Source organism: Mesorhizobium sp. BR1-1-3 (genome assembly GCF_020165455.1).
Classification (GTDB): domain Bacteria; phylum Pseudomonadota; class Alphaproteobacteria; order Rhizobiales; family Rhizobiaceae; genus Mesorhizobium; species Mesorhizobium ciceri.
Genome location: NZ_JAIUIC010000012.1, coordinates 109,219 through 164,145, shown reverse-complemented (window position 1 = coordinate 164,145; position 54,927 = coordinate 109,219). Strand labels below are relative to the sequence as shown.

At 63.2% G+C, this 54,927-nt stretch carries 56 protein-coding genes and 1 pseudogene (2 of these 57 cut by a window edge); 25 read left to right on the top strand and 32 right to left on the bottom strand.

Annotated features, from left to right (window positions below; genetic code table 11):
• The 4 genes from LB559_RS24860 to LB559_RS24845 form a co-directional block, all read right to left on the bottom strand.
• Positions 1-252, bottom strand: the start of a protein-coding gene (locus LB559_RS24860) for a succinylglutamate desuccinylase/aspartoacylase family protein (RefSeq protein WP_224675199.1). Its footprint begins 804 nt before the window's first position; the window shows 252 of its 1,056 coding nt (coding positions 1-252); its start codon is at positions 250-252; its stop codon lies beyond the left edge, outside the window.
• An 86-nt stretch (positions 253-338) separates the two neighbouring features.
• Positions 339-1,511 (bottom strand): MFS transporter, encoded by a 1,173-nt coding sequence (locus LB559_RS24855; protein ID WP_224675198.1) that lies wholly within the window; start codon positions 1,509-1,511, stop codon positions 339-341.
• A 125-nt stretch (positions 1,512-1,636) separates the two neighbouring features.
• Positions 1,637-3,013: an FAD-containing oxidoreductase gene (locus LB559_RS24850; RefSeq protein ID WP_224675197.1), complete on the bottom strand. Its 1,377-nt coding sequence runs from the start codon at positions 3,011-3,013 to the stop codon at positions 1,637-1,639.
• Positions 3,010-3,471: a membrane protein gene (locus LB559_RS24845; protein WP_027162181.1), complete on the bottom strand. Its 462-nt coding sequence runs from the start codon at positions 3,469-3,471 to the stop codon at positions 3,010-3,012. The genes LB559_RS24850 and LB559_RS24845 overlap by 4 nt, the downstream gene beginning before the upstream one ends.
• A gap of 135 nt (positions 3,472-3,606) precedes the next feature.
• Here LB559_RS24845 and LB559_RS24840 point away from each other — a divergent pair, with 135 nt between their 5' ends.
• Positions 3,607-4,164, top strand: coding sequence for a sugar O-acetyltransferase (locus LB559_RS24840; RefSeq protein WP_224675196.1), 558 nt, complete (start codon positions 3,607-3,609; stop codon positions 4,162-4,164).
• Between the two features lie 5 nt (positions 4,165-4,169).
• Here LB559_RS24840 and LB559_RS24835 read toward each other — a convergent pair whose 3' ends face one another.
• Positions 4,170-5,165 (bottom strand): GlxA family transcriptional regulator, encoded by a 996-nt coding sequence (locus LB559_RS24835; RefSeq protein WP_224675195.1) that lies wholly within the window; start codon positions 5,163-5,165, stop codon positions 4,170-4,172.
• Between the two features lie 126 nt (positions 5,166-5,291).
• On the opposite strand from LB559_RS24835, the gene LB559_RS24830 reads away from it, so the two are divergent.
• A complete protein-coding gene (locus LB559_RS24830; RefSeq protein WP_127370304.1) occupies positions 5,292-5,936 on the top strand; it encodes a cysteine hydrolase family protein in 645 nt (214 codons plus the stop codon).
• Between the two features lie 67 nt (positions 5,937-6,003).
• Here the strand turns inward: LB559_RS24830 and LB559_RS24825 are convergent, their stop codons facing one another.
• The 8 genes from LB559_RS24825 to LB559_RS24790 all read right to left on the bottom strand — a co-directional run bounded on the left by LB559_RS24825 (position 6,004) and on the right by LB559_RS24790 (position 16,177).
• Positions 6,004-7,683, bottom strand: a complete 1,680-nt coding sequence (locus tag LB559_RS24825; protein ID WP_013529948.1) for a formate--tetrahydrofolate ligase — start codon at positions 7,681-7,683, stop codon at positions 6,004-6,006.
• Between the two features lie 313 nt (positions 7,684-7,996).
• Positions 7,997-9,121, bottom strand: coding sequence for a DUF2333 family protein (locus LB559_RS24820; RefSeq protein WP_013529949.1), 1,125 nt, complete (start codon positions 9,119-9,121; stop codon positions 7,997-7,999).
• Positions 9,122-9,225: 104 nt separating this feature from the next.
• On the bottom strand, positions 9,226-10,530 hold the full coding sequence (locus tag LB559_RS24815; RefSeq protein ID WP_224675194.1) for a DUF6638 family protein: 1,305 nt from the start codon (positions 10,528-10,530) through the stop codon (positions 9,226-9,228).
• 42 nt (positions 10,531-10,572) lie between these two features.
• Positions 10,573-12,483, bottom strand: coding sequence for an AAA family ATPase (locus LB559_RS24810; protein ID WP_127366409.1), 1,911 nt, complete (start codon positions 12,481-12,483; stop codon positions 10,573-10,575).
• Positions 12,484-12,507: 24 nt separating this feature from the next.
• Positions 12,508-13,653, bottom strand: a complete 1,146-nt coding sequence (locus LB559_RS24805; RefSeq protein WP_027162175.1) for a hypothetical protein — start codon at positions 13,651-13,653, stop codon at positions 12,508-12,510.
• A gap of 31 nt (positions 13,654-13,684) precedes the next feature.
• Positions 13,685-14,773 (bottom strand): hypothetical protein, encoded by a 1,089-nt coding sequence (locus tag LB559_RS24800; protein ID WP_024504535.1) that lies wholly within the window; start codon positions 14,771-14,773, stop codon positions 13,685-13,687.
• 311 nt (positions 14,774-15,084) lie between these two features.
• The gene (locus LB559_RS24795) at positions 15,085-15,474 is read right to left on the bottom strand and encodes a c-type cytochrome (RefSeq protein ID WP_224675193.1); all 390 of its coding nucleotides are present in this window, start codon (positions 15,472-15,474) and stop codon (positions 15,085-15,087) included.
• Between the two features lie 91 nt (positions 15,475-15,565).
• Positions 15,566-16,177: a thymidine kinase gene (locus tag LB559_RS24790; protein WP_013529955.1), complete on the bottom strand. Its 612-nt coding sequence runs from the start codon at positions 16,175-16,177 to the stop codon at positions 15,566-15,568.
• Between the two features lie 237 nt (positions 16,178-16,414).
• Between LB559_RS24790 and LB559_RS24785 the strand changes: the two genes are divergently transcribed.
• From LB559_RS24785 to choV, 3 genes are all read left to right on the top strand, one after another.
• Complete coding sequence (locus tag LB559_RS24785) at positions 16,415-17,350, top strand: choline ABC transporter substrate-binding protein (protein WP_013529956.1); 936 nt, start codon at positions 16,415-16,417, stop codon at positions 17,348-17,350.
• Positions 17,351-17,484: 134 nt separating this feature from the next.
• Positions 17,485-18,339 (top strand): choline ABC transporter permease subunit, encoded by an 855-nt coding sequence (gene choW, locus LB559_RS24780; protein ID WP_013529957.1) that lies wholly within the window; start codon positions 17,485-17,487, stop codon positions 18,337-18,339.
• Positions 18,336-19,517: a choline ABC transporter ATP-binding protein gene (gene choV, locus LB559_RS24775; protein WP_013529958.1), complete on the top strand. Its 1,182-nt coding sequence runs from the start codon at positions 18,336-18,338 to the stop codon at positions 19,515-19,517. Before choW ends, choV begins: the two co-directional genes overlap by 4 nt.
• A gap of 52 nt (positions 19,518-19,569) precedes the next feature.
• Here the strand turns inward: choV and LB559_RS24770 are convergent, their stop codons facing one another.
• Positions 19,570-20,976, bottom strand: a complete 1,407-nt coding sequence (locus LB559_RS24770) for an ATP-binding protein (protein WP_063168853.1) — start codon at positions 20,974-20,976, stop codon at positions 19,570-19,572.
• Positions 20,973-21,689, bottom strand: a complete 717-nt coding sequence (locus LB559_RS24765; protein WP_013529960.1) for a response regulator — start codon at positions 21,687-21,689, stop codon at positions 20,973-20,975. The genes LB559_RS24770 and LB559_RS24765 overlap by 4 nt, the downstream gene beginning before the upstream one ends.
• 254 nt (positions 21,690-21,943) lie before the next feature.
• Between LB559_RS24765 and LB559_RS24760 the strand changes: the two genes are divergently transcribed.
• From LB559_RS24760 to clpS, 4 genes are all read left to right on the top strand, one after another.
• Positions 21,944-22,246: a hypothetical protein gene (locus LB559_RS24760; protein ID WP_024504541.1), complete on the top strand. Its 303-nt coding sequence runs from the start codon at positions 21,944-21,946 to the stop codon at positions 22,244-22,246.
• Between the two features lie 39 nt (positions 22,247-22,285).
• Complete coding sequence (locus LB559_RS24755) at positions 22,286-22,519, top strand: hypothetical protein (RefSeq protein WP_013529962.1); 234 nt, start codon at positions 22,286-22,288, stop codon at positions 22,517-22,519.
• Positions 22,520-22,734: 215 nt separating this feature from the next.
• Entirely contained in the window at positions 22,735-23,100 is a 366-nt protein-coding gene (locus LB559_RS24750; RefSeq protein ID WP_063168852.1) for a hypothetical protein, read from the top strand.
• Positions 23,101-23,239: 139 nt separating this feature from the next.
• Positions 23,240-23,545 carry an ATP-dependent Clp protease adapter ClpS gene (gene clpS / locus LB559_RS24745; protein WP_224621525.1) on the top strand — a complete coding sequence of 102 codons (306 nt, stop codon included), beginning with the start codon at positions 23,240-23,242 and terminating at the stop codon, positions 23,543-23,545.
• 54 nt (positions 23,546-23,599) lie between these two features.
• Here the strand turns inward: clpS and LB559_RS24740 are convergent, their stop codons facing one another.
• The 4 genes from LB559_RS24740 to LB559_RS24725 form a co-directional block, all read right to left on the bottom strand.
• A complete protein-coding gene (locus tag LB559_RS24740) occupies positions 23,600-25,678 on the bottom strand; it encodes a membrane protein (protein WP_027162170.1) in 2,079 nt (692 codons plus the stop codon).
• A gap of 63 nt (positions 25,679-25,741) precedes the next feature.
• A complete protein-coding gene (locus tag LB559_RS24735; RefSeq protein ID WP_063168850.1) occupies positions 25,742-28,564 on the bottom strand; it encodes a DUF4159 domain-containing protein in 2,823 nt (940 codons plus the stop codon).
• Positions 28,561-29,523 carry a DUF58 domain-containing protein gene (locus tag LB559_RS24730; protein ID WP_013529967.1) on the bottom strand — a complete coding sequence of 321 codons (963 nt, stop codon included), beginning with the start codon at positions 29,521-29,523 and terminating at the stop codon, positions 28,561-28,563. The genes LB559_RS24735 and LB559_RS24730 overlap by 4 nt, the downstream gene beginning before the upstream one ends.
• On the bottom strand, positions 29,523-30,527 hold the full coding sequence (locus LB559_RS24725; RefSeq protein WP_013529968.1) for an AAA family ATPase: 1,005 nt from the start codon (positions 30,525-30,527) through the stop codon (positions 29,523-29,525). Before LB559_RS24725 ends, LB559_RS24730 begins: the two co-directional genes overlap by 1 nt.
• Before the next feature lie 154 nt (positions 30,528-30,681).
• Here LB559_RS24725 and LB559_RS24720 point away from each other — a divergent pair, with 154 nt between their 5' ends.
• Genes LB559_RS24720 through LB559_RS24710 form a run of 3 tightly spaced genes read left to right on the top strand, consistent with a single transcriptional unit; the run spans position 30,682 to position 33,208 of the window.
• Positions 30,682-31,311, top strand: coding sequence for a DUF1285 domain-containing protein (locus tag LB559_RS24720; RefSeq protein WP_224675229.1), 630 nt, complete (start codon positions 30,682-30,684; stop codon positions 31,309-31,311).
• The gene (locus LB559_RS24715; RefSeq protein WP_224675192.1) at positions 31,311-31,946 is read left to right on the top strand and encodes a CoA pyrophosphatase; all 636 of its coding nucleotides are present in this window, start codon (positions 31,311-31,313) and stop codon (positions 31,944-31,946) included. Before LB559_RS24720 ends, LB559_RS24715 begins: the two co-directional genes overlap by 1 nt.
• Positions 31,943-33,208 carry a CCA tRNA nucleotidyltransferase gene (locus tag LB559_RS24710; protein WP_224675191.1) on the top strand — a complete coding sequence of 422 codons (1,266 nt, stop codon included), beginning with the start codon at positions 31,943-31,945 and terminating at the stop codon, positions 33,206-33,208. Before LB559_RS24715 ends, LB559_RS24710 begins: the two co-directional genes overlap by 4 nt.
• Position 33,209: 1 nt before the next feature.
• On the opposite strand, the gene LB559_RS24705 is transcribed toward LB559_RS24710, so the two are convergent.
• From LB559_RS24705 to hemF, 3 genes are all read right to left on the bottom strand, one after another.
• Positions 33,210-33,395, bottom strand: coding sequence for a DUF1059 domain-containing protein (locus LB559_RS24705; RefSeq protein ID WP_013529972.1), 186 nt, complete (start codon positions 33,393-33,395; stop codon positions 33,210-33,212).
• Positions 33,396-33,628: 233 nt separating this feature from the next.
• Positions 33,629-33,889, bottom strand: coding sequence for a DUF1344 domain-containing protein (locus LB559_RS24700; RefSeq protein ID WP_013529973.1), 261 nt, complete (start codon positions 33,887-33,889; stop codon positions 33,629-33,631).
• 311 nt (positions 33,890-34,200) lie between these two features.
• Entirely contained in the window at positions 34,201-35,115 is a 915-nt protein-coding gene (gene hemF / locus LB559_RS24695; RefSeq protein ID WP_024504549.1) for an oxygen-dependent coproporphyrinogen oxidase, read from the bottom strand.
• A 114-nt stretch (positions 35,116-35,229) separates the two neighbouring features.
• On the opposite strand from hemF, the gene LB559_RS24690 reads away from it, so the two are divergent.
• Positions 35,230-35,487 (top strand): hypothetical protein, encoded by a 258-nt coding sequence (locus LB559_RS24690; RefSeq protein ID WP_013529975.1) that lies wholly within the window; start codon positions 35,230-35,232, stop codon positions 35,485-35,487.
• 103 nt (positions 35,488-35,590) lie between these two features.
• Here LB559_RS24690 and soxR read toward each other — a convergent pair whose 3' ends face one another.
• Positions 35,591-36,064, bottom strand: coding sequence for a redox-sensitive transcriptional activator SoxR (soxR, locus tag LB559_RS24685; protein WP_063168847.1), 474 nt, complete (start codon positions 36,062-36,064; stop codon positions 35,591-35,593).
• Positions 36,065-36,196: 132 nt separating this feature from the next.
• Positions 36,197-36,655 (bottom strand): tRNA (cytidine(34)-2'-O)-methyltransferase, encoded by a 459-nt coding sequence (locus LB559_RS24680; protein ID WP_013529977.1) that lies wholly within the window; start codon positions 36,653-36,655, stop codon positions 36,197-36,199.
• Positions 36,656-37,098: 443 nt separating this feature from the next.
• Here LB559_RS24680 and LB559_RS24675 point away from each other — a divergent pair, with 443 nt between their 5' ends.
• Genes LB559_RS24675 through LB559_RS24655 form a run of 5 tightly spaced genes read left to right on the top strand, consistent with a single transcriptional unit; the run spans position 37,099 to position 42,092 of the window.
• A complete protein-coding gene (locus LB559_RS24675; RefSeq protein WP_082826695.1) occupies positions 37,099-37,494 on the top strand; it encodes a hypothetical protein in 396 nt (131 codons plus the stop codon).
• A 29-nt stretch (positions 37,495-37,523) separates the two neighbouring features.
• Positions 37,524-39,401, top strand: coding sequence for an ABC transporter ATP-binding protein (locus LB559_RS24670; RefSeq protein WP_063168844.1), 1,878 nt, complete (start codon positions 37,524-37,526; stop codon positions 39,399-39,401).
• 10 nt (positions 39,402-39,411) lie between these two features.
• Positions 39,412-41,295, top strand: a complete 1,884-nt coding sequence (locus LB559_RS24665; RefSeq protein ID WP_032808649.1) for an ABC transporter ATP-binding protein — start codon at positions 39,412-39,414, stop codon at positions 41,293-41,295.
• Positions 41,296-41,299: 4 nt separating this feature from the next.
• Positions 41,300-41,779, top strand: coding sequence for a GNAT family N-acetyltransferase (locus LB559_RS24660; protein ID WP_224675190.1), 480 nt, complete (start codon positions 41,300-41,302; stop codon positions 41,777-41,779).
• Between the two features lies 1 nt (position 41,780).
• Positions 41,781-42,092 (top strand): DUF6665 family protein, encoded by a 312-nt coding sequence (locus LB559_RS24655; RefSeq protein WP_013529982.1) that lies wholly within the window; start codon positions 41,781-41,783, stop codon positions 42,090-42,092.
• 3 nt (positions 42,093-42,095) lie between these two features.
• On the opposite strand, the gene LB559_RS24650 is transcribed toward LB559_RS24655, so the two are convergent.
• Positions 42,096-42,440, bottom strand: a complete 345-nt coding sequence (locus LB559_RS24650; protein WP_013529983.1) for a cupin domain-containing protein — start codon at positions 42,438-42,440, stop codon at positions 42,096-42,098.
• 314 nt (positions 42,441-42,754) lie between these two features.
• On the opposite strand from LB559_RS24650, the gene petA reads away from it, so the two are divergent.
• The 6 genes from petA (at position 42,755) to LB559_RS24620 (ending at position 48,234) form a co-directional block, all read left to right on the top strand.
• Complete coding sequence (petA, locus tag LB559_RS24645) at positions 42,755-43,315, top strand: ubiquinol-cytochrome c reductase iron-sulfur subunit (protein WP_013529984.1); 561 nt, start codon at positions 42,755-42,757, stop codon at positions 43,313-43,315.
• Between the two features lie 17 nt (positions 43,316-43,332).
• On the top strand, positions 43,333-44,634 hold the full coding sequence (locus LB559_RS24640; RefSeq protein WP_013529985.1) for a cytochrome b: 1,302 nt from the start codon (positions 43,333-43,335) through the stop codon (positions 44,632-44,634).
• A 28-nt stretch (positions 44,635-44,662) separates the two neighbouring features.
• A complete protein-coding gene (locus tag LB559_RS24635; RefSeq protein ID WP_013529986.1) occupies positions 44,663-45,535 on the top strand; it encodes a cytochrome c1 in 873 nt (290 codons plus the stop codon).
• A gap of 127 nt (positions 45,536-45,662) precedes the next feature.
• Positions 45,663-46,358: an acid phosphatase gene (locus LB559_RS24630; protein ID WP_224675189.1), complete on the top strand. Its 696-nt coding sequence runs from the start codon at positions 45,663-45,665 to the stop codon at positions 46,356-46,358.
• 175 nt (positions 46,359-46,533) lie between these two features.
• A complete protein-coding gene (locus LB559_RS24625; RefSeq protein ID WP_024504555.1) occupies positions 46,534-47,679 on the top strand; it encodes an alpha-hydroxy acid oxidase in 1,146 nt (381 codons plus the stop codon).
• Between the two features lie 9 nt (positions 47,680-47,688).
• A complete protein-coding gene (locus tag LB559_RS24620) occupies positions 47,689-48,234 on the top strand; it encodes an adenine phosphoribosyltransferase (RefSeq protein ID WP_013529989.1) in 546 nt (181 codons plus the stop codon).
• Positions 48,235-48,279: 45 nt separating this feature from the next.
• Here the strand turns inward: LB559_RS24620 and LB559_RS24615 are convergent, their stop codons facing one another.
• The 7 genes and pseudogenes from LB559_RS24615 to LB559_RS24585 form a co-directional block, all read right to left on the bottom strand.
• Positions 48,280-48,750, bottom strand: a complete 471-nt coding sequence (locus tag LB559_RS24615) for a MaoC family dehydratase (RefSeq protein ID WP_224675188.1) — start codon at positions 48,748-48,750, stop codon at positions 48,280-48,282.
• Positions 48,747-49,223, bottom strand: coding sequence for a MaoC family dehydratase (locus LB559_RS24610; RefSeq protein ID WP_224621482.1), 477 nt, complete (start codon positions 49,221-49,223; stop codon positions 48,747-48,749). The genes LB559_RS24615 and LB559_RS24610 overlap by 4 nt, the downstream gene beginning before the upstream one ends.
• A gap of 123 nt (positions 49,224-49,346) precedes the next feature.
• A pseudogene (corA, locus tag LB559_RS24605) lies at positions 49,347-50,320 on the bottom strand (magnesium/cobalt transporter CorA).
• Between the two features lie 240 nt (positions 50,321-50,560).
• Positions 50,561-51,664 carry a redox-regulated ATPase YchF gene (ychF, locus tag LB559_RS24600; protein WP_024505635.1) on the bottom strand — a complete coding sequence of 368 codons (1,104 nt, stop codon included), beginning with the start codon at positions 51,662-51,664 and terminating at the stop codon, positions 50,561-50,563.
• Positions 51,665-51,753: 89 nt separating this feature from the next.
• Positions 51,754-52,479, bottom strand: a complete 726-nt coding sequence (pth, locus tag LB559_RS24595) for an aminoacyl-tRNA hydrolase (protein ID WP_224675187.1) — start codon at positions 52,477-52,479, stop codon at positions 51,754-51,756.
• 23 nt (positions 52,480-52,502) lie between these two features.
• On the bottom strand, positions 52,503-53,144 hold the full coding sequence (locus tag LB559_RS24590; RefSeq protein WP_013529995.1) for a 50S ribosomal protein L25/general stress protein Ctc: 642 nt from the start codon (positions 53,142-53,144) through the stop codon (positions 52,503-52,505).
• Between the two features lie 248 nt (positions 53,145-53,392).
• The gene (locus LB559_RS24585) at positions 53,393-54,427 is read right to left on the bottom strand and encodes a methyltransferase (protein WP_013529996.1); all 1,035 of its coding nucleotides are present in this window, start codon (positions 54,425-54,427) and stop codon (positions 53,393-53,395) included.
• A gap of 295 nt (positions 54,428-54,722) precedes the next feature.
• On the opposite strand from LB559_RS24585, the gene LB559_RS24580 reads away from it, so the two are divergent.
• Positions 54,723-54,927 carry the 5' portion of a putative bifunctional diguanylate cyclase/phosphodiesterase gene (locus LB559_RS24580; RefSeq protein ID WP_224675186.1) on the top strand. 1,802 nt of this gene lie beyond the right edge of the window, so only the first 205 of its 2,007 coding nucleotides appear in the window; it begins with the start codon at positions 54,723-54,725; its stop codon lies off the right edge, out of view.

Below are 54,927 nucleotides of genomic sequence, written 5' to 3'. Positions count from 1 at the left end.
TTGCGCCCGGCCGATCGGGTTGGCCCAGGGCACGATGGTGAGGTTGCCCTTGATGCGGCCTTCGGCCTCCGCCCTGGCAAGCATCGGCATCAGCGCGTCGATGGCGACGACACCCGGCAACTCGCCGGCATGGAGTGCCGCCTGCAGATAGGCTGAAGGAGCAGCCTTGTCGGAACCAGTGAAGCGGAACAGCGGGAATTCGTAGGAAACCCCTTCGCTTTCGCCGGCGATGCGTTCGATCGATTTCTGCATGACTTCCTCCATCAGGAGCGAGAGACATGCGATTTGAAGGCGCCGATGTCGATTGGTCCAGCCTGCCGCGCTATGGGCGCAAGAGACTATTCAGCCGGAAGCGGGATGACCGGCGCGCGCCGGTCCAGCGCCTGCGACAGCACAGCGACGGTGACCGCCAAAACAGCGAGTGCTGCGCCGACCAGCGGCAAATTGGCATAGGAGACACCGGCGGACAGGGCCACGCCGCCTATCCAGGCGCCGCTGGCATTGCCGATATTGAAGGCGCCCTGGTTCAGCGTGGCGGCAAGGTTCGGTCCCTTGGAGGCCGCCTCGACGACCCGGATCTGCAACGGCGGCACGACGACGAAGATGAGCAGGCCCCACAGGAAGACGATGCCGACGGCAACGCTGGCGATTGCGCCGAACTGCCTGAATCCAACGAAAAGCAGGGCCATCAGCAGCAGGGTGCCGATCACTGTCGGCATCAGTTTCCAGTCGGCCAGTCTGCCGCCGATGATGTTGCCGATGGTCATGCCCGCGCCGAACAGCAGCAGAACCCACGTGACTGCCGAGGTCGACAAGCCCGATACCTCGGTGAGGTAGGGTTTGATGTAGGTGAAGACGGTGAACAGGCTTGCGGAGGTCAGCGCCGCGATCAGCATGGCCAGCCAGACCTGCAGCTTGCCCAGCACGCGCAGCTCGCCGCGCAGCCCGCCACCGCTTGGCTCGGCGACATCGGACGGCACCAACCAGGCGATCGCTGCCACCGAGATCAGGCCGATACCGACCACGGCAACGAAGGTGGAGCGCCAGCCGAACGCTTCGCCAAGTGCGGTTCCGGCGGGAACACCCAGGATGTTGGACAGCGTCAGCCCGGCGAACATCAGCGCGATAGCGCTGGCGCGCTTGTTGCGCGGCACCAGGCTGGCGGCAACGACCGAGCCAATGCCGAAGAAGGCGCCGTGGCCGAAAGCGGTGAAGACACGCGCGGCCATCAGCGTCCAGTAGTTGGGCGAGATGGCGCAAAACAGATTGCCGACGACGAACAGCACGGCCAGCCCGACCAGCACCGGCTTGCGCGGCAAATGCGTAGTGGCCATGGCGACGATCGGGGCGCCGAAGACGACGCCCAGCGCATATCCGGTAACCAGCAGGCCCGCCGCGGGGATCGACACGCCGAGGTCGGCGGCGACCTCAGGCAGCAAGCCCATGATGACGAATTCGGTGGTGCCGATGCAGAAGGACGCAATGGCAAGCGCAAGGATCGGCAAGGGCATGGTGCGTCCAGACTGAATCGGTTCAATTCCAGACTGCGCGAAGCACGCCACCGTGCGCAAGCTGCATTGCTGCATTGCAGCGATGCAGAAAAGGAAGAGCTTTAAAATGGGTCTTCAACGGGCTGTCACGCCAGCGGCTTCAGCTCCTGGGCAATGGTGGGCAGCAACTCCGAAACATTGGGATGGATGTGCACGGCACGCGCCAGCGTGTCGACGGGCGCCTTGGCGTACATCAGGTCGAGCACACAATGGATAGCCTCGTCGCCGCCGGGGCCGAGCACCGAGCAGCCGAGGATCTCCCTGGTGTCGGCATCGACCAGGATTTTCATGAAACCCTGCGTCTCGCCCTTTTCGATAGCGCGGCCGACGCGGGTCATCGGCCGCTGGCCGACCAGCGCGCGACGGCCGGATTTCTTCACTGCGGCCTCCGTCATGCCGCAGCGGCCAAGCGGCGGGTCGATGTAGAGCGCATAGGCTTCGATCCGGTCGCTGACCCTCCGCGGATCGTTGTCGAGCAAATTCGCGGCGACGATCTCGTAGTCGTTGTAGGAGGTGTGGGTGAAGGCGCCCCTGCCGTTGCAGTCGCCCATCGCCCAGATGCCGGGCACGCTGGTGCGCAGCTGGTCGTCGACGGTGACAAAACCGCGCTTGTCGACCTCGACGCCGGCCCTTTCCAGGCCGAGATCGTCGGTGTTGGGCGTGCGCCCCAGCGCCAGCAGCACATGCGAGCCGACCGCCGGTGGCTTGCCGGCGGAGAAGGTCACGGCGATGTCGTCACCCTGTCTGGCGAAGGCAATGTCGTCGGCGCCGACATGGACCGCGATGCCTTCGTTTTCGAGGATCGACAGGATGGCGGCGGAGACATCCTCGTCCTCGCGGCCGGTCAGGCGCGGGCTCTTCTCGACGACGGTGACTTCCGCGCCGAAGCGGCGGAACATCTGAGCGAATTCGAGCGAGATGTAGCTGCCGCCGACGACGACGAGATGGCGCGGCAGCACGTCGAGATCCATCATCGACGAGTTGGTCAGATAGTCGATGTCGTGGATGCCGGGAAGGTCGGGCACCGAGGCGCGGCCGCCGGTGTTGAGGAAGATCTTTTCGGCGGTCAGCAGATCGTCGCCGACGCGCACCGTGTTGGCGGATTCGAAACGCGCATGGCCGCGATAGAGGGTGCACTTGTCCATGCCGGCAATCCAGGTTTCCAGATTGCCGCGAGCGTCGTTTGTGACCTTGTCCTTGCGCGCCTTGATCACCTTGTAATCCACGCCGACCGGCCCGGAGAGCGTCACGCCATAGTCGGCGGCGCGGCGCGCCAGATGCGCGGCATAGGCGCTGGCGACCATGGTCTTGGTCGGCATGCAGCCGGTGTTGACGCAGGTGCCGCCGACCAGCTTGCGCTCGATCAGCGCGACGCTCATGCCGGCGGCCGTCAGCCGCCCGGCCAGCGGAGAGCCAGCCTGTCCGGCACCGATGATGATGGCGTCGAAGATTTTCGTCGTCATGCCACCGCCGCTACGATCAGCAGGCCGCCGATGATCGCCACCGCGTCCTCGATAAAGGCGGCGGGCGGATCCTTGCCGAAGGCGGCCGCGAGCCGGCCCCGAGCTTCGGCGCCGCCCAGCGTGCCGATGACAGCGCCGATGGCCCCCGCGATCAGGCCGCCGATGGTGGCGCCGCCTGTCGCGCCGATCACCGCGCCTGTGAAGGCGCCCATGACGATGCGGGCGCCGAATTGCTGGGGTACTTTACGGCTCGGCGTCGACGGCAATTGGTCGGTGACCAACTCGACAATGGCCAGGATGGTGAAGATGCCGACAGCCGCCCAGTGGCTCATGAAGCTCGCCCAGGTGCCGGCAACCGTCAGCCAGCCGAGATAAGCGCCCCAGGCAATGGCGGCCGGCGCCGTCATGGCGCGAAGACCGGCAATGACGCCGATCAGAAGTGCCAGAATGTAGAGCATGGTCGATCCCCCTCGATCACGGGCCAAGACGGCCTTGAGTCACAGGCTACCATAGGTCCAATATTTGACCAGTACTGGCATCGGCGCTTTTGGCTGCACTTGTGCTTTGCAAGGACGTGAACTGGAGACCGCATCATGGCTGAGAGCGAGCGCGTGAAGATGGTGGCCGGCGAATGGTATACCTGCCTCGATGACGAACTGGAGTCGTTGCGGATGATAGCGCGCGATGCGGTGTTCGAGCACAACTTGCTGCCGCCTCGTCAACGCGGCAATCTCGGGCCGGGTCTGAAGGCACTGCTGGGAAGAGCCGGCGAGGGCGCCCGTATCGAGGCGCCGTTCCACTGCGCCTATGGCTTCAACATCTTTCTCGGCGACGGCGTCTTCCTCAATGCCGGCTGCACCATCCTCGACACGGCGAGCGTGCGCATCGGCAAGGCAACGCTGCTCGGCCCGAACGTGCAGATCTACTGCGCCGAGCACCACAAGGAGGCCAGTGGGCGGCAGGCCGGACTGGAGATCGCCCGACCGATCGAGATCGGCGCCAATGCCTGGATCGGCGGCTCAGCCGTCATCCGTGGCGGCGTCAGCATCGGTGAAGGCGCCATCGTCGGCGCCGGTGCGGTGGTGACGCGCGACGTGGCGGCGAACGCCACGGTGATCGGCAATCCGGCGCGGCCGGTCAAGCGGGGCTGAACAGGTCAGGACGACAGGACATACGTCATGCGCTCTTCCTGATCGACCCGCCTGGAGAACTCGCGCCGATACTGCGCCGGCGATGTCTTGAGCCGTGCCGAAAAATGCTGGCGCAGCGAGGTGGCGCTGCCGAAGCCGGCTTCGAAGGCGATCATGTCCATCGATTTCTCCGTCGCTTCCAGCAAACGCTGCGCCAGTTCGATCCGCTGGCTGGTCAGCCAATCGCCAAAGCTGACACCGATCGATTTCTGAAAGCGACGGGTAAAGGTGCGGCGGGTCAGGCCGGCGGCCTCGGCCACGCGGTCCAGGCTATGCGCTTCGCCAAGCGTCGCGCGAACCGCGTCGAGGGCCTGGGTGAAGCGGTCGGCGTCCGCGCTTCTTGCCACCGGATGCTCGATGAATTGCGCCTGGCCGCCCTGGCGATGCGGGGAAAGCACGATCTGGCGAGCAAGCCGCAGTGCTGCTTCCGCGCCATAGCGGGCGCGCACGATGTGGAGACAGCAGTCGAGGCCGGCGGCGACGCCGGCCGAGGTCACGACATCGCCATTGTCGACGTAGAGCACCGCGGCATCGACAGCGATGTCGGGATGGAGTGTTTGCAATTGTTCGCAATAGGCCCAGTGCGTCGCGGCACGTCGGCCCGAAAGCAGCCCGGCCGCTGCAATGGCGAAGGTGCCGAGGCACAGGCCGACAATCAAGGCGCCGCGTTGGTGCGCATGGCGCAGCGCTTCCATCAGCAGCGGCGATACCGGTTCGCTCAGATGATGCCAGCTCGGGATGATGACGATATCGGCGCCGTCGAGCCCTTCGAGCCCATGCGGCGCGGCAATTGTCAGCCCGGCTTCGGTATGGATCGGCCCGGCCTTGACCGCGCAGATGCGGAAGTCGAAGCGCGGCAGGCCAAGCGCCGTCCTGTCCTCGCCGAAGACCAGGCACGGTACGGAAAGATGGAACGGGCTGATGCCGTCGAAGGCGAGGACGGCAATGATCGGGTCGTTCATGGGTGCTTCCAGCGGTTGAATGCGGACTGTCCCAATTCTTTCGAATGATGTCAATCGGGACACTTTCGGCTGTCTGGCAGCCCGCCTATCTTCCATCCATCGAATTCAAGCCGGAAAGGAAACACCATGTCTGACCCAGCCAACACCGCGCCGCGCCGGGCGCTGATCGTCGTCGATGTGCAGAACGATTACGACGGCGGCAATCTCGCCATCCAGCATCCGCCGTTCCGCGACAGCGTCGTCAATGTGGCACGCGCCATGGATGCAGCGACTGCTGCCGGCATCAAGGTGGTGGTCGTCAAGCAGATGGCGCCCGAGACCTCGCCGATCTTTGCCAAGGGCAGTCACGGCGGCGAACTGCATCCCGAAATCGCCAGGCGCGAGCGCGACCATTATGTCGAAAAGAACCTGCCCTCCGCCTTCACCGGCACTGATCTGGAAGACTGGCTTCGCGCCAATGCCATCGATACGATCACGGTGGTCGGCTACATGACGCATAATTGTGACCTGTCGACCATTATCCACGCCGTGCATATGGGCTTTGCCGTCGAGTTCCTGTCGGATGCGACCGGCTCGGTGCCTTACGCCAACAGCGCCGGCTACGCCTCGGCCGAGGAGATCCATCGCGTGGTCACGATCATCCTGCAGTCGCGCTTCGCCGCCGTGCTCAAGACCGCCGAATGGGTCGAGTGCCTGCAGACCGGCGCGCTGCCGGAGCGCGACACGATCTTCGGCTCCAACCAGCGGGCGCTGTCGCGCAGCGCTGCTTAGGGCTATCCGAAAAAACAGAAAGGGGGCCGCATCGCTGCGGCGCCCTTTCTGTTTGAATTGAAGGATTTTAGAACAGGCCTTCGATATTGCCGGCCTCATTGAGGAAGATCTTTTCCGAGGACGGCGCCCTCGGCAGGCCCGGCATGGTCATGACCTCGCCGCAGATGATGACGACGAAGCCGGCACCGGCCGAAAGCCTGACCTCGCGCACCGGCACGGTGTGGCCGGTCGGCGCGCCGCGCAGGTTCGGGTCGGTCGAGAAGGAATACTGGGTCTTGGCCATGCACACCGGCAAATGGCCGTAGCCGGCGTCTTCCCACGCCTTGAGCTGGTCGCGCACCGACTTGTCGGCGATCGCTTCCGAGCCGCGATAGATGCGCTGGACGATGGTGTTGATCTTCTCGAACAGCGGCATGGCATCGGGATAGAGCGGCGCGAACTGCGAGGCGCCGGATTCGGCCAGTGCCACCACCTTGTTGGCGAGATCCTCGATCCCGGCCGAGCCGTGTGCCCAGTGCTTGCACAGGATCGCTTCTTCGCCCATCGAGGCGACATAGTCCTTCATCGCCTGGATCTCGGCGTCGGTGTCGGAATAGAAATGGTTGATGGCAACCACCGCCGGCACGCCGAACTGCCTGATGTTCTCGATGTGGCGGCCAAGATTGGCGCAGCCCTTCTTCACCGCTTCGACGTTTTCCTTGCCGAGGTCTTCCTTCTTGACGCCGCCATTCATCTTCATGGCGCGCACGGTGGCGACGATGACCGCCGCTGCCGGCTTCAGGCCCGCCTTGCGGCACTTGATGTCGAAGAACTTTTCAGCACCCAAATCGGCGCCGAAGCCGGCTTCGGTGACGACATAGTCGGCGAGCTTGAGCGCCGTCGTGGTGGCGACGACCGAGTTGCAGCCATGCGCGATGTTGGCGAACGGCCCGCCATGCACGAAGGCCGGGTTGTTCTCCAGCGTCTGCACCAGGTTCGGCTGCATGGCGTCCTTCAGCAGCACAGCCATGGCGCCGTCGGCCTTGAGGTCGCGGGCATAGACGGCTGACTTGTCGCGGCGATAGGCGACGATGATATCGCCGAGGCGCTTTTCCAGGTCCTTCAGGTCGGTCGACAGGCAGAGGATCGCCATGACTTCCGAGGCGACGGTGATGTCGAAACCGCCCTCGCGCGGGAAGCCGTTGGCTACGCCGCCGAGCGAGCAGATGATCTCGCGCAGCGCGCGGTCGTTCATGTCCATGACGCGGCGCCAGACGACCCGGCGGGTGTCGATGCCGAGCTCATTGCCCCAGTAGATGTGGTTGTCGATCAGCGCCGAAAGCAGGTTGTGTGCGGTGGTGATGGCGTGGAAGTCGCCGGTGAAGTGGAGGTTCATGTCCTCCATCGGCACGACCTGCGCATAGCCGCCGCCGGCGGCACCGCCCTTGACGCCGAAGTTCGGGCCGAGCGAAGCCTCGCGGATGCAGACGATCGCCTTCTTGCCGATGCGGTTCAGGCCGTCGCCGAGACCAACCGTGGTCGTGGTCTTGCCTTCGCCGGCCGGCGTCGGGTTGATGGCGGTTACGAGGATCAGCTTGCCGTCCTTGTTGCCCTTCACCGATTTGATGAATTCGGCTGATATCTTGGCCTTGTCGTGGCCGTAGGGCAGCAGGTGTTCGGTCGGGATGCCGATCTTCTGGCCGATCTCCTGGATCTGCTTTTTCCTGGCGCCGCGCGCGATCTCGATGTCGGACTTCACTTCGGCCATGACGGCTTTCCTCTGGATTGGACGGTGGAGGGGACGGGTTTGGTCTTACTGGCAAGCAGGTTGGAACCGGGCGCGGGCATGTTCTAACCCTGTCGCTGCCGCGGCGTCAACTTGTATGCAACTATGTTTCCTCTTGAGAAAATTCTTCTGCGGACCGGCCGACCTGTCGTCGGTTCTTCCTGGCTCCGTTGCCGCGCCGTATAGAAGCCAGAGGACGCGTCGTTCCGCCGTCTCAAAACAGCCGCACAATGCACGGAATGCGACAGAGGCGACGGCGCAAATTCACCATCGCCTGGTCCCTAATGGAACAGCGCTACTGCGTCAGAACGTTGCTGATTTCGACCATGTTGGAGCGCACCCTGAGCACATAGAAGCCCATCGTCGTCAGATGCGTCGGCAACAGCCAGCCATCCTCGCGGCCATTGGCGATGATGAAAGGCTGGATCTTCAGTGCCGAAACGAACTGCGAGTCCATCGTGTCCCACAGGTTCTGCAGATGCTTTTCCTTGATGACGTCCTCGAAGTCGGCCTGGGCGCCCTTCATCAGGCCGTAATAGCCATAGAGCTGGCCATAGGCGAACCAGTAGCGGTCGTCGGCGCGGAAGTCGAACCAGCCATTGTTGTGGTTCTCGGCGCGTTCCTTGAGGATCGCCGAGGTCGAGCCGATGTCGGACGAGATGCGGTCGATATACTGTTTCAGATTGTCGGCGCGGGCGTCGAATGTCGCCTGGCAGGTGGCAAGGCGAGCGTTGAAGGAACGCAGCATGCGCACGGCGTCGCGATAGTAGCTCGGCGTCGGTGTCTTGGGGCCGAACGGGTTCAGGCCGAAATACCAGGTCTCCTCGTCGAACTGCAGGTTGCCGCGGGCATTCTGCAGATCGCTGTCGATCTGCGAGGTGGTGCGGACGCGGCCGAGATTGTCGGCGAGTTCAGTCGCCGTGCGCCGCACCGCCTGGTTGATGCCGCGCTGGAAGGAGGCCTTGTTGTCCATCCACGGCGTGTTGTCCCAGTCGATGCCGAACAGGCCGAGCTTGTAGAGGATCATCGACGAGATCCAGGCATTCTGGTTGACGTTGAAGTCGGTCAGGTCGGCGGCGATCTGGGCAATGCCGGAGTTGCCGCAGGTCTTGGCCGTGTCGGTGCCGGCGCCGGCGGAGACCTGTTCGCCAGCGGAGACATTGCGCTTCTCGAACGTGTAGGTGTCTGGATAGTTCGGGTTGAAATTGTTCCACCACTGGGTGGCGTAGAAGAAATTGGCATAGAGGCCGATCAGCACCAGCAGAGCAAGGCCGACCGCCGCCTTGAGGATCCAGCCGCGTTGCGTGTACCAGCGTCCGGCCCACAGGAACGGCCACAGGATGACGCCGATCAAAAGCCCGATACCGCGGCCGATCCACTGGAAAATGCGGGTGAAGAAGTTCACGATCGGATCGAGCATGGCTGTGTCACCCCCTCAAGCATGATGCCAAAAAGTTGCAGACTTTTTGGATAACATTATGCGCCAAAACAAGAAGTTAGAACGAAATAACGGTTCATTTCGTTCTAGTCAGTCAGGCCGTAGAGGCGCGTGCGAAACGCCACCTTGTCCTTCAAATATGTGGTTTTGAGAACGTCCACAACATGCGATCGCCAGGCGTCGCTGAAGCCGCCATAGTCCTTGTAGAAGCCGTCCTTGTTGAAGATGTAGCGCGAGACGAAGTCCGACGGCACGAAATCCGAGATCAGCCGGTTGGTCAGCCAGGCGTCAGGATGGTCAGGCTTGGCGCGGATCACCAGGAAGCGCTGCTGCGGGAAGACATCCTCGATCTTCAGGTGGCCGAGCTGGGCGATCTCGCGCTTGGCGGCGTTGAGGAAAGGGAAATTGCCGTCCCTGGTGATCAGGTCGGCATGGCTCTGGATCCAGGTCTGCAGCCAGACCTTGTCGACATTGGTCAAGTTGCGGTTCGGCTCGGCATCGCGGATCAGCGCGCGCACCACCATCTCGGCGCGGTGCTCGAGATAGCCCGAGGCCTCGACCCAGGAGGCGCGCGGCAACTCGATGCGGCCGGTGGTGGCGAGGAACTTGAATACCTTGTCGGCGTCGTTAATGGAGAGATAGCTGACCTGCCACGGCCGCGAACGGCGGAAGCCTGGCGCCGCAGGATCGCTGATCACCGTCGTCACATCCGGGTCGACGAAGACGTAAAGGCCACCGAAATGGCTGGTCCAGTAGGCGTTGTGGCGGAAGATCACCTGGTCGGGCACCAGCGCGTTCTCGCGGATGTCGCCGCAGATCTTGGCGAGCTCGACCATGCGGTTCAGCATGGCGCTGTCGCGCCAGGCGTCGGGCTCCTGCTTCAACCGGTCGACGAGCTTGCCGAGCTCGGCGGCCTTGCCCAGCACATCCTCAGCCGACAGCACCTTGAACTCGACCTGGCTGATCGACAGCAGGTCCTCGATATCGTTGACCTTGGGAACGGAATCCTCGATCTCGCCGTAGATGACATCCTTGATCGTCAGCGCATCGATGGCGCGCTGGTTCTTGGACATGAACTCGAACATCAGCTGCGAGGTGTTGGAGAAGGCGGTGTGCACCACCGGCAGGTCGATCTGCGACGGCGTCAGGATGATGAAACGGCGGTTGACCTCGTTGGGATCGAGATAGTCGTAATCGTCGCATTCCTCGGCCACTTCGGGCGAAAAGCCGGTGCGATCGATCTGGAAGGTCTTCAGCTTGGTCGGCTTCAAGCCGAATGCGGCGAGCGCCTTGTTGTAGCGCTGGATCAGATGCGGCTCGTCGACCGTCAGCAGCCGGCCATAGATCAGCTCATTGTCGCGCAGGAGATCGGGTTTCTTGGCGGGGCTCATCTTGCCTTCTCCCACAAGGGGTGAAGGGAAGGCCGGCGCAGCTCACGCATTCCATAGCCCCTTCTTCTTCATCTCCTCCATCTCGCGCGCAGCCCGTTCGCGCAGGCGGGCGTCGCGCAGCAGTTTTTCCACGGCGGAGTCGTCGGACTTGTCGGAATAGCGGAACTCCGAGTCGGCGTAGCGGTTGATCTCCTGCATGACCATGTCCATCGAGAACGGCCCGCGCAGTTCCTCGATCATCGCTTTCTTCTCGTCGTAGCCCTTGTGCATGAAGACTTCCGGCTTCTCGAACCAGTCGTCGGGAAGCTCGATGTCCATGGCGCGCATCTTGATGGCGTCGGTGACATTCTTGATGGCGCGACCGGTGAAGCGGGGCTCGGCATCCTTGATCAGGTGCAGATAGGTGCCGATATCGGCCATCGATTTCGGCGCGCCGTTCTCCTTCATGTAGCGCTCGTAGACCTTCATCAGCCCATCTTCCTGCGGCTTCTCGTGCTCCTCATAGGCTTCGGTCACGGCGCGCTGGATTTCCTGCGCGGCGTAGAGGTCGTGTTCGCCGAGCGGGATCTTGTGGTTTTTCCCCGCCAGCAGGACAAAAATATCGATGTAGTCGTCGCGGCTCTGCGGCCCGTCGACCAGCCAGCGGGCGCCGGCGCGCTGACGCAGCGCGTCGTCGACATTTTCGGGGTAGTTGGAGAACATGCCGAACGAGCAGTTGCCGCGCACCACGGTGGCGGCACCGGCGAAGGCGTCCATCAAGACGCCTGTTATCTCCTGCTGGCCGGCCGAGGCGCGGTCGTCGGAGCGGCGCGCCGCCACCTGGTCGATGTCGTCGATGGTGCCGAAGCCGATGACGCGCGGGTTCAAGACATTGTTGATGAACTGGCGGCAGTTCTGGCCCGACTTGCCCTGATAGGACGAGATCTGGTCGACGCCGAAATTCTCGTAGGCGAAGGGATAGCCGGCGACCTGGCAATAGCCGTTGACGAGGCCGGCGATCATCTGGATCAGCGTCGTCTTGCCAGTGCCGGGGGCGCCGTCGCCGATGAAGGTGAACAGGAAGCCGCCGAGCTCGACGAACGGATTGAGTTCGCGCTCGAAATCATAGGCCATCAGCATCTTGGCGAGCTTGACCGACTGGTATTTGGCGATGTGGTTGCCGACGACCTCTTCCGGCTTCTTGAAGGTCATCACCAGCGGTTTTGAGCGCTTGCCCGGCGCGACGTCGAAACCATCGAGAGTGAAATCGTCGGCATCGATGCGGATATGGGCGTTCTCGAACGGGCCGATGCCGTCGAAGCGGCCCTTGCGGGCCAGAAGCCCGTCGATGGCGACGCGGGCGAAGGCGCGTGCCCTTGTCATCAAATCGGCATCATCGGACGATCCCGAGATCGCCTTGTCGAGGCCAGCGAGGATCGACTTCACCGCATCCTGCGGCGTGTCGAACAGGAAGTCCGGCTCGGGGATGTCGTTGGGTGCCTCGCCGTCGCTGTCGATCAGCTGGAACAGGTAGGAGGCGAGGCTGAAGGCGGAGATGTAAGCCGAGGCCGACAGAAGCTTCTTGAAGGTGGCCGCTTCGTCGCCTTCGAGCGGCGCGCGGGTATTCCTGGCCTGCAGGCTTTCGAGGTCGGAGCCTTCGGCAAAGACGTCCGATATGGCCAGTGCGATCGCCGTGCCGCGCCGGGCGCGAAACAGGAGCGTGTGCTGCGGGATGGTCAGCAGCTGGTCGTCGGGATGAACGGCGCCGACGGTCTTGGCCAGCTCGACCTCGCGCGTGCGACGCACCGAGCCGACCGAGACGGTCGAGACGAAGCGGCGGTTGGTGCCGGCAAGCGCGGTGCCGGACTCCCGTGACGGGTCCTCCAGCACGACGATGCGGGTGATGAAGCTCTGCGCGGTGGCGCGGTGCTTCTCGATGGCGGCTTCCGGAATGGTGGTCAGGCCGGTATCCATGAAGGGTGCTCCGTGGTGTGACGGTCAGACGTCTGAGATGACCTGTCCGTTGGACAGGATATGAACCTTGTAGCCGGCAAAAATCTTCTGTGCTTCGCCGGCGGCGTAGAGTGCCTGATAGGCCTCGTGCGGAATCAGCGCATGGTTTTCATAGCTCGATACGCCCTGACGCGCGGCTTCCAGATCATCAGTGTTGATGAAGAATTCCTGCGTTGTCTTCTCACTCGAAAACAGGCCCTTGCGGCCGGGTTTCTCGCTCTTGGAATAGACCTCCTGGATCGTCCAGGTCAAAAGCCAGGCATTTTGCGGCTTGCGCACCTTGGCCAGAACCTCGGTCACCGTCGAATTGTTGTCGGTAATCCCCACCGAATAGAACGGGCCGAGCACGACGCGGCGCAGCTGCTTGGGGTGCAACGGTTCGAAATCCTTGTCGAGGTTGACCGCGATGGTCGCCGGCGACAGCGTATAGGCGGAGTTCTTCTCGGTGAAATCGTCGAAACGATGGGCAAGCTCGGGATTGAGCAGGCCGTCGACCGGCAGCGGAATGTCGACCGTCTCGTTGAGTTTGCCGTTCCTGTCGACAAGCTGGCGGATCATCGCGTCGGAAGAATCCTCCACCGTCACCATGTAGACCAGAGGCAGGTTGGCGCTGCCGTCGAACGTCGCCCAATGGACGAGATAATAGGGCCGTCCCGTCTTCGGATTGACCGAGACCTTGGCGGTTTGCGCCAGCGTGAAGGGACCGAACGTGTTCTCGCTTTTCACGTCCTCGAGATAGAGCCGCTCGGCCATCGACTTCTGCAGCGCCTCGGGGAATTCCTTGTGGCGCAGGATGAAGTCGGCCATTTCCTCGCGCAATTCGCCGGCGAGCGGGATGTTGGCAAGCCGCGCGTCGGCCTGGCGGCGGTCGTTTTCCAGTTCGAGCAGGTTCTGGAACACCGGGAATCCGCTTTCGGCCCGCGAAATGCGGAACGTGTCCATGAAGCCCAGCCGGTTGCGCCAGCAGGAAAACGACTTGTCGAGCCGGGCGATGTATTCGGCGACGATCTTGGCGACGATGCCGTGCCGGTAAAGCGGCGAGCGATCGTCGCGCATGAACACTTCAAGGCCGCTCAGCGCGGCCGTGATGGCGGAGAAATATCGTGCCGCCGCTTCGTTTTCGGGGGTCATGCCTGTGCGCTCGCGGGCAGTCCTATCACCCCTAAGACTGCACGTAGTTTGCCGAATTGTGCTTCTTCAGCACCTCGTCGAAGCGGCGGGCAAAGGCATCGTCGGCCAGCTTCTTGCGGCGCTGGATGTCGGCGGTGGCGACCATGTTCTTCTCGTGCATCTCAAGTAGGTCGCCGATGTGTTTTTGCGAGGCAGCACCGATGCCGGCCATGGTTTCCTCGGCGGTGTTGTCGACCTGGCTGCCCAGCGTGTTGATCTTGTGGGCGACGTCCTGCTGGGCGGCGGTCTTCAGCGAATCTTCCAGCGCCTTGTAGAGCACGATGCGCTGCTCGGTATCGATGGTCAGCTTGTTGATCAGCGTCGATTGCGCGGCGATCTGGTTGTTGAGCGAATCGACGAAGGTCTGGAACATCGAGGTGTAGCGCTCGAGCGTCTGGCTCTCGGCCAGCAGCTCCTGCTCCTTGGCCTGCTTTTCGTTGTATTCCGTCGCCAGCTTGGAGCGTTCGCCTTCGAGCTGCGTGCGGTCCTTCTGGCTGGTCGAAGCGGCGATCTTGTTTTCGATGTCGAGCAGCATCGGGTTGAGCTCCTCGATGCGCTTCTGCACGGCTTCGAGGTTGGTCATGGTGGTCTTGCGGCGCTCGATCACCTGCGACAGGCTGGTTTCCGAGGTCTTGTAGCGCTGGTCGAGGACCTCTTTCTGCGCCTTCAATATGCCGACGATGGTGTCGGATTTGACCAGCAATTCCTGCAGATTGCCCGCCAGCGACATGTTGCGGACGCGGTCGGTGCGCATGCGCTGCTTGCTCTGGCTGGAGAAGATACCGATGAATTTTTCCCAGCCGGTGTAGTTCTTCATGCTCTCGAACTCGGAGCCGAAGACGTTGGTGGCGTCCTCCAGGCCGATGATCAGGTCGGCAATGTTGCCTTCCATCACCTTTTGCTGCTTCAGCACATCCTCGATGCGGGCGTTCTCGAGGTCGAAATTGGCGTCGCCGATCTTCTTGTCCGATGTGGCGAGCGTATCAAGCATGGTGCCGGACTGCTCGATCTTGGAGCGCATGTCCTGCACGACCTGCTTGGTCTTGGCAATTTCGGCGTCGAAATTCTGCAATGTCGCCATTGGGGCCTCCCGCTTCGGCATGACGTCGCTGGTCGCGAACAGCGGCGAATATATGTGGGGCATCGGGGGATTGAAAGACGTGAAGACAAGGGCGGCGTGAAAACAAAAGAATCCATCAGGGTCTTGAAAACCAGTGAAGGCGGGGGCCTGGCGTGATTAGCTTGCCTGCCAGCCGTAGTTCAGCTGTCATTGAACTTTCATGCGGCAAGCCGATGGCGCACGGATGCCTTTGTATTCGGCAAATCACTGAAGCAATCGCGGCCGCGATATGCGAGGGGAAAGCCGGTTTTACAGAGCTGACGAACAGCGGATCAGGGCTTGGGATCGGCCTTCAGATAGGCGATGACATTGGCGATGTCGTCGTCATTGGTCAGGCCGCCGAACGCCATCCTGTTGCTCGGCACCTTCAGCTTTGGGGCCTTGAGATACTCGGCGAGATTGGCTTCATCCCAGACCAGGCCGGCGGCGCCGGCACTCTTCATCGCCTCGGAATAGTGGCCAAGAAAGCTCTCGGCGCTGCCGGCGGTGCGGCCAACGACGCCCAACAGATGCGGACCGACCTTGTCGCGGTCGGTGGCTGCGTCATGGCAGGCCATGCATCGGTTGAAGACCTTCTTGCCCAGGGCAGGATCGCCGCCGGCATGGGCTACGAGCGAGCTGGCAAGGAGAAGGATACTGGCGAACGAAGCGGCTCGAAGCATGGCTGACCCCGGGGAGCTCTGGCTGGCTGCGTTATAGTACCGAGGCCTTAAGAAACGCTGCATCGGGCCGGGGTCAAGGCCGCCGTGACCGTCAGCCCTTGATAAAGCCGATGAAGTCGTCTGGCGCGGCGCGGCCCATCTCTTCCTCCCAGTGGCGGCGGCAGAGCGACACATAGACATCCTTGCCGATCGCCACCTGCTCGCCCTGGCGCGCCACCTTGCCATCGGGGCCGAGGCGCACGACCATCGTCGCCTTGCGGCCGCATCGGCAGATGGTGCGCACTTCGCGCAAATCGTCGGCGATGGCCAGCAGCGCGCGCGAGCCGGAAAACAGCTTGCCCTGGAAATCGGTGCGCAGGCCGTAGCACATGACCGGGATGTTCAGCCGGTCGGCGATGCGGGCGAGCTGCCAGACCTGCTCTTCCTCGAGGAACTGCGCCTCGTCGACGAAGACGCAATGCACCGACGTATGCGCGTGATGAGCGGCGACGCGGGCGAACAGATCGTCGCCGTCGCGAAACATCTCGGCTTCCGTCTCCAGGCCTATGCGCGACGAGATCAGGCCTGTATCGCCCTTGCGGTAGTGGCCGGCGACGAACAGCATCGTGCCCATGCCGCGCTCGCGGTAATTGTAAGAGGCCTGCAAGAGCATCGTCGTCTTGCCGGCGTTCATCGTCGCGTAGTGGAAGTAAAGCTTGGCCATGCCGCTCTTTTAAGCCGACTTGGCCTGACACGGGGAGGGGCCAGAGCGGCATTCCCCTGAAAAAGCCGGCTGGCCAGACAAAAGCGCCTGATGTGTCGCTGATTGGCCAGCCCGCGCCGTTGATCGTGATTGTCTTAATGCTTGAAACCACACCAGAATGGTGTTTGGCTGACGAAACAAGGCGGGCACAGAAACCGTAGCTACGCTTCGCCAAAGAATCACAATGGGAGACTGTCTATGTCGCGTATGAACTCTTTCGTCGCCGGCCTCGGCCTGGCGGCTTTTTTGTCAACCAGCGCTGCCTACGCCGGTGATCCGGCAAGCTGCAAGGCGGTGCGCCTTTCCGATGTCGGCTGGACCGACATCCAGGCGACGACCGGCGTCGCCTCCGTGCTGCTGACCGCGCTCGGCTATGAGCCGCAAACGATCCAGCTGTCGGTGCCGGTGACCATGGCGTCGCTGAAGAACAAGGATCTCGACGTGTTCCTCGGCAACTGGATGCCGTCGATGACCAACGACATCAAGGACTATACCGCCGACGGTTCGGTCGAGACGATCAGCACCAACCTGACCGGCGCCGGCTACGGCATCGTCGTGCCGACCTATGTCGCCGACGCCGGCGTCAAATCGCTGACCGATATCGGCAAGTTCAAGGACAAGTTCAACGGCAAGATCTATGGCATCGAGGCCGGCAATGACGGCAACCGCATCATCCTCGACATGATCAAGAACCCGAAGGACAATCTCGAAGGCTTCGAGCTGGTCGAATCCTCGGAAGCCGGCATGCTGACGCAGGCCGAGCAGTCGATGAAGAACAATGAATGGATCGCCTTCCTCGGCTGGACGCCGCATCCGGTGATGGGCGCCATGAAGATCACCTATCTCGACGGCATGGGCGACAGCGGCTTCGGCGCCGCCACCGTCTACACCAATGTGCGCAAGGGCTACACCACCGAATGCCCGAACGCCGGCAAGTTCATCGCCAACCTGAAGTTCAACCTGGACATGGAAGGCGAGATGATGGACGCGATCCTCAAGGGCGGCGACGCCAATACGGTTGCAACCGACTGGCTGAAGAAGCACCCGGATGCCGTTGCCCCGTGGATTGCCGGCGTGACTACCTTCGACGGCGGTGACGCTGCCGCCGCCATCAAGACCGCGCTCGGAAGCTGAGCCGACTGAATTCGGCAAAGCCGAACCAGGAAGGGCAGCCATCTTAGAAAAGGCTGCCCTTTTTCATATCCTGTGACAAGATGACGACGGTCGAGGCCGAGGGGCAGGGCGGTCTCCTGCACGAGAGGGGCGATATGGATCCGATTTCGAAATTCATGGTCGATCACAAGATTCCGATCGGCGCCTGGGGAAAGGCCTTCTTCGGTTTCCTCACCGACAATTTCGACACTGTGTTCAGGGCCTTTTCGAATGGCCTCAATTTCCTGCTGGATGGGCTGGTCGGCATCCTCTTGATGGTGCCGCCGGTGCTGCTGGCGCTGATCATCGCTGTTATCGCCTGGCTGCTGCAACGCTCGCGACCGCTTGCCATCGGCGTCTTTCTCGGCCTGATCTTCATCATCAACCAGAACCTTTGGAAGCAGACGGTGCAGACGCTGGTGCTGGTCGTCGCGGCCGCTGCCATGGCCATGGCCATCGGCGTGCCGCTCGGCATCTGGGCAGCGCACAAGCCGAAGGTCTACCGCGTCATGCTGCCGGTGCTCGACCTGATGCAGACGCTGCCGACCTTCGTCTACCTGATCCCGGTGCTGACGCTGTTCGGCCTCGGCAACGCGCCCGGCCTCATCGTCACCATCATCTTCGTCATTCCGACCGCGGTCCGGCTCACGCATCTGGGCGTCGTCTCGGTGCCGAAGTCGATCGTCGAGGCCGGCGAGGCTTTCGGCGCCACCAAGAGCCAGCTGCTGTGGAAGGTGGAACTGCCGTCGGCGCTGCCCACCATCATGGCCGGCCTGACGCAATCGATCATGCTGTCGCTGTCGATGGTGGTGTTTGCCGCACTGATCGGCGCCGGCGGGCTCGGCACCGAGATCAACCGGGCGCTCGGCTCGCGCCGCATCGACCTCGGGCTTGAGGCGGGGCTTGCCATCGTCGTTTTGGCCATCGTGCTCGACCGGATGACCCGCATCGCCGTTGGAGGCAAGAAATGACCGTCGCCGTCGATTTCAGGAACGTCGATATCGTCTTCGGCGCCGACCAGGCCGGATCGCTGAAGATGATCGACGCCGGCGCCAGCCGCGCCGAGATCCTCGAAAAGACCGGCAATGTACTGGGCTGCGCCGGCGCCAGCCTGACCGTGAACGAGGGCGAGATCTCCGTTCTGATGGGCCTCTCCGGTTCGGGCAAGTCGACATTGCTGCGGGCGGTCAACCGGCTCAACGTGGTGTCGCGCGGCCAGGTGCTGGTCAAGGATGGCGACAAGACCGTCGATGTCGTCACCTGCGACGAGGCGACCTTGCGGCGCCTGCGCCAGAAACAGGTGGCGATGGTGTTCCAGCAGTTCGGCCTTTTGCCCTGGCGCACGGTGGAGGAGAATGTCGGTCTCGGCCTCGAACTCGCCGGCGTCCCGGAAGCCGAACGCAAGGAGCGCGTCCAACGCCAGCTCAAGCTGGTCAATCTCGACCAGTGGTCGAAGAAATATGCGCATGAGCTTTCGGGCGGCATGCAGCAGCGCGTCGGCCTGGCGCGGGCCTTCGCCACCGAGGCGCCGATCCTGTTGATGGATGAGCCGTTCTCGGCGCTCGACCCGCTCATCCGCACCAAGCTGCAGGACGAATTGCTGCAGCTGCAGACTGAATTGAAGAAGACCATCATCTTCGTCAGCCACGACCTCGAGGAGGCGCTGAAGATCGGCTCCCACATCACCATCATGGAGGGTGGGCGCATCGTGCAAACCGGCGCGCCCGAAGACATCGTGCTGCGGCCCGCCAACGACTATGTCCGAGACTTCATCGCCAATGTGAACCCGCTGTCGGTGCTGACCGCCTGGAACGTGATGCGCGACCGTCGCGATCTGGAGCACGGCAAGGACGGCTGGGTCTGGCTCGACCGCCGCAAGACGACGCGCTTCAAGATCGACGACCACGGGCTGGTGGCGGCGGCCGAACGCGACGGCAAGCCGGCGGTCTGGGTGTCGTGCGCCGACGTCGAAGGCCAATCCGAGGAAGCCGCGCAAGTGTTCTGGGCCAACCCGGGCACCTCGCTGAAAACCGTCATGCTGGCCATGCACCGTTCGCAGACCGCTCCGGTAGCGCTGTTTGACGACCAGTCGCGCTTCGTCGGCGCCATCGGCATTCGCGACGTGCTGAGCGCGGTGTTGCGGCGGTAGTTTCTCCGGAATCCAACGGCGGCGAGGCGCGGCGACCGGGCGCGCCTTGTTTTTATGCCGCCAGCGGCAGGCGCAGTTGCGTCAGCAGGCCGCCGCCGGGATTGTTGGACAGGCGGATCTCGCCACCTGCGGCGCGCGCGATGTTGCGGGCAATGGTCAGGCCGAGACCAAGACCGCCGGTCTGGCGGTTGCGCGATTGTTCGAGGCGCACGAACGAGCCGAACACGGCGTCGATCTGCGCCTGCGGTATGCCAGGCCCTTCATCGCGGATGGTGAGCAGGATCATGTCCTCCGACCGGCGCAGCGAAAGATGCGCCTTCTTGCCGTAGGTGACCGCGTTCTGCACCAGATTGGTGACGCAGCGCTTGAGCGCGACCGGCCGCGCCATGCAGATCAGCCCGCGCGAACGGGTCTCGTCGTCGAACGAGACGTCGTCATAGCCGTCGGCGATCGATTCCACGAGCGACCAGAAGTCGATGCGTTCGTTCTTTTCCTCGGTCACTTCGAAGGTGGCGAAGTCGATCACCGAGCTGGCGATGCTCTCGACATCGGCGAGGTCGTGCGCCAGCGCCTCGCGGACCGCCGATTTGCGCAACAGCTCCAGGCGCAGGCGCATCCTGGTCATCGGCGTGCGCAGATCATGCGCCAGTGCCGCCGCCAGATGTTCGCGGTCCTCGACATATTCGCGCAACCTCGCCTGCATGGCGTTGATCGCCTTGGCGGCGGCACGCACCTCGCGGCTGCCGCCCTCGGCGATCGGCGGGCTCTTCAGATCCTTGCCGATCCGGTTCACGGCGGTTTCCATCATCCGGTACGGCGCCGTCAGCCGGCGCAGCGACCAGATCGACATGATCACCACCAGCCCTGCGATCAGCGAATAGAGCGGCAGGCTGTCGAAGCTCAGGATCGGGCCGACGGGCGTGATCGGTTCGGTGAAATTCAGCCATTGGCCGTCGGCGAAGCGCAGCGATGCCGTCAGCTTATCGCTCTGGGCGAAGTCGGCGGCCAGCACCAGAAGGTCGCGCTCGACCTGGCCGATGTCGGGTCCTGGCGTCGTGCCGTCCGCGTCGTCGGCCTCGCGCGTCGCCGGATCGCGGCGCACGCGTGCATCGGTGATGCCGAATTTGGACAGCCGGCCGACGAGGATGTCTTCGAGTTCGGCCAGTTCGTCATCGCCGGCGATCGACGAAGTGACCGCCGGCGTGTCCGAAACGGTGAGCGCGTAGGTGGAGTTGAACAGGCCGGTCGCCGTCGCCTTGCGCTCGTCCGGACTGGCGTCATGCATGAGCTGCACCAGCGAGAAGGCACGGTCGTTGAGCCGGTAGAGGTCGACGACGTCGTTGGCGGCAGCGCGGTCGCGCGAGACGATGTAGAGGGTCGCGACCTGGCTGATCAGCAGGCCGGCAATGACGATCAGCAGCACCCAGACAGGCAAGGTCTGCGGCAGGAAACGTCTCATTCGGAGGTCGTCTCGGGCAGGAACTGGTAGCCGCCGCTGCGTACGGTCAGGATCAGCTTGGGCGTCTTCGGGTCGTCCTCCATCTTGCGCCGCAACCGGCTGACCAGGATGTCGATGCTGCGGTCGAAGGAATAGTCGCTGTCGCCGCCGGACAATTCGATGAGCTGGTCGCGGGTCAGCACACGCTGCGCACTCTTGACGAAGGTCTGCAGCAGGTTGAATTCGGCCATGGTCAGCTCGACCCTGACATCGTCGGGTGCGATCAGCCGGCGCCGGGCACAGTCCATCGTCCAGCCAGCGAAGCGGTAGATCTGCTTGGTGGTGGCGCGCTTCGGCTCGGCGGCGCCATTGCGCCTGAGCACGGCCCGGATGCGCGCCAAAAGCTCGCGCGGGTCGAAGGGCTTGGGCACATAGTCGTCGGCGCCCATTTCCAGGCCGACGACGCGGTCGGTCGTCTCGGTGACGGCGGTCAGCATGATGATCGGCGTCGAATACTGGGCGCGCAGGTCGCGGCACAGCTCCAGCCCGCTCTTGCCGGGCAGCATCACGTCGAGGACGATGAGGTCCACCTGGACGCGCCGCAGGATGGTCTCCATCTCGATGCCGTCGGCGGCAACCGAGGTGTGCAGGCCCCGCTTCTGGAAGAATTCCTGCAGCAGGTCGCGGATGCCCTTATCGTCGTCGACGATCAGTATGTGTGCATCGGATTTCACAGCAGCCCTGTCATTGTTGCCAAGCCCCTTCTGTCTTTGATTGCCAAGCCCTTCGGTCGCAACCCACACGATAGAATTCAGGCCATATGTTGGCCAGTGGCTATGATGGAGTTCACACCGGCTTTCTCAGACACACTCCAGAAACAAAATTCTACAGTTCAGAAAAACTCCTGAAAAATTTCAAAGGCATAACTGATCTCGTGGCGGTCAGGTCATCGGCTGCGACGCTAGTCTCCGGGTTTACGGATAAACCGATGCCAAGGTTGTCGATCAGTTTGTTGGGTGCGTTGCTGGGCTTCTGCCTGGTCACTGCCGCTGTCGGACAATCGGACGCAAAGGCGACGCTCACAACCCGGAGCGAACGGTGCGCCAATCTCAGCCACCAATTTGATGAAGCCCTCGAAACCCATGCCACGGCAACGCAGGTCACCGCGGCAAAGGCACTTCAGAGAAAGGGCAACCGGTACTGCGCCGCCAAGAAACAGGCACAGGGCATCCGGATGCTCGCCAATGCTTTGAAGCTGCTTGGAGTGACGCCGAACGACCCGGTTCAGTAACGCTCCGAAACTTGACCCGCATAAAAAGGAAACGAAGCCATGAAAAAGTCCATCCTCTCCGCAACCGGTCTCGCCGTCGCTCTCGCTTTCGCGATGCCGGCTCTCGGCAACGCCGCCGCCACCACGACCGCTGCTCCGGCTGCTTCGACGACCACCGCTCCGGCGACTGCCGCTCCGGCCAAGGCTGCTCCGAAGAAGGTCGTCAAGAAGACCGTCAAGAAGCACAAGAAGGCTGCTGAGAAGGCCGTCAAGAAGGACGCCCCGAAGACCTGATAAGGTCCGGCATAAAATGCCGGCCTGTTGACCAAGGCCGCTCCAGCTGGTTTCGGTTGGAGCGGCCTTCTTCCTATCCGAGCCGCTGAAGCCCTGACATTGGCGATGAAGCGGTCGATGGGTTCAACTGATCTTTGGCGAAGTCTGGCACCGGCAGCTTCCGCCTCGACTGACACTTAACCCGTTTGCAACGCCGGCCGTGTAGGACAATCCGCATGAAGAAGCGGCTTTCGTCCATTTTGCGCTCGATGGTGATCGGCGGTCTGGTTGCCACCGGCCTCGCCAGAGTGCTTATCCTGTTCACCGCCAGCCCGGTTCCCGATCCCGCCAGCGGACGCACCGAGCCTTCGCTGTTCGCGCCGGCGATTTCCACCAACTGGGACTACATAACGCCGGCACAGACCTGGCTGCTGGTCGTGCTGACCGGCGCGACGTTGATCTGCGTCGCCGCGTGGCTGATCGCGACCTGGCTGGAACGCCGAGCGGATGCCGGCGGAAACCGTTTTCGGTCCGATATACCGCCCGCTGCGGCCGTGCGGCAGATTCCCGGCCGTCGCATGTTCGGCCGCCAAGGCCGTTGAACGGCAACCGACACTTTCCCACATGATTGTGAATGGCCGCGTCGGCGGACACCGGTTTCGCGCGTCGATCAAAATGGACGACCGTTTTCACCGGTGCCAGAATGGCGGTCACATCGCTTACGCAAAACTGTCGGTTCCGATGCCTGAAATCACCACAAAACCGCGTACCCAGATCAAGCCGCAAGTCGAACGGCCAAAACTCTACAAGGTCATCCTCATCAACGACGATTTCACGCCGCGCGAATTCGTGGTGACGGTGCTGAAGGGCGAGTTCAAACTCAGCGAGGACCAAGCGCACCGGGTGATGATCACTGCGCATCGGCGTGGCGTCTGCGTCGTCGCCGTGTTCACCAAGGATGTCGCCGAGACCAAGGCGACGCGCGCCACCGAAGCCGGCAAGGCCAAGGGCTATCCGCTGATGTTCACGACGGAGCCGGAGGAGTAGAGCAGGGGGCTTTCCCTTCTCCCACAACAAGGGAGAAGGAAAAAGAGCGCCGCGCTACCGTCCCTCGCGGTACCACATCGAACCCATTGCCAGAAGCAGCAGGCCGAGGCCGAGGAAGCCGCCGAACAGCGGCACGCGCGAGACGGCTTTGAGCACGCTGTCGTCTGTCGTGCGCAGGCCGATCCAGTCGCTGCCGGATGCGGCACCAGCCGAGCGCACCGGCACGATGGAAGGCAGCGTCACGTCGCTGCCAAGGGCTGTGGAAGACGCCAGCCGGCGCACGCTGCCGCCGGTGGCTTCGGCCGGCGCCTTCAGCCGGTTTTCGGTGGAAATGACGTCGGCGAATTCCGGTGCGTTGACCGGCCCGACATGGGCGAGCGCGGTGAGGTCGCCATTGGCGACCTGGTAGAGCCCGATCTCGCTGGTCTCGACGCTGCCGAGGAAGACCCCGGGCTCGGCTTTGTCGAGCTTGACCGTCAAGGTTTTGCCGGACGGAGTGATGATCTGCGCGGCGCCGGGATCGTCGGCCATCGTCTGGCGGCGGATTTCCAGCACCATGCCACGACCATCGGCGGTCAGCCGCTCCTCCTCGAGCTCCGGCTCCTTCATCAGCCAGTGCGCGATGCGCCGATAAAGCTGGACATGCGGGCCGCCGCCCTCGAAGCCGCGCGCCCACAGCCAGCCCTGATCGGACAGCAGCATGCCGACGCGGCCTTCTCCCTTGCGGTCGAGCAGCAGCAGCGGCCGGTTGTCGGCGCCCTTCATGACCACTTCGCCTTCCGGGTTCTGCACGCCTATGGTGCGGAACCAGCGGCTCCAGTGCGGCGGCTCGGTGGCCGAGCCATCGAGCCCACGCGTCACCGGGTGGCGCTGGCCGAGTTCGGTGAGGCGCGGATAGAAGGCCTTGTCGACAACTTCGCCGGTCGGCATCGCCGGCAGGGCGGCCATCAGCGGCGTGCGCGCGATCGAGCTTTCGCCGGCATATTCGGGGCCGGCCGCGATCAGCAGCGCGCCGCCCTTTTCGACATATTCGGAGATGTAGTCGTAATAGAGGATCGGCAGCACGTCGCGGTGCTGGTAGCGGTCGAAGATGATGAGGTCGAAATCCTTGATCTTCTCGACGAACAGTTCGCGGGTCGGGAAGGCGATAAGCGACAATTCGTTGATCGGCGTGCCATCCTGCTTTTCCGGCGGCCGCAGGATGGTGAAATGGACAAGATCGACCGAGGCGTCGGATTTCAGCAGGTTGCGCCAGGTGCGCTCGCCGGCATGCGGCTCGCCGGAGACGAGCAGCACACGCAGATTCTCGCGAATGCCGTCGATCAGTGCGATGGCGCGGTTGTTGGTGTCGGTCAGTTCGCCCGGCTCGCGATCGATGGCGAGTTCGACGATGTTGCGGCCGGCGCCCGGAATGGTGACCTGCAGCGGCATGGCCTGGCCAACGGTGGCGTGCTCGACGGCGACCTGCTCGCCATTGACCGAGACGCGCACATCGACCGGGCCAGTCTCGTTTTCGGTCGAGATGACGCGGTAGGTCATGTCGAGCGGCTTGCCAACAAGACCGAAGCGCGGCGCGTTCTCGAAGCGGATGCGGCGGTCCTTTTCGTGGTCATTGCCGGTGATCAGCGCATGCAGCGGGGCGTTGAAATCGGGCGCGCCCGGCGGCGCGTCATGGACCTCGCCATCGGTGATCATGATCGCGCCGCCGATGCGTGACGGCGGCACGTCGCGGAAGGCGCCTTCAAGCGCGCCGAACAGCCGTGTCTCGGTGCGCTCTTCGGCGGCCTCGGATTTGCCGGCCTCGACGACCCGCACGTCGAACTGCTTGAAGCGGCCAAGCCGCTGCTGCAGCCCGGCCAGCGCCTCGTCGGTCTGCTTGGTGCGATCGCCGATATCCTGGCTCTGGCTGCGGTCGACGACGAGGGCGACAACGCTTTTCAGCGGCTCGCGCTCCTCGTTGAGGAACACCGGGTTGAACAAAGCGGCGGCGAGCGCCAAAAGGGCGATGAAGCGGAAGACCGAGCCGCGCTGGCGAAACCACAGGCCGACAAGCGCCAGCAGCGCCAGCGGCACCAGCGCCAAGGCCAACAGGGGCCAGGAGATCAGCGGTTCGAAGGAAATCGACCAGTTCATCCCTTACCCTCCTCTTTTTGGGGAGGGTTTATCCGCGACCGGAGGGAACCAAACAAACTCATCTTACTGCCCCAGCCGTTCGAGCAGTATGGGCACGTGCACCTGGTCGGATTTGTAGTTGCCGGTCAGCATGTACATCATGATGTTGACGCCGGCGCGCAGCGCGTAGACGCGCTGCATCGGGTCCGCCGGTACGGTCGGCAGCAGCGGATCGCCATTCTCGTCGACCGCCCAGGCGCCGGCAAAATCATTGGCGGTGATCATGATAGGCGAGACGCCGTCGCCGGTGCGCACCGGCCGGTTCTCGGCATTGCTGGCGTCGAGCGACGCCTCGACCCACAGTGGGCTGCCGGCGAAGCGGCCGGGGAATTCGGGCAGGATGAAGAAGGATTTGGTCAGCACGTGGTCGGACGGCACCGGCTCCAGCGGCGGCACGTTGAGGTTGCCGAGGATGTCGCGCAGCCGCTCCGTCGCCGGGCTGGTCGAATCGGCGCCGATGCCGTTGGCGAACTGGTCGCGGGTGTCGAACAGCACCGTGCCGCCCTGCTGCATATAGGCGTCGATGCGGGCGATGGCGGCCTGGCTCGGCATCGGGGCGGCCGGATCGATCGGCCAGTAGATCAGCGGATAGAACGACAGCTCGTCCTTCGAGATGTCGACGCCGGCTGGCGCGCCCGGTTCAAGGGCCGTCTTTTCGACCAGGAAACGGGTCAGGCCCTCGAGCCCGGCACGGCTGATCGAATCGTCGCCCGGCACGCCGGTCAGCACATAGGCGATGCGGGTCTTCGAAATCGCCTCGATGGCAATTTCGTCACCCGGCTTGGCGTCGTCTGCGCGGGCAAGGTCGGCATGACCGAACAAGCTACCCAGCGCAATCAGGACCGCGGCGGTGGTTGCCATGGCACCGGCGCGGCGCGGTCGGCGTGAGAACAGGCCGCCCATCCAGAACACTGCCAGCGTATCGAGCAGCATCAGCACCAGGGCGGCCGCGACCAGCGCGCCCTTCAAATTGCGCGATTCGTCAAAGGCATACTGGATCGAGGTGACGGGAACAGTGATTTGCGGGCGCGCCAGCGGGGCCAGCGTGCTGTCGGCTTCAAGCAGATTATGGGCAAACACACCCGTCTCGGAACCATAGAGGCCGGGCGGGTTTTCAAAAGTCACCGGCAGCGCGCCGGCGCCCGGTACAAGCGGCCGTGCATCCGGCGTCGGCGGCACCAGCGAGCCGTCGGCTGCAATCATGCGATAGGGCGCCAGCGACGCCGCGGCGGCTTCGGCATTGGCGATGGCCGCGCCCTGGTTGCGCGACAGCTGCACGATGCGGCGCAGCATCTCGACGAAGCTGCCGGAGATCGGCAGGTTCGACCAGGTTGCCTCAGGGGTGACGTGGAACAGCACCAGCGTGCCCTTGCCTTTCTTCAATCCGGTGACCAGCGGCGTGCCGTCGGCAAGGGCCGCCCAGGTGCGCTCGACGATATCGGGTGTCGGCTCGGCCAGCACCTGTCTGCTGACAGTGACCTCGGCCGGCGGCGCCAGATCGGCGAACGGGCCGGCCTTGGGGAATTCGGTGACAGGCTGCGGCGACGTCCATGACAGCGCGCCGCCGAGCGAACGCTCGCCGGTGCGCAGGCGGACCGGCAGCAAATCGTCGTCATCGCCCGCCGTGGCCAGCCGCGAACCGGCGAAACGCACCAGCGTGCCGCCATTGTCGACCCAATCGACAAGTCTCTGCCGGACCTGTCCGGGAATGGTGCCGATATCGGCCATGACAATCATCGCGGGCTTCTGGTCGAGGATCTGCGGGATGGCGTCGGCGAGGTCGGCGCTGGAGGGTTCGACCAGATCGGCGAAGGGCTGCAGCGCCCGCCTGATGTAGTAGAGCGGCGACAAAAGCGGCTGCGCCTGGTCGGCCTCGGCCTGCGACAGCAGCCCGACGCGGCGGCGCTTGGAGCTTTCGTCGAGCACGCGCACCGCACCGGCCTGCCGCTCGCCGTCGAGCGCGATCGAAGCGAAGTCGTTGCGCAGCTCGAACGGCACCGCCATGGTGCCGGTGGCGGTGGTTTCGCCAGGCGAAAAGGTCAGCGTCGCATCGGCGATGCGGCGGCCCTTGTCGTCGAAGGCGCCGGCGGTGACCTGCGCCGGGGCAGGGTCGCCCGGCGCGCGGATGGCGGTCAGCGCAAAGCCGTCGACCTGGTTGTCGGCGGCGGTCAGGCCCGTCAGCGACAGCCTGTCGGCGGTTGCCCAGACGACACGGGCGGCATTTTTCGACAAAAGCGTGTTGAAGGCGGCTTCATCGCCTTTTGCCGCCAGGCCGTCGGCAAGCACGGCGACACTGGCCCCGGGCAAGGTCTCCAGCACGCCGGCGACGCGGGCATAGACGGCGGGCCGGTCGGTCGGGATCGGCCGCGGCTTGGCGGCGCGCAGCCGGTCAAGGGCGGTGGCGGCATCGAACGGGCCGATCTCGGCATTGGCTTTTTCGGCGGTGAAGGCGATGACGACCGGCACGCCGTTGGAGCCGGCGTCGTTGATCAGCCGCTCGGCGGTGGCGACGCGTTTGCCCCAGTCGGCGGCACTTGCCCAGTCATTGTCGATGACCAGGGCAAGGGCGGCTCCTTCGGCCGGCAGCTTTTCACGCGGATTGAAGACCGGGTCGGCCAATGCCGCGACGATGAGGGCCGCCATCAAGAGCCTGAGCAGCGTCAGCCACCACGGACTCTGCTGCGGCGTCTCCTCGCGCTTCAGTACGCGCGCCAGGATCTTCAGCGGCGGGAAGATCTCGGTCTGCGGCTTGGGCGGCGTCAGCCTGAGCAGCCACCAGATCACCGGCAGTGCCAGCAGGCCCCACAGCACCATGGGGGCGCCAAAGGAGAGCGGCAGCCAACTCATGCGACAGCCTTTCCTGGCCGATCGCCACCAGCGATGCCTGCACGACCGCCAGCGGTCGGCCTGACCGAGGGGCCATCAGTGGTCATCGCCATGTGCAGCCGCACCAGCGCGTCGGAGGCGAGCCGATCGGTGTGGTTGACGGTAAAGCTCCAGCCAAGCCGCTTGCACCAGGCGGCCAGTTCGTGGCGGCGGGCGGTGTAGAGCAGGCGATACTCATCACCCAGCATTTCGGCGCGGCCGGCGGTCAGCTTGTCGCCGGTCTCGGGATCGGTGAATTCGGTGCGGCCGGCATAGGGGAAGGTCTCCTCGGCCGGGTCGGCGACCTCGATCAGGTGGGCGCGCACGCCGTGGCGGGCCAGCACGTCGAGCCAAGCCATCGTCTCCTCGACGGGATCGAGGAAGTCGCTGACGATGACGATGTCGCAGAAGCGCCTGATGTCGGACAGGTCGGGTTTTGCCGGCAGCTCGCCGGCATGCATCAACTGGGCGGCAATGCGTTCGGCGCCGTTGCGGGCGGTGAACGGGTCGGTGAGGCCCGGCCAGGCGATGCGTTCGCCGCTGCGCGACAACAGCTCGGCCATGGCCAGCGCCAGCACCAGCGCGCGCGATTGCTTGGAAACGCTGGCGCCTGTCGATTTGTAGAGCATCGACGGCGAGGGGTCGGCCCACAGCCAGACGGTATGGGCGGCTTCCCATTCGCGGTCGCGCACATAGGTGTGGTCGTCGCGGGCCGAGCGGCGCCAGTCGATGCGCGAGGAATCACCCTCGACGTAGGGGCGGAACTGCCAGAAATTCTCGCCGATGCCGCGCTTGCGGCGGCCGTGCCAGCCGGCGATCACGGTGTTGACGATGCGCCGCGCCTCGACCAGCAGGTCTGGCACAAGCGAGGCCCGCAACCGGCCACGGGCGAGCGCGTCGCGCGTCGCTGCCGGAGCCTGGACCTCGCCGATGCGCGGCATCAAATCCCTTTCACGAGTTTCGCCACCACGTCACGCACGCTGGTGCCTTCGGCGCGGGCGGCGAAGGTCAGCGCCATACGATGCTGCAGCACCGGCTCGGCCAGCGCACGGACGTCGTCGACCGAGGGCGCCAGCCGTCCGTCGTAAAGCGCGCGCGCCCTTGTGCACAGCATCAGCGCCTGACTGGCGCGCGGGCCGGGACCCCAGGCGACGTTCTTATCGGTCTCGGCATTGCCTTGGCCGGGACGCGCCGAGCGCACCAGCGTCAGGATCGCCTCGACGACGCTTTCAGGCACCGGCATGCGGCGGATCAGCGTTTGAATCTCCTTCAGCCGCACCGGCTGCAGCACGTTTTGCGCTTTCGCGTCCTCGATGCCGGTGGTTTCCAGAAGGATGCGGCGCTCCGCCTCGATTTCGGGATAGAGGATGTCCACCTGCATCAGGAAGCGGTCAAGCTGTGCCTCGGGCAGCGGATAGGTGCCCTCCTGCTCCAGCGGGTTCTGGGTTGCCAGCACGTGGAAGGGCGCCGGCAGGTCATGGCGGGCGCCGGCAATGGTGACGTGGTATTCCTGCATGGCCTGCAGCAGCGCCGACTGAGTGCGCGGCGACGCGCGGTTGATCTCGTCGGCCATCAGCAGCTGGGCGAAGATCGGCCCGGAGATGAAGCGGAAGGAGCGTTTTCCGGTCTCGTCCTGCTCCATCACTTCGGAGCCGAGGATATCGGACGGCATCAGATCCGGCGTGAACTGGATGCGACGCGAATCGAGGCCGAGCACGATGCCAAGTGTTTCGACCAGCTTGGTTTTGGCGAGACCCGGCACGCCGACCAAAAGCGCATGGCCACCGGCCAGCAGCGCCACCAGCGTGCGCTCGACGACGCTTTCCTGTCCGAAGATGACCCGGCCGACCCCGTCGCGGATCCGGGAGATGTCGGCAAGCGCCTTTTCGGCCTCGGCGATCATGTCCTTTTCGCTGATCGGGCTTTCCTTGACCATCACGCTCATGCCGCATCGATCCTTGTGGTTGGAATACCATGGCTGGAACAACGGCTGCACCATACCATAAGTTGCCGCGATTCGGCCTCGCGTGGCGCCTACATCGAAACTTAAATCACAGACTTAGGCTGACAAGCGGAACAACAGTGACTATTTCGTGACCATGACGGGACCCTTGGGACATCGTGAAGAAAGCCTGACTGATGCCACCGAGGCGCGTGGTCTCGAGGCGCTGATCTCGCGCGCCGCCCGTGCCGGCAAGGGCGCGGCACCTGTCGAACGCTGGAATCCCGACTTCTGCGGCGATCTGGACATGGAGATCAAGTCCGACGGCACCTGGTTCTATCTGGGCACGCCGATCGGGCGCATGCCGCTGGTGCAGCTTTTTTCCTCGGTGCTGCGCAAGGACGCCGATGGCAGGACCTATCTGGTGACACCGGTAGAAAAGGTCGGCATCCGCGTCGCCGATGCGCCGTTCATCGCCGTCGAAATGGACGTTTCGGGCAGCGGCGAGGCGCAGACAATCACCTTCCGCACCAATGTCGGCGACGTCGTCGAAGCCGGGCCGGAACGGCCGCTGCGGTTTGTCGACGAGAACGAGACCGGCGGGTTGAAGCCCTATGTGCTGGTGCGTGGCCGTCTGGAGGCGCTGGTGGCGCGGCCGGTGATGTATGAACTGGTCGGGCATGGCGAGGAGATCGAAATCGACGGCGAGACGATGTTCGCGGTGCGCTCCAAGGGCGCCGTGTTCCCGATCATGCCGGCGGACCAGTTGAAGCGGCTGAGCGCGTGATGGACCAGGCGACGCCGGCGCCGTTTTCATCCGCGGATTTTCGCGCGCGCTTTGCCGTGCAGCCCGATGCACATGCAGGCGACGACGACTATGGCGACCATCGCTTCAACCCCGGCCATCCGCGCCTCAACCAGGGCAAGGCGCTGCGCAATGCCGCGGTGCTGATCCCGGTGGTCGATCATGAGGGCGATGCGACGGTTCTTCTGACCAAACGGGCCGAAAAGCTGCGCAGCCATTCGGGGCAGGTGGCCTTTCCCGGCGGCACTATCGATCCGACCGATCCGAGCCCTGAGGCGGCGGCGCTGCGCGAGACCTTCGAGGAGATCGGGCTTGGCCGAGACAGCATCGAGATCATCGGCCGCATGCCCGACTATGTCGCCGGCAGCGGCTACCGCATCGCCCCGGTGCTTGGCATCGTGCGGCCCGGTTTCCAACTGACGCTCAACGCAGACGAGGTCGATGCCGCTTTCGAAGTGCCGCTGCGCTTCCTGATGGACCCGGCCAACCACAAGCGCGACAGCCGTATGTGGAACGATCTCGAATGGTTCTTCTACGACATGCCTTACGGCGACCGGCGCATCTGGGGCGTCACCGCCGGCATCCTTCGTACTCTCTATGAAAGGCTCTATGCGTGAGTGTCTCGATCGCGGGCAGGGCCGATTGGCTCACCGACAAGCATCTACAGCGCCTGCTGTTCGCATTGGCCGAAGGCGGTGAAGAGGCGCGAGTCGCCGGCGGCGCGGTGCGCAACACGCTGATGGGCCAGCCGGTCGCCGACATCGACATCGCCACCACCTGCTTGCCGCAGCAAACCCTCCGCCGCGCCGAAGCGGAAGGGTTCAAGGCGGTGCCAACCGGCATCGAGCATGGGACGATCACCGTGGTTGCCGGCGGAAAGCCCTATGAAATCACCACCTTGCGCGCCGATATCGAAACCGACGGGCGGCGCGCGAAAGTGTCGTTCGGGCGCGACTGGAAGCTCGATGCCGAGCGGCGCGACTTCACCATCAACGCGCTCTATGCCGAGGCCGATGGCAAGGTGGTCGACCTGGTCGGCGGCATTGCCGACATCGAGGCGCGCCGGCTGCGATTCATCGGCGACCCGGAAGCGCGCATTCGCGAAGACTACCTGCGCATCCTGCGCTTCTTCCGCTTCTTCGCCTGGTACGGCGACGGACGGCCGGACGCCGAGGGGCTGAAAGCCTGCGCCCGTCTGAAGGAAGGGCTGGCCCAGCTTTCGTCCGAGCGAATCTGGTCGGAACTGAAGAAACTTTTGTCGGCGCCCGATCCGTCACGGGCGCTGCTTTGGATGCGGCAGGCAGGTGTCTTGACCGCGGCGCTGCCGGAAAGCGAGAAATGGGGCATCGATGCCATCCATGGGTTGGCCAAGGCCGGCAAGGATCTGGGCTGGGCACCCGACCCGCTGCTCAGACTGGAAGCGATCGTGCCGCCCGATGCCGCTCGCATGAAGACGCTCGCCGAGCGGCTCAAACTCTCGACCGCCGAAGCGGATCGCCTGCGCCACTGGGCGCTCGCCACCGCCGTCGAGCCGAAGACGACCGAGGGCGAACTGGCAAAAAGGCTCTATCGCGGCGACCGGCAGGGGTTTGTCGACCGTCTGCGGCTGTCGCTTGCGGCAGCCAGGATGCGCGCCGTCGAGGACAATGAGGCGCTGCTCGAAGCCGGTGGCTTTTCGCGCCTGCTTGGCTTCGCCACCAAATGGGAAAAGCCGTTGTTTCCGCTGAAAGGTGCCGATCTGACGGCGCTCGGCGCAACTCCAGGCCCGAAACTCGGCGAAATCCTGAGGAATCTCGAAGCGGAATGGGTCGAAGCCGGGTTTGCCCCTGATCGCGACGCGCTCCTCAAGCGCGCCGCCGAAGCCTTGCAGGCCGGGTAGATCAGGCCGCGTCGCGGGTCTTTTCGATGCGCGAACGGATCGCCTCGATCATCGTCTCGCGGATGACCGTCTCGCCATGTGTCTCGCGCATGTGCTCGACGGCACGGCGCATGACCTCGGCTTCCTCGTCGGCACGTGTGTGCCAGTCACAGCCGGGCACGAGCGACCCGCAGTGAAATTCCTTCATGAGATTTCTCCTTTTCCTCCGTGGAGCCTGGTCGAGGCTCCGGCACTTTTTTTGGCTCATGTCCGGTTCCAGGGTTGAAACCGCGGACCGCGAACGGGTGAGAAGCATAACACAGATGGGGTGGTATTGGTTGCCGTCAACGGCAAAAGGGCGGAGCAGCATCGCTCCGCCCTCTAAACACTACCCCGAAACAGGGCCAGACATCGTCTCGTCCCGTTTTGGCGGGCAGGCCTTCACTTGGCGATCTTGACAGCCTCGGCAATCTTTTTCTTGCCGCTCATGTCCCATGAGACACGGACCTTTTCACCGACCTGCAGGCCAGGATCCTTGAAGGTCTTGGGAAGCGTAAAAGACGATCCATCGTCGAGGACCAGGCTCATGGCCGTCGTGTCAAAGGTCTTGATCGTCCCGGTGGTGTGCTTGACGGCGGCGAACGCCACCGAACCGGAAGCGAGAAGGGCAGCGGCGGCCGCCGAAACAATGATCTTGCGCATTGCGAAGTACTCCTGGAAAGGCGGGTATCTTTTTGACGAAGATGTCCCGCGTCGTCTTGGGCCGTCCGGTCGCGTCGGGTCGCGGCTCGCTTTGTCTTGACGCAATTCCGGTCGGAAAGCCGTTTCGCACTTTCCTGAAATTGCGCGCAGGCGAACCGCCGGCGCTTCCCGACCCCGCGCCACAAATAGACCAGTCTTTTCAAGAGCCTATTAGACGAAAAAGAAATTTTTCGCCGCACCGTGTGCCACATTCCATGCCCAATTCGAGCGAATGGGACATCAATGCGGCTCACGCCGGGCTCACCATTTTGTTACGGCCAGCGGACCTCGGGCGGCAGGCTGGAGAGGATGGCGGCGACATTGCCGCCGGTCTTCAGTCCGAATATGGTGCCGCGATCGTGAAGCAGATTGAATTCGACGTAGCGGCCGCGGCGGATGAGCTGTTCGTCACGGTCGCCATCGGTCCAGTTCTCGTTGAAGTTGGCGCGCACAAGGTGGCCGTAGACGACGAGAAAAGCGCGGCCGACATCCTGGACGAAGTTGAAATCGGCATTCCAGCCGCCCTTGTCCTCACCCGAATGCAGCCAGTCGAAGAAGATGCCACCGGTGCCGCGCGGCTCGTTGCGGTGCGACAGATAGAAGTACTCGTCGCACCAGGCCTTGAATTTTGGGTAATCGGCCACCGCGACATTCTTCTCGCAAGCGAATTGCATGGCGCGGTGGAAGGCGACCGTGTCGGGGTCGTCCTGGGTGCGGCGGCGATCGAGCACCGGTGTCAGATCGGCACCGCCGCCGAACCATTGGCTGGATGTGACCACCATGCGCGTGTTCATGTGCACGGCCGGAACGTTGGGATTCCATGGGTGCGCGATCAGCGAAATGCCGGATGCCCAGAAGCGCGGGTCTTCCTCGGCACCGGGCATCTGCTTCCTGAATTCGGGTGAGAACTCGCCATGGACGGTCGATGTGTGGACGCCGACCTTTTCGAAGACGCGACCGTGCATCATCGACATGGTGCCGCCGCCGCCGCGCCCCTCGTCACGTTCCCATGGCGTCTTTTCGAAGCGGCCGGGCGACCACGAGGCCAGCGGCCCGCCAAGATCCTGCTCGATCTGCTCGAAGGTGGCGCAGATGCGTTCGCGCAGCGCCTCGAACCAGAGGCGCGCCTTCATCTTCTTCTGTTCGATGTCGGCGGGCAGGCCCGCCGGTATTTCTGGTCGTTCCAAATGCCGTCTCCGGTTGGGGCGGCGAGTCCCACAAATGACTCGTCTTTTGCCGGCGCGATCCCTAATCTCTTAGGGGACAGGGTCAAGTGTCATTACGGTGCAAGGAGTTGTTTCGTGCGCACCCCGGCAAGACCGCCGCTGGATGGCCTAAAGAAAAGGCTCGACCAAAGCCGTGCCGAGCGCGTGCGTATGCCGCGCGACGGTTTCCTGCGCGAGACCTTCGTGCTGCCACGCTCCGATGCCCGGCTCAAGGCCAAGGAATGGTTCGAGCGCTTTCCCAAGCAGGCCTACTGGACCGAGATCGAAAGCTGGTTCGAGCGGCCGGGCGACCTGATCGAGTTCACCATCAGGCGGTTGCCTGCGGCCGACTAGGATTTCGTCGCCCCGTTTACGGGGAGAGGGTGCCGGCAGGCAGGTTGAGGAGCGGCACGAACCTCTCAATGCTGGCGCCGCCCCTCATCTGCCTTCACTGCGTTCAGGCACCTTCTCCCCGTGAACGGGGAGAAGGAAGAGCGACCAGCCTCCTTGCCCCCGTTCCCTCGCGTGCCAGCCGGTCACCCTTGTTGCGCAGCGGGCATTTGTCGATCGACATGCAGCCGCAGCCGATGCAGTCGGTCAGCCCTTCGCGCAGTTTCTTCAACTGGGCGATCTTGTGATCGAGCCCGTCGCGCCAGGCGGTCGACAAAAGGTTCCAGTCGTCGCGCGTCGGCGTGCGGCTTTCGGGCAGTGATTCAAGTGCGGCACCGATTTCGGCCAGCGAGATGCCGACCTCCTGTGCAACCTTGATGATCGCCACGCGCCGCAGCACGTCGCGGCCGTAGCGGCGCTGGTTGCCCGACGTGCGGTGGCTGCGGATCAAGCCGCGGGCCTCGTAGAAATGCAGCGCCGACACCGCCACCCCGCTGCGCATGGCCACCTGGCCAACCGTTAATTCCGTTACAGGCGCCATGTCTGATTTTCCGTCCCGATTTTTCTGCTTGACCTCAAGTTAAGTTGAGCTTGTAGCGAAGAAACCCTGGATGTGCAAACGAAGGAGAAGGCGATGTGCGCCTGGGTCAAGATGTCGGGAGACGGAGTGCCGTTATCCGAGTTGCCGGATGGCTTCGCCCACTACCATGGCGACGGAGAGCGCCACGTTGATGCTGCGCGCCGTACCCTGCATGGGGATGGTCAGGCGCGCATCCGCCGCCTGATGGACAGGATCCGGCACGCCTGCGGATTCGCGGCCGAACAGGAGGACGTCACCGTCCGCGAAGCTGAAGCTGGTGTAGGCCGTCGTGGCTTTGGTCGACAGCAGCACCAGCCGGTGCGAATCAGCCTTGCGCCATTCCTCGAAGGCGTGCCAGTCGACATGCCGGGTCAGGGCAGCCATTTCGAGGTAGTCCATGCCGGCTCGCTTGAGCGCCTTGTCGGAGAGCGGAAATCCGGCCGGTTCGATGATGTCGACGCCAAGTCCGAGGCACGCGGCGAAGCGCAGGATTGTTCCGGTGTTGCCGGCAATGTCAGGCTGGTAGAGCGCGATGCGGAGACGACGGTTCATTTCCGCGTCCTTCTAATAAGTGGCGGATCGGCCACAGCGGCTTGGCGGTTTTGGAAATTGCTGGACCTGCGGGTGGCCATTTTCTGCGAAGTCGGGTATACAACCAGCATTGTCAACCCGAACCGATGGAGGGGTAATTCATGATGACCATGCACATCCAGCGCCCCTCTCGTGGGCTTACCTGCCTGCCGGCGGTTTCGGTACGACGATTCTCCTGACTCTCTAAGACTTGATCGCACCGATTCCCGCCGAAACGATTTTTCGGCTTCCGAAGGAATCCTGCGATGTTTTTCAAAAAGTCAAAAGGGCTGAACGCCCCAACTGAAGCTGTCCGGACCGACACTCGTCATGTCCGGACCGATGCAATGCGTGTCTCCGGGCGAATGCCGGCGGACGATATTGCTTCGCCTTTTTATCTCGATTTTCACACGGAGGACGGACCGATGTTCGATCCCTACAGAATACCGGGCTCGAGGAGCCTGCATATCCACCGACTGCCGACCTGGGCGCTGCTGATCGGCGACACCTATTCGTCGGCGGTTCACGCCGAGGTTCGCCGCCGGCCGCATCGCGGCATGCTGCCGGATGTCGATTTTTCGCGCGCGGTTCCCGATCCCGGGCGGCCGTCGCTGGTGCGCCGGATCATCCGGCTGATCCGGCCTGGCCCGAAAAACCGGGCTGGCGGCACCGTGTCGTCAGGATCGTCTGGCGCAGCTGTCGGCGAAAAGCCCGCGAGCCCCTATATTGCGCGAAGCATTGCCGACGGTCCGGGTGATTCCGGACCGTCGGCACTCGACGCCATGGGTTCCGGGGACTTCGTACGCTCACGTGCCGCGTAAGCGGCAAACACATTTCACAGGCATGACCTATGTTGTTGTTTAGCTGGTTTGAAAAAAGGCTCGATCCGTTCCCCGCGGCGGAACCGGTCGAGCCGCCCAAGACGCTGGTTGCCTTCTGCGTGCATTATACGCGCGGCGCCTGGCCCTATATCCTTTTCGACGCAGTGCTGGTGACGGCCATCGCGATCGCGGAAGTGTGGATGTTCGGCTTCCTCGGCCGCATCGTCGACTGGCTGTCGGGGCAGAATCGCGAAACCTTCCTGCAGACGGAAGCCTGGAAGCTTGCCGGCATGGCCTTCATCGTGCTGTTCGCACTGCCGGGCACCGTATGGCTGCATTCGCTCCTCAACCAGCAAACGCTGATGGGCAACTATCCCATGCGCATCCGCTGGCAGGTGCACCGCTATCTGCTCAAGCAGTCGATGAGTTTCTACCAGGACGAGTTCGCCGGCCGCATCGCGACCAAGCTGATGCAGACGGCTCTCGCCGTGCGCGAATGCGTCATCAAGGTGATCGACGTCCTGAATTACGTTATCGTCTACTTCCTCGGCATGCTGCTCATCGTCGGCTCGGCCGACTGGCGGCTGGCCGCGCCGCTCGGCGTCTGGCTGGTCGGCTATATCCTTTTGCTGCGGTTTTTCATTCCCCGGCTGGGCAAGGTCGGCGAGGAACAGGCCAATGCGCGCTCGATCATGACGGGCCGGGTCGTCGACAGCTACTCAAACATCCAGACGGTCAAGCTGTTCAGCCATGCACGCCGCGAAGCGTCATTCGCCAAAGACGGTATGTCCGGCTTTCTCGAAACGGTCTACCGGTCGATGCGCCTGGTGACAGTGCTTTTCGGCTCGCTCTACATACTGAACGCGCTGCTCTTGTTCTCGGTGACCGCGATGGCGCTGTGGCTGTGGCTGGGGCAAGCAGTGACGATCGGCGCGGTCGCCGTGGTCATCGGCCTTGTGCTCAGGTTGTGGGGCATGTCGCAATGGATCATGTGGGAAATGTCGGGCCTGTTCGAGAACATCGGCACGGTGCAGGACGGTATCGCCTCGATCTCGCTGCCGCGCCTTGTCGAGGACCGGCCGGACGCGAAGGAGATCAGCGTTTCCAGGGGTGAGATCCGCTTCGAGGACATTCGCTTCCACTACGGCAAGCAGAAGGGTGTGATCGAGGGCCTGTCGCTGGCGGTGAAGCCGGGCGAGAAGGTCGGCATCGTCGGCCGTTCCGGCGCCGGCAAGTCCACGCTGGTCAACCTGTTGCTGCGCTTCTACGACCTCGAAGCCGGGCAGATATTGGTCGATGGCCAGGAAATCGCCGCTGTGAAGCAGGATTCGCTTCGTGCGCAGATCGGCATGGTCACGCAGGACACCTCGCTGCTGCATCGTTCGGTGCGCGAGAACATCCTTTATGGCCGGCCCGATGCAACCGACGAGATGCTTGTCGAGGCGGCGCGGCGCGCCGAGGCGCTGGACTTCATATCGGGGCTTTCGGATGCCAGCGGCCGCAAGGGCTTCGACGCCTATGTCGGTGACCGCGGCGTCAAATTGTCCGGTGGCCAGCGGCAACGCGTCGCCATTGCTCGCGTTATGTTGAAGGACGCACCTATACTTATCCTTGACGAAGCGACCTCGGCGCTTGATTCCGAAGCCGAGGCGGCGATCCAGGAGAATCTCTACAAGCTCATGCAAGGCAAGACCGTCATCGCCATCGCGCACCGGCTGTCGACCATCGCGGCGATGGACAGGCTGGTGGTGATGGACAAGGGCCGTGTCATCGAGGAAGGTTCGCACGAAGAACTCGTCGCCAAGGGCGGGCTCTACGCGCAGCTCTGGCAGCGCCAGTCGGGCGGGTTCCTGCTTGAGGACGGTCCCGCCAACGATGCACTTGCAAAGAGGCAAGCCGCAGAATGATGGCCGCCGCATGATGACAGCCGTCTATCGCTGGTTCGAGAACTGGGTCTATCCGTTCAGGGAGCCGGCGAATCTTCGGCCACCGATCAGTGTCGGCGGCTTTCTCTGGCACTATGTCGGCCAGGCGAAGTTCGCCTTCTTCGCCATGCTGGTCATCGGCGGCATCGCGCCGCTGGTCGAGGCCGGCCTGTTCTACTTCGTCGGGCGGCTGGTCGATATTCTCGACCAGCTTCCCGCCGAGCGCAGCTGGCACGCACTGTGGGCCGCCGCCGGCCCTGAACTGGTTTTCATGGCCGTGGTGGTGCTGGTCATCCGCACCGTCGTCGTCGGCCTGTCGGCGCTGGTCGACGAACAGACGATCACGCCGGGCTTCTACAATCTGGTGCGCTGGCAGGCGCACCGGCATGTCTCGCGCCAGTCCTACGCCTTTTTCCAGAACGATTTCGCCGGCCGCATCGCGACGAAGGTCTGGCAGGCGGGCCAGGCGACCGGCGACTTGATGGAAAGCTTCATCGAGGTCGTCTGGTTTATGATCGTCTACACGGTGACGACGCTGGCGCTGGTCGCAGGCCTCGATCTCAGGCTGGCGGTTCTGGTGGTGATCTGGATTTCCGCCTTCGGCTGGCTGGCCAAGCTCTATTTGCCGGCAATCCGCAAGCATGCCGAGGAAACAGCCGAGGCCGGCTCGATGATCACCGGCCGCATCGTCGATTCCTATTCCAACGTGCAGACGCTGAAACTGTTCTCGGCCGATGGCGACGACCGCTACATCAGGAACGGTTTCGACATCTATCTCGACGCATTGCGCCCGTTCACCCGCCGGCTGACCGGCGTGCGCATGGCGCTGACCACGCTGTCGGGCATCATGATCACGGCGATCGGCTGCTTTGCCGTCTATCTCTGGGTCGAGGGCTCGATCACCGTCGGCGCGGTCGCCTTCACCCTGTCGCTGGTGCTGCGGCTCAACATGCTGCTCGGCCGGCTGATGATGCAGCTCAACAGCATCTTGCGAAACCTCGGCGTGCTGGAGAATTCCAAGGCGCTGATCTCGCAGCCGCTCGGCCTCACCGATGCGCCCGACGCCAAGGAACTCGTCGTTGCGGGTGGCCGTATCGCGGTGAAGAACGTCGAGTTCCACTACGGCAAAGGTTTCGGCGTGCTGAACGGCATCGACCTTGTCGTCAGGCCAGGCGAGAAGGTAGGGCTGGTCGGACCGTCCGGCGCCGGCAAGACGACCCTCGCCAATCTGATCCTGCGCCTCTACGATCTCGAGAGCGGGTCGATCACCATCGATGGCCAGGATGTCGCCAAAGTTACGCAGAATTCGCTGCGCGCCAATATCGGCGTCGTCAGCCAGGACACGGCGCTGTTCCACCGTTCGCTGCGCGACAACATCAAGCTCGGCATGCCTGACGCGACCGATGCGGAGGTGATCGCGGCGGCGAAAAAGGCTGAGGCGCACGAGTTCATCCTGACCTTGCGCGACAACAGGGACCGCGCCGGCTACGAGGCGTTTGTCGGCGAGCGCGGCGTCAAGCTGTCGGGAGGCCAGCGCCAGCGCGTGGCGATCGCCCGCGTCTTCCTCAAGGATGCGCCGATCCTGATTCTCGATGAGGCGACCTCGGCACTCGATTCCGACATCGAGGCGGCGATCCAGGAGAATCTGACACGGCTGATGGAAAACAAGACGGTCATCGCCATCGCCCACCGGCTGTCGACGATCGCAGCACTCGATCGTCTGGTGGTGCTCGACGGCGGCCGCATTGTCGAGCAAGGCACGCATGACCAATTGGTGGCGCTCGACGGGCTCTATGCGCGGCTGTGGAAGCGGCAGTCCGGCGGTTTTCTCTATCACGAGGACAGCGTGCTCGAAGAGACGCGCCCGGCGGAGTAGCTCCATGGGTGGATCGACAGGCGCCATCCCAGAGGTCGGCTACGTGCTCAAGCGGCTCCGGCCGACCATGCCGGCCTTCGACACGCTGAAGGAAGAGAGCCGGCTGGAAGGCTACTGGATGCTGGTACGCCTTGCGGATGGCTGGGCAAGTGGCCGCAACAAGTTCCTGAAACGGGGGGAGGCGCTGTACGGAGCATGGTATGGAAGGGAACTCGCCGGCGTGTGCGGGTTGAACATCGATCCCTATTTCGAGGGCAGGGGCCACGGCCGGGTCCGGCACCTGTTTGTGAGCGCGCGCCACCGTCGCGCCGGCCTTGGCCGGATGCTGGTCGAAACCGTTGTCGACAGGGCACGTCACCATTTCGCCATGCTGAACACCCGCGCGCCGCAAGAAGCTTTCCGTTTCTATGAACGGCTTGGCTTTCAGCGCGTGGCGGGCGAAGAGTTCGTCACACACCGCATGGTTTTCGGGAAAGGAGGCTGAAATGTCCTTGCGTCCGCCATCTCATCTTGCCGGCGCCTCGGCCGCCGAAGCCGCCTTCGACGCGCTCGGCCATGAAATATTGGCGGAAAAGGCGGCAGCACTCGGCCGCGCCGGCCAGCGGGTAGAGGAAACGCTGGCCAGGCTGCGCGACAATGCCGACGAGCAACTGCGCCCCCTTCTGCTCAAGGATGCCGCCGAGGCGGTGCATGGCTATTTCATCCAGCGCGAGCTGTGCGGCTTGCGCAAGCACGATGCCGTCATTCGTGAATACAACATCCCGAAAGCGGTGCTGGCCAGGCTCGGCGCGAAATAGGGATCACTCCAGCCATTCGGTGATGAAGCTGCCATTCTCGTGGATGTCGGTCGTTTCCAGCGGGCCTGGGCCGAGATTGGTGAATTTGTGCGGCGTATTGGGTGGCACGATCAGGATCTGGCCGGCGGATGCCTCGATTTCCTGGTCGCCGACAGTGAACAGGCCGGTGCCCTGGCGGATGATGAAGATCTCCGCGTAGGGATGTGTGTGCAGGCGCGGGCCGCCGCCGACATCAGGCAGATAGTTGAAGATCAGGCAGGAGTTGGAGCCGTAGGCGCCACATTGCAACTCGCCCTTCCAATGGTCCGAGCGAACGGCCCAGGTGTCGCGGTCTATGACGTGTGCCATGATGACAAGGATAGACCCGGCTGGGGCCTTGTGTCGAGCCGAACAAGGGCGTCGGATTTGCGGGTGTTTCCCGGTTGTTTAGTGATGGTTGGCGGCTATCCGGCGTCGTGTTGACCGGCGGCGGATTTTGTCCCCGCGACAATCTGCCCTTGTGCCTTCACCCGTCTGGACAAAAACGGGCTTCACGCATAAACCGAAGTCCAAATGCCGGAGGAATTCGCAAGCCTGTTCGCCATGCGCTGTCGGGTTGGCGTAATTGAGCGGGGAACAAGGCTCAACCACCGGCACGGAAGAGGCGAAAGGATCAGGCACCCGTGAGCGCAACCGACACCCAGGATCCCAACCGTCGTGATTTTCTCTACGTCGCCACCGGCATGGCCGCAGTGGTCGGCGCGGGTGCTTTCGCGTGGCCGTTCATCGACCAGATGCGCCCTGACGCCTCGACGCTGGCGCTCGCCTCGGTCGAAGTCGACGTCGCCTCGCTGACGCCGGGCATGTCGCTGATCGTCAAATGGCGCGGCAAGCCGGTCGTGGTCCGCAACCGCACCGAACAGGAAATGAAGGACGGCGAGGCGGTCAAGCTGGCCGATCTCAAGGATCCGATCGCCCGCAACGCCAATCTGCCGGCCGACGCACCGGCGACCGACGCCAATCGCACCACGCCCGGCAAGGAAGCCTGGATGGTGATGGTTCAGGTCTGCACGCATCTCGGCTGCATTCCGCTTGGCCAGGAAGGCGATTTCGGCGGCTGGTTCTGCCCGTGCCACGGTTCGCAATACGACACCGCCGGCCGCATCCGCAAAGGCCCGGCGCCGGAGAACATGGCGGTTCCGGTATTCAAGTTCATTTCCGATACCAAGATCCTTATCGGTTGAGGCAGGGGGATATTTCGATGAGCGAGGGACACTCGACCTATACGCCCAAAACCGGTCTCGGACGCTGGTTCGACGCCCGCATGCCGCTGCCGCGGCTGGTCTATGACAGCTTCGTTGCCTATCCGGTGCCGCGCAACCTCAACTATGCATGGACCTTTGGCGGCATCCTGTCGATCATGCTGGTGGCGCAGATCCTGACCGGCATCGTGCTGGCCATGCATTACACGGCCGACACCAATCTGGCCTTCGGCTCGGTCGAGAAGATCATGCGCGACGTGAATTCGGGCTGGCTGCTGCGCTACATGCATTCGAACGGCGCCTCGTTTTTCTTCGTCGCCGTCTACATCCACATCTTCCGTGGCCTCTATTACGGCTCCTACAAGGCGCCGCGCGAACTGCTGTGGATCCTCGGCTGCATCATCTATCTCCTGATGATGGCGACCGGCTTCATGGGCTACGTGCTGCCATGGGGCCAGATGAGCTTCTGGGGCGCCACCGTCATCACCGGCTTCTTCAGCGCCATTCCGCTGGTCGGCGACTGGATCCAGCAGCTGCTGCTCGGCGGCTTTGCCGTCGACAACCCGACGCTGAACCGTTTCTTTGCACTGCACTACCTGCTGCCGTTCATGATTGCCGGCGTCGTCGTTTTGCACATCTGGGCGCTGCATGTCGTCGGCCAGTCGAACCCGACGGGCATCGAGGTCAAGTCGAAGACCGACACCGTGGCCTTCACCCCCTACGCGACCATCAAGGACGCGTTCGGCATGATCGTGTTCCTGTTCTTCTTCGCCTATTTCGTCTTCTACCTGCCGAACTATCTCGGCCATCCCGACAACTACATCGTCGCCAACCCGCTGAAGACGCCGGCCCACATCGTGCCCGAATGGTACTTCCTGCCGTTCTACGCGATCCTGCGCGCCATCACCTTCAATGTCGGGCCGATCAACTCCAAGCTCGGCGGCGTGCTATGCATGTTCGGCGCCATCGTCATGTTGTTCCTGGTGCCGTGGCTCGACACTTCGAAGGTGCGCTCGGCGGTTTACCGGCCCTGGTACAAGCTGTTCTTCTGGCTGTTCGTGGCCGATGCCATCCTGCTTGGCTGGCTGGGCTCGCAGCCGGCAGAAGGCAGCTATGTGTTCATGGCGCAGATGGCGACATTGTTCTACTTCGCCTTCTTCCTGATCGCGCTGCCGGTGCTCGGCCTGATTGAGACGCCGCGACGGTTGCCGAACTCGATCACCGAGGCGGTGCTCGAGAAGAACAAGGGCGGCAGCGGACATCCGGCGGGCGCTACGGCGGCTCCGGAAACCAAAGGCTGAGCGGGTAGAGAATCTAAGGGGATTTGGCATGAAAAAGATTCTCACCTCGCTGGCGCTGATCGGCCTTGTGGCCGTCGCCGCTGGGGCCGCGGGCACTCGGGCGATCGCCGCCGAAGAGGCACACAATGTGGCCAATCCGACGCATTTCCCGATCGACGAGCCGAAGGAAATGGACTGGAGTTTCACTGGCCCATTCGGCACCTATGACAAGGCGCAGCTGCAGCGCGGCCTCAAGGTCTACAAGGAAGTCTGCTCGGCCTGCCATTCGATGAACCTGGTGGCGTTCCGCACGCTGTCGGACCTCGGCTATTCCGATGCGCAGATCAAGACGCTGTCGGCCGAGTACACCATCCACGACGGTCCCAACGATGCCGGCGACATGTTCGACCGTCCGGGCAAGCCGTCCGACCACTTCCCGCCGCCCTTCGCCAATGAGGAAGCCGCCGCTGCCTCCAATGGCGGTGCTGCTCCGCCAGACATGTCCCTGCTGGCCAAGGCTCGCGGGGTCGAACGCGGTTTTCCGCAGTTCGTCTTCGATATCTTCACCCAGTACGACGCGGGCGGCCCCGACTATATCCACTCGCTGCTGACGGGCTACGATCAGACGCCGCCGGCCGGCATGGTCATCCCGGAAGGCACCCACTACAATCCGTACTTCATGTCCGGCGTGTCGCTGAAGATGCCCAAGCCGCTCTCCGATGGTCAGGTGACCTATGATGACGGTGCGCCGCAGACCATCGACCAGTATTCCCGCGACGTCTCCGCCTTCCTGGCATGGGCGGCCGAGCCGCATATGGAAGACCGCAAGAAGACCGGTTTTCGCGTTCTGGTGTTCCTGCTTTTGTTCGGCGCGCTGGTCTATCTCACCAAGCGCAAGGTGTGGGAAGGCGTGGCGCATTAAGCCACACGATCAAGTGATCACGAAGGGCGCCGAGAGGCGCCCTTTTGCATTTCCAGAAGCCGGCCATGTCACATGGCCGTCACCGCATCCGGCGATCCTGTGCTGATCTCATCAAAGGATCGCACCCATGAAAAGATACGCATCGCTCGCGGCAGGCCTGTTGCTGCTCATCGTCGGCTCGGCCGCGCAAGCGGAAGACGCCCAGCCTTTCGTCACCAACAAGGATGTCGACCTGACGATGATCCTGCCGCCGCCGCCGGCAAATGATTCGGCACAGACCAAGGCCGAACTCGGCGAGGTGCTGATGCTGCAGGTGACACGCACGCCCGAGATGGTGGCCAGCGCCGTTGCCGATGCCGAGGAGAATGTCTGGCGCTTCGCCAACGTCATGGGGCCGAAATTCAACAAGGAAACGCTGCCCAAATTCAGCGCCTTCTTCGATCGCGTCGTGGCCACCGAAGGCGCCGTCGTCGATCCGGCCAAGGATATCTGGAAGCGCCCGCGTCCGCACCAGCTCAGCGACCTCGTCAAGCCGGCGGTCAAGTTGTCGAGCTCCGGTTCCTGGCCGTCCGGCCACGCCACCGTCGGCACCATGATGGGCATTATCCTGTCCGATATGGTTCCTGAAAAGCGCGCAGAGATCCTGGCGCGTGCGGCCGAATACGCCCACAACCGCGAGGTCGGCGGCATCCACTATGCGTCCGACGTCGAGATGGGCAGGATTTCCGGCAGCGTCATCGCCGCGGTCCTGCTCAACCGGGACGACTTCAAGGCCGAATATGAAGTGGCCAGGGCCGAGCTTCGTTCGGATCTCGGCATGTAATCTTCGTCAATCGGATCAGACCAGAAAGGGGCGCTTCGGCGTCCCTTTTTTGCTCATGGCCATGTCCGAAGGGCGGTTCGAAAAATAGTCCGTTGGCACGCCGACAACAGGTTGATATTCGATGCATCGAACGGTGGCGAGAAACTTGTCCCGCCATGGCCTTTGGAATTCGATGATGCGGCTCAGCGACTGTCACAACTTTTCCGATTTCCGCCGCATGGCGCAGCAGCGGCTGCCGGGACCGATCTTCAACTACATCGACGGCGCGGCGGACGACGAGGTCACCTATCGCCGCAACACCGAAAGCTTCGAGACCTGCGACCTCGTTCCCAACGTGCTGCGCGGGGTGAGCGAGGTCGACATGTCGGTGACGGTCATGGGCCAGAAGCTGGCGATGCCGTTCTATTGCTCGCCGACCGCCTTGCAGCGCCTGTTCCATCACCAGGGCGAGCGCGCGGTCGCCAAGGCCGCCGCCAAATACGGCACGATGTTCGGCGTGTCGTCGCTGGGCACTGTCAGCCTCGAGGAGGCGCGCAGCATCAGCAGCGGCCCGCAAGTCTACCAGTTCTATTTCCACCGGGATCGCGGTCTTAACCGGGCGATGATGCAGCGGGCAAAGGCGGTCGGGGTCGAGGTGATGATGCTGACCGTCGACAGCATCACCGGGGGAAACCGCGAGCGCGACAAACGAACCGGCTTTGCCATTCCCTTCAAGCTCAACCTTACCGGAATGGCGCAGTTCGCGCTCAAGCCGGCCTGGGCGATCAACTATTTCACCCATGAGGGCTTCAAGCTGCCGCAGCTCGACGAGCATGTCGACATGGGCGGCGGCACGATGTCGATCAGCCGTTACTTCACCGAGATGCTCGATCCGTCGATGACATGGGACGATGTCGCCGAGATGGTCAAGCTCTGGTCCGGTCCGTTCTGCCTCAAGGGCGTCATGTCGGTGGAGGATGCCAAACGCGCTGTCGACATCGGCTGCAGCGGCATCGTGCTGTCGAACCATGGCGGGCGGCAGTTGGATGGCTCACGGGCGGCGTTCGACCAGCTTGCCGAGATCGTCGATGCCGTTGGCGACAGGATCGACGTCATCATGGATGGCGGCGTGCAGCGCGGCACACACGTGCTGAAAGCGCTGTCGCTCGGCGCCAAGGCCGTCGGCGTCGGACGCTACTATCTGTTTCCGCTCGCGGCGGCCGGCCAGCCCGGCGTGGAACGGGCGCTCGAACAGATGCGGGTCGAGATCGAACGCGGCATGAAGCTGATGGGCTGCAGCTCGATCGAACAATTGTCGCGCAACAATCTCCGTTTCAGGTAATCTCGACCCATGAAATCCTCGCTCGAAGACACGCTGCTTGCCGCGATCCGCACCATTCCGGACTATCCCAAGCCCGGCATCCTGTTTCGCGACATCACCACGCTGCTTGGCAATGCGCGCGCCTTCCGCCGCGCCATCGACGAACTGGTGCATCCCTATGCCGGCCAGAAGATCGACAAGATCGCCGGCATCGAGGCGCGCGGCTTTATCCTTGGCGGCGCCGTCGCCCATCAGCTCTCGGCCGGTTTCGTGCCGATCCGCAAGAAGGGCAAGCTGCCCTACGAGACGGTGCGCGTCGCCTACAGCCTGGAATACGGGCTGGACGAAATGGAGATGCACAAGGACGGTGTTGCTCCGGGCGAGAAAGTGATCCTGGTCGACGATCTGATCGCCACCGGCGGCACGGCTGAAGCGGCGGTCAAGCTGCTGCGCCAGATAGGTGCCGACATCCTCGCCGCCTGTTTCGTCATCGACCTGCCGGACCTCGGCGGCCGTGCCAAGCTGGAGGCGCTTGGCGTGCCGGTGCGGACGCTGATTGGGTTCGAGGGGCATTGAGCGTTCTTCCCTTCTCCCACATGGGAGAAGGAAGAAGCGCCGCCTCTACTCGGCCTTCACCAGCACGGCGCTTTCGAACTCGAGCACCTTGGCGCCGGTCGAATCGAAAGCTTCCGAACGCAGCGCCAGCAGCCGCCAGCCGGGGCGTGAGGCAATCGGGCGATGCGACAGCGCGGTGCGCGTAAAGGTGATGGTTTGCCCGGCATAGACCGGCTTGAGCCATTTCAGGTTCTTGAAGCCAGGCGAGGGGCCGAATTCCGGCACCGGACCGGGGCCGCTCCAGGCTGCTACCTCGGCGTCCATACTGTTTTCCAGATTGAGTTTCATCCAGGTGGCGGCGGTGTGCCAGCCGGATGCGCAGAGCCCGCCGAGCACGCTTTTCTTCGCGGCCTCCTCGTCGGTATGGAAGATCTGCGGGTCGTATTTGCGGGCGAAGGCCTTGATCGCCTCGGGCTCGAATGTGTGCGAGCCGAGCGTTACCGTGGTGCCGATACGAAAGAACTCGTCCAGTGTCATGCTTGGCTCCCTGCGGCATCGCGCGTGAGGAACATGACGGAGTTCTCGAGCTCGAAGACGCTTTCGCCGCGCTGGTTGAACAGTTCGCTGCGCATTGTAACGAAGCCGAGTTGCGGCTTCGATTTGGACAGGCGCTTGGCAACGACCACCAGGGTGCCGGTCAGTTGATCGCCGGCCAGGACCGGCTTCTTCCATTTGACCTGATCGACGCCGGGCGCGCCCTGGCAGGTCGAGTCCAACAGGAAGGCATCGCACAGCATGCGCATGAACATGGCGCAGGTGTGCCAGCCCGACGCCGCCAGCCCACCGAGGATGCTGGCCTTGCCGGCTTCCTCGTCGAGATGCATCGGCTGCGGGTCGAATTCTCCGGCGAATTCGACGATCTCGGCGGCACTCACGAGCTTCGAGCCGAGGTCGATCGATGCACCCTCGATGAAGTCCTCATAGGCCCATGTTTTTATCTCTGCGGTCATGGTCTGGAATCCGGCTTGTCGGCCCACGATCCTCAGGATCGGGGTTTCCGGATGCAGGCCGGCGTTCATTTGGTCAAGCGATTTCTACTGCGCCAGCCTGTGGCAGCCGATCGACAGGCCCACTCAGAGCCAGCCGCGGCGGCGGAATACCAGAAGGGCAGGATCGCCGACAGCACCATCATGGCGATGGCGAAGGGATAGCCAAGTTCCCATTTCAACTCGGGGATGACGTCGAAATTCATGCCGTAGATCGAGGCGACCAAAGTCGGCGGCAGGAAGATGACGGCGGCGACCGAAAAGATCTTGATGATGGCGTTCTGCTCGATCGAGATCATGCCGAGCGTTGCGTCGAGCAGGAAGGAGATCTTCTGCGACAGGAAGGTGGCGTGGTCGGCGAGTGACAGCACGTCGCGAGACAGCGTCTTGATGCGCGCCTTGGTGTCCTTGCTCATCTTGGTGCGGGTCGAGGCATGGGCGAAAAAGCCCGCCAGGCGCTGCAGCGAGATCAGGCTGTCGCGGATCGAAGACGCGATGTCCTCCTTGCGGCCGATGGCTTTCAACAATTCCTGGAAGTCGCGATTGCGCTTGGAAACCTTGGTCGATCGCGCCTCGAAGATATCGCGCGAGATCGCCTCGATGTCACGGCCGGCACGCTCCAGAATGTCGGCGAGACGGTCGACGATCGCCTCCAGCAAGCCGATCAGGATGGTGTCGCCGCTGGTGCAGCCGGTCGCCACCTTCTCGGCGCGCTGCGGAAAGGTCTTGAAGGCCTTCGGCTCATGGTAGCGCACAGTGATCAACCTTGTGCCGGCGAGCACGAAGGTGACCGGCGACATCAAGGGATCGTCGACCTCGGTCTGCGCGGGCAGGGTTGCGGTCATGAAGTAGGCGCCGTCCTCGACATAGAGGCGGCTCGAAATCTCGATCTCCTCCATCTCCTCGCGCGTCGGAATGGCAACGCCGAGCCAGCTCTCGATCGTCGCTTCCTCTTCCTTTGTCGGGTTGAAGAGGTCCGCCCAGACGATGGTCTCGCTGTTTGCCAGGAGATCGTCGACGACGCGCAGGCGATCATTGTCCACGACGAAGGCCTTGATCATCGCCTGATTCCCTTGCTGGGGCCAAAGGGTGCGTTCGGATTGACGCGTCGTGTTGGATTGCACGGTTCCCGGCGCCAGCGCCGACCGTGCGTCTGCCGCTTAGACCTGTGACGTGACAAAATCAAGACAAGTGGCTGTCCCGGGCGGCCCGGCGGATGGCCGCCGGCCGAGTCGGAAAATCACGCCTGAAAAGTTTCGTCGGTTACCCCGTCGGACGTCTGGATGCTCGATAGACCAGCCTCAGGTGTTGAACTTGAACAGCAGGATGTCGCCGTCCTGGACGACATATTCCTTGCCTTCGTCGCGGGCCTTGCCGGCTTCCTTGGCCGCCACTTCGCCGCCCAGTGTGACGAAGTCATTGTAGGCGATGGTCTGGGCGCGGATGAAGCCGCGCTCGAAATCGGTGTGGATGACGCCGGCGGCCTGGGGGGCCTTGTCGCCCTTATGGATGGTCCAGGCGCGCGTCTCCTTCGGCCCGACGGTGAAGTAGGTGATGAGGTGCAACAGATCGTAGCCGGCGCGGATGACCTTGTTGAGGCCGGGCTCGTCGAGGCCGAGCGAGGACAGGAATTCCATCTCTTCCTCATCGGAGAGCTGTGCGACCTCGGCTTCGATGGCGGCCGAGATCACCACGGTGCCGGCGCCCTGGGCGGTCGCCATCTTTTCCACGGCCCTGGTGTGCTCGTTGCCGGTGGCTGCGTCGGCCTCGGCGACGTTGCAGACATAGAGCACGGGATGCGAGGTCAGAAGGTTCAGGCCCTGCAGGATGCGCAAATCTTCGGCCGAAATATCCTTGAGCAGGATGCGGGTCGGCTTGCCGGCCTGCAGCAGTTCGAGCGCTGCCTCCATCATCGGCAGCACTGACGTCGCTTCCTTGTCCTTGCTGCCGGCGCGCTTGCGGAATTGCACGATGCGGCGCTCGAGGCTGTCGAGGTCGGCGAGCATCAGCTCGGTTTCGACCGTCTCGGCATCGGCCACCGGGTCGATGCGGCCCTCGACATGGGTAATGTCGTCATCCTCGAAGCAGCGCAGCACATGCACGATGGCGTCGACCTCGCGGATGTTGGCGAGGAACTGGTTGCCCAGCCCTTCGCCCTTCGAGGCGCCGCGCACCAGACCGGCAATGTCGACGAAGGAGATGCGGGTCGGGATGATCTCCTTTGACTTGCCAATCGCCGCGATCTTCTGCAGGCGCGGATCGGGCACCGCGACCTCGCCGGTATTCGGTTCGATGGTGCAGAACGGATAGTTGGCGGCCTGCGCCGCAGCTGTTCTGGTCAACGCGTTGAAAAGCGTCGACTTGCCGACGTTGGGCAAGCCAACGATGCCGCATTTGAAACCCATTTTGTCCGGTCCTATCGGGAAATAGAAATTTGATCAGGGCTATGGGCGATAGGGGTGATCAACGTCAAGCCCTTCGGTCCCCTTGATGCTCAGTCCTTGCCGCCGAACAGCTTCTTCAGCATGGCGGCCATTGGACCGCTTTCCGGCAGCTTGGCCAGGGGCTGTTGGGGCCGTGCCTGGCGGACGTGACTTTGCTGCTTCTGCGCCGGCTGCTTAGGTGCCGATTTTTCGGGCTCCGGCCCGGCCTTGCCCTGGACGGCGAGACTGGCTTTGTTCATGAAGCCGGATTCGTCGCCTTTGGCGATCATGGCGGCGTTGTTGGCGATCGCGTCGAGCAGCGGGTCAAGCCATTCCCGGTCGGCCTTGTCGAAATCGCCGAGCACATGGTGCTGGACCATTTCCTTGACGCCTGGATGGCCGACGCCGATGCGTACGCGGCGATAGGCGTTGCCGACATGGCCATCGATCGAACGGATGCCGTTATGGCCGCCGGCGCCGCCGCCGGTCTTTATGCGCAGCTTGCCTTCGGCAAGATCGATCTCGTCATAGAAGACGGTGAGCGCGGAAAGCTCGAGCTTGTAGAAGCGCAGCGCTTCGCCGACCGACTGGCCGGACAGGTTCATGAAGGTCTGCGGCTTGATCAGGACGACTTTTTCGCCGCCGAGCGAGCCCTCGGCGATCAGGCCCTGAAATTTCTTCGACCAGGGCGAAAAGGAATGGCGGCGGGCGATTGCGTCCGCCGCCATGAAACCGACATTGTGCCGATTGCCGGCGTATTTCGCGCCCGGATTGCCGAGACCTGCAAACAGCAGCATCGCCTGCTCCGGGCGTGAAAGAGTTACTTCTCTTCGGCGGCAGGAGCCGCTTCAGGTGCAGCCGCTTCAGCCGTCTCTTCCGTCTCCGGCTTCATCGCCGACGAACCGGCAATGGTCGCGATGGTGAAGTCGCGGTCGGAGATCACAGGCTTGACCCCAGCCGGCAGCTTGACCGCCGAGATGTGGATCGAATCGCCAATGTTGGCGCCGGTGAGATCGACGGTGATGAATTCCGGGATCGCATTGGCCGGGCAGTGGAACTCGACTTCGTGACGCACGATGTTGAGCACGCCGCCGCGCTTGATACCGGGCGACTTGTCCTCGTTGATGAAGTGGACAGGCACGTCGACATTGACTTCGGTGTCCTTGCCGATGCGCAGGAAGTCGACATGGACAGGGAAATCCTTGACCGGGTCGAGCTGGAAGTCCTTCGGCAGGACCTGGATCTTCTTGCCGTCGACATCGATTGTGGCGATCGTGGTCAGGAACCCGCCGCCATGGATCTTGTAGTAGATGTCCTTGTAGGTGAGCGCGATAGCCAGGGGAGGCTGCTTGTCACCATAAATTACTGCAGGCACTTTACCGTTGCGGCGAACTGCACGGGCGGACCCCTTACCGACCTGTTCGCGTGCTTCGGCCTTGAGCTCGTAAGTGTCGTGGCTCATGGCATTTCCTTTCGGTTGTTCTGGAGCGCTCACGGTGGGCAGAGTGCCTGGACCGTAAACGTCGAAAGCCGACATACCCATGCATGATCTGGTCCGAAAACCGGAATCCACTTTTCGGGATCATGCGGGAAGGCGGCCTTCCGCCGCGTTGCCTCCAAGGGTGTCTACGCGGGTGGCGGCTCTATAGCGGAAGGCGGCCGGAGGTGCAAGCCAAAGGCACGACCGGCCTGGTGCAGCCCAGACGGCCGCTATCCGCGCTTTTCGATGACGGCATAGAGCACGTTGCGGTTCTCGCCGAAGAATACCTGCGCCTCGACGGTGTTGCGGTCGACGCTGGCATTGACGATGTTCCACATATCGACCTCCGATCGCAGCAGCAACACCCAGTCCATGAACGTCTCCCGATACCCCGCGTCGGGGGTGCCCTCGGCGTAGTTGGCGAACAGGAATGTTCCGTTCGGCTTCAACATCTGCAGGCAGGTCTTCGTGAGTTTCACCGCGACGTTGTGGGCGAGGTAGTCGTAAAGGCCGGAGGCGTAGATGAAGTCGAATTTGCCGAGCTTGTGGCCCCGCGTGAGCACGGTTCGCACCGAGCCGTCGATGGCTTCGACGGCGGTGCCCTGGAAGTCGCGCGAGATCAGCCCAACGCTCTGGGGATCCTGGTCGAGCGCAACCCAGCGCTTGAGACGGCCCTCCGTCAGGGCGACCGAACGATTGGCTTCCCGCAAATGGCCGGCCGCGATCGCCAGAACCTCGGTTTCCGGTCCGTTCTTGGCCGCGATCTCGTCGACATATCGGGTCAGGAGGTCGCGTCGTTCCCGGGCCGCGACGCATGACGGTACGTTCTGGGTATGGCTATAGAGTGCTTTGCCGACCTCCGAGGCGTTCGCCACGCTCTCTGCCACGTGCGGATCACAATAGATGTAGTCGAGCAACTGCGCGTCGCCGGAATAGCCCCTGGGTTTGGTGAAGGACCAGTGCGTCAGTGGATCCTCGAGAAAATACTTCAGGATCGGATGGTTCTGCGCGACCGGTATCAACGCATGCCAGACGTCGGGATGAACCTTGGAATGCAGGCCATTGAGGAAGGACAGCAAGCGGCCGACGATCTCGGCCGGGTTCTTGTCCTGTTCGACCTGCTGCTGTGTCGCGTGGAGAATGAGGGCAAGCTCCGCGCGCGCGGTTTCGAACGCTTCGCCATGATGCTCGATCTTTCCCCGAGGCAGCGTGCCGGCGAGCATCTCGGCAGTAATCAAGCTTTTGCCATCAAGAACGGTCTGCACGCCATCACTCCATAGTTAACAGTCGGTTAACTTATTGCGTAGAATGCTCCCTTTGCCAATGTCGGGCCGACGGCATTTTAGGTTTATGATTAATTTCCCGCCAACCATGTTCGTTGGTTAATCAGCTTCCGAGCCGGATTCCGGGTTCGAGTTAACGGAAACTTGTCTTGCGCGATTGCATTTGTTTGCCCGGCGTTCGCAATCGCCGTCGCGTCCCAAGGAGCCGGCCCGCGTGGGGGCAGAAGCTGGAAATGAGTTCGGAAAACAAAATCCCTTTCAAAAGGGGTCGATTGTGATGAACGAACACGTGTCATCCGCATTGGCCGATACGGTTGATGCGGAGCCGTACGAGCCGCGCTACGAATTGGGGGCCGACGAACTTCGCGCCCTCTACCGCACTGAAGCCCGGGCGACGCGAAGAGGGGAAGCCAGGCCAGGGCTTTGGATCGCAGTTGCGATCTATCTCTTGTTTTCGGCAACGGATCTGCTGCTGATCCCGG

What these genes read in the sequence shown, in the direction of transcription:
- LB559_RS24855 (WP_224675198.1), bottom strand. Translation starts at nt 1,511, where the DNA reads ATGCCCTTGCCGATCCTTGCGCTTGCCATTGCGTCCTTCTGCATCGGC.
- LB559_RS24850 (WP_224675197.1), bottom strand. Translation starts at nt 3,013, where the DNA reads ATGACGACGAAAATCTTCGACGCCATCATCATCGGTGCCGGACAGGCT.
- LB559_RS24845 (WP_027162181.1), bottom strand. Translation starts at nt 3,471, where the DNA reads ATGCTCTACATTCTGGCACTTCTGATCGGCGTCATTGCCGGTCTTCGC.
- LB559_RS24840 (WP_224675196.1), top strand. Translation starts at nt 3,607, where the DNA reads ATGGCTGAGAGCGAGCGCGTGAAGATGGTGGCCGGCGAATGGTATACC.
- LB559_RS24835 (WP_224675195.1), bottom strand. Translation starts at nt 5,165, where the DNA reads ATGAACGACCCGATCATTGCCGTCCTCGCCTTCGACGGCATCAGCCCG.
- LB559_RS24830 (WP_127370304.1), top strand. Translation starts at nt 5,292, where the DNA reads ATGTCTGACCCAGCCAACACCGCGCCGCGCCGGGCGCTGATCGTCGTC.
- LB559_RS24825 (WP_013529948.1), bottom strand. Translation starts at nt 7,683, where the DNA reads ATGGCCGAAGTGAAGTCCGACATCGAGATCGCGCGCGGCGCCAGGAAA.
- LB559_RS24820 (WP_013529949.1), bottom strand. Translation starts at nt 9,121, where the DNA reads ATGCTCGATCCGATCGTGAACTTCTTCACCCGCATTTTCCAGTGGATC.
- LB559_RS24815 (WP_224675194.1), bottom strand. Translation starts at nt 10,530, where the DNA reads ATGAGCCCCGCCAAGAAACCCGATCTCCTGCGCGACAATGAGCTGATC.
- LB559_RS24810 (WP_127366409.1), bottom strand. Translation starts at nt 12,483, where the DNA reads ATGGATACCGGCCTGACCACCATTCCGGAAGCCGCCATCGAGAAGCAC.
- LB559_RS24805 (WP_027162175.1), bottom strand. Translation starts at nt 13,653, where the DNA reads ATGACCCCCGAAAACGAAGCGGCGGCACGATATTTCTCCGCCATCACG.
- LB559_RS24800 (WP_024504535.1), bottom strand. Translation starts at nt 14,773, where the DNA reads ATGGCGACATTGCAGAATTTCGACGCCGAAATTGCCAAGACCAAGCAG.
- LB559_RS24795 (WP_224675193.1), bottom strand. Translation starts at nt 15,474, where the DNA reads ATGCTTCGAGCCGCTTCGTTCGCCAGTATCCTTCTCCTTGCCAGCTCG.
- LB559_RS24790 (WP_013529955.1), bottom strand. Translation starts at nt 16,177, where the DNA reads ATGGCCAAGCTTTACTTCCACTACGCGACGATGAACGCCGGCAAGACG.
- LB559_RS24785 (WP_013529956.1), top strand. Translation starts at nt 16,415, where the DNA reads ATGTCGCGTATGAACTCTTTCGTCGCCGGCCTCGGCCTGGCGGCTTTT.
- choW (WP_013529957.1), top strand. Translation starts at nt 17,485, where the DNA reads ATGGATCCGATTTCGAAATTCATGGTCGATCACAAGATTCCGATCGGC.
- choV (WP_013529958.1), top strand. Translation starts at nt 18,336, where the DNA reads ATGACCGTCGCCGTCGATTTCAGGAACGTCGATATCGTCTTCGGCGCC.
- LB559_RS24770 (WP_063168853.1), bottom strand. Translation starts at nt 20,976, where the DNA reads ATGAGACGTTTCCTGCCGCAGACCTTGCCTGTCTGGGTGCTGCTGATC.
- LB559_RS24760 (WP_024504541.1), top strand. Translation starts at nt 21,944, where the DNA reads ATGCCAAGGTTGTCGATCAGTTTGTTGGGTGCGTTGCTGGGCTTCTGC.
- LB559_RS24755 (WP_013529962.1), top strand. Translation starts at nt 22,286, where the DNA reads ATGAAAAAGTCCATCCTCTCCGCAACCGGTCTCGCCGTCGCTCTCGCT.
- LB559_RS24750 (WP_063168852.1), top strand. Translation starts at nt 22,735, where the DNA reads ATGAAGAAGCGGCTTTCGTCCATTTTGCGCTCGATGGTGATCGGCGGT.
- clpS (WP_224621525.1), top strand. Translation starts at nt 23,240, where the DNA reads ATGCCTGAAATCACCACAAAACCGCGTACCCAGATCAAGCCGCAAGTC.
- LB559_RS24740 (WP_027162170.1), bottom strand. Translation starts at nt 25,678, where the DNA reads ATGAACTGGTCGATTTCCTTCGAACCGCTGATCTCCTGGCCCCTGTTG.
- LB559_RS24735 (WP_063168850.1), bottom strand. Translation starts at nt 28,564, where the DNA reads ATGAGTTGGCTGCCGCTCTCCTTTGGCGCCCCCATGGTGCTGTGGGGC.
- LB559_RS24730 (WP_013529967.1), bottom strand. Translation starts at nt 29,523, where the DNA reads ATGCCGCGCATCGGCGAGGTCCAGGCTCCGGCAGCGACGCGCGACGCG.
- LB559_RS24725 (WP_013529968.1), bottom strand. Translation starts at nt 30,527, where the DNA reads ATGAGCGTGATGGTCAAGGAAAGCCCGATCAGCGAAAAGGACATGATC.
- LB559_RS24720 (WP_224675229.1), top strand. Translation starts at nt 30,682, where the DNA reads ATGACGGGACCCTTGGGACATCGTGAAGAAAGCCTGACTGATGCCACC.
- LB559_RS24715 (WP_224675192.1), top strand. Translation starts at nt 31,311, where the DNA reads ATGGACCAGGCGACGCCGGCGCCGTTTTCATCCGCGGATTTTCGCGCG.
- LB559_RS24705 (WP_013529972.1), bottom strand. Translation starts at nt 33,395, where the DNA reads ATGAAGGAATTTCACTGCGGGTCGCTCGTGCCCGGCTGTGACTGGCAC.
- LB559_RS24700 (WP_013529973.1), bottom strand. Translation starts at nt 33,889, where the DNA reads ATGCGCAAGATCATTGTTTCGGCGGCCGCCGCTGCCCTTCTCGCTTCC.
- soxR (WP_063168847.1), bottom strand. Translation starts at nt 36,064, where the DNA reads ATGGCGCCTGTAACGGAATTAACGGTTGGCCAGGTGGCCATGCGCAGC.
- LB559_RS24680 (WP_013529977.1), bottom strand. Translation starts at nt 36,655, where the DNA reads ATGAACCGTCGTCTCCGCATCGCGCTCTACCAGCCTGACATTGCCGGC.
- LB559_RS24675 (WP_082826695.1), top strand. Translation starts at nt 37,099, where the DNA reads ATGTTCGATCCCTACAGAATACCGGGCTCGAGGAGCCTGCATATCCAC.
- LB559_RS24670 (WP_063168844.1), top strand. Translation starts at nt 37,524, where the DNA reads ATGTTGTTGTTTAGCTGGTTTGAAAAAAGGCTCGATCCGTTCCCCGCG.
- LB559_RS24665 (WP_032808649.1), top strand. Translation starts at nt 39,412, where the DNA reads ATGATGACAGCCGTCTATCGCTGGTTCGAGAACTGGGTCTATCCGTTC.
- LB559_RS24660 (WP_224675190.1), top strand. Translation starts at nt 41,300, where the DNA reads ATGGGTGGATCGACAGGCGCCATCCCAGAGGTCGGCTACGTGCTCAAG.
- LB559_RS24655 (WP_013529982.1), top strand. Translation starts at nt 41,781, where the DNA reads ATGTCCTTGCGTCCGCCATCTCATCTTGCCGGCGCCTCGGCCGCCGAA.
- LB559_RS24650 (WP_013529983.1), bottom strand. Translation starts at nt 42,440, where the DNA reads ATGGCACACGTCATAGACCGCGACACCTGGGCCGTTCGCTCGGACCAT.
- LB559_RS24640 (WP_013529985.1), top strand. Translation starts at nt 43,333, where the DNA reads ATGAGCGAGGGACACTCGACCTATACGCCCAAAACCGGTCTCGGACGC.
- LB559_RS24635 (WP_013529986.1), top strand. Translation starts at nt 44,663, where the DNA reads ATGAAAAAGATTCTCACCTCGCTGGCGCTGATCGGCCTTGTGGCCGTC.
- LB559_RS24630 (WP_224675189.1), top strand. Translation starts at nt 45,663, where the DNA reads ATGAAAAGATACGCATCGCTCGCGGCAGGCCTGTTGCTGCTCATCGTC.
- LB559_RS24625 (WP_024504555.1), top strand. Translation starts at nt 46,534, where the DNA reads ATGCGGCTCAGCGACTGTCACAACTTTTCCGATTTCCGCCGCATGGCG.
- LB559_RS24620 (WP_013529989.1), top strand. Translation starts at nt 47,689, where the DNA reads ATGAAATCCTCGCTCGAAGACACGCTGCTTGCCGCGATCCGCACCATT.
- LB559_RS24615 (WP_224675188.1), bottom strand. Translation starts at nt 48,750, where the DNA reads ATGACACTGGACGAGTTCTTTCGTATCGGCACCACGGTAACGCTCGGC.
- LB559_RS24610 (WP_224621482.1), bottom strand. Translation starts at nt 49,223, where the DNA reads ATGACCGCAGAGATAAAAACATGGGCCTATGAGGACTTCATCGAGGGT.
- ychF (WP_024505635.1), bottom strand. Translation starts at nt 51,664, where the DNA reads ATGGGTTTCAAATGCGGCATCGTTGGCTTGCCCAACGTCGGCAAGTCG.
- pth (WP_224675187.1), bottom strand. Translation starts at nt 52,479, where the DNA reads ATGCTGCTGTTTGCAGGTCTCGGCAATCCGGGCGCGAAATACGCCGGC.
- LB559_RS24590 (WP_013529995.1), bottom strand. Translation starts at nt 53,144, where the DNA reads ATGAGCCACGACACTTACGAGCTCAAGGCCGAAGCACGCGAACAGGTC.